The following is a 57,671-nucleotide window of genomic DNA, read 5'->3' on the forward strand; positions in this document are numbered from 1 at the left end:
CCGCGACGTGGCATGGCGACTGGCCAGCCGCATACCACAGGAGTATCTCTTCTGGGAGGCAAGTTCCCTGGAAATCATCTTGTGGCTGATCAACAGCTTCGGCCCCGACGTCAACCTGTTCGGCGGCGACGAACACCTCGGCTACATCGCCTCGTTTCGCGCCGGAGCATTCCTCACCAACACCGCCACCATGCGCGATTGATCAACCTGAGGCATTGGTGACGTGACAACTACCCCGTATCCGGCATGGTCCGCCGATGTTGAAGGCCCTATCGTCGGCGGCATCCACGGCTGGCCATTTGGGTCCGCACTCGACGACGGTGCCAGCCACGGCTACGTTGAGGAAGAGTTCTTCGTTAGTGGTGAGGCAATCCGTTATCGGCCGGCCAACGAGCTTTCCCCACAGGGAGATTGGGCCGTCCTGCGCCACAGCGCAAGCATCTATCGCACCCGGGTGGTTGTGCGCCGACCCAGTGAGCCAGCGAGGTTTAACGGGACCGTGGTAGTGGAGTGGGTGAACGTTTCTGCAGGCTATGACATCAATCTGGCAGTGCCGCCTAGCCTGTTCGACGGCCTGGCGTATGTGGCAGTATCTGCCCAACCCGCCGGGCTGTATGGATTTCCTTCTGTTCCCGGCAACGGCGTCATGGCCTGGGATCCGCAACGCTACGCAAGTCTTGACCTTCCCGACGATGCCATCGGTTATGACCTGTTCACCCAAATCGCAGGCATGCTGCGGAATCCAGATACACACCGCGGCCCCGCGCTGCTCGGTGGCCTAATTCCGCGCCACCTCATCGGCGTCGGTGCTTCACAATCAGGGACACGAGTGCTCGCCTACGCCAATGCAATACAGCCACTAACGCACGCCTTCGATGCGCTGATGCCGTTGGTCTGTGCAGGGATGGCCGCAGACTTCGATACTGCCCTTGCCCACCCGGATAGCGCTGCAGGCCACCGCGGCCACAGCCGCGCTGTGCTGACTCAAGTACGTGGCGACGCGCAGATCCCGGTCATGGCGATCAACACCGAAACTGAGGCGCTCCACTATCTGCCTGCCCGACAAAGCGATTCCGAACGCTTCCGGTACTGGGAGATACCCGGCGCGTCGCATGCACCGAGAGTTCAGCTCGAGGCGATTCTGGCGGTGGCCCAACGCGACGGCGTGCGAGAACCTGCCTGGATGCGTGCACAGGGCAGCAACGTGATGTGGCTGCCGACCTTTGACGCTGCCATCGGACATCTAAAGCGCTGGATCGACGAGGATCAGCCGCCCTCGGTGCACCCGCCGATCGAGGTCAACGTCGCCGACGGCGCAATAATCCGTGACGAATTTGGTAACGCCCTCGGCGGTGTGCGGCTGCCCGAATTAGAAGTGCCGATCGCCACCCACGTGGGTACCAATTCGCAATATGAACTCACCGGTACCACCACGCCGTTCTCGCCGGACACCCTCAGACGGCTATATCCAACCCATGCCGACTATGTGCGCCGGGTCGCTGCCGCCGCAACCACAGCCGCCGCAGCCGGCGTCATCTTGCCAAGGCGTGTGGAGGCCTATCATCGGCAGGCCCAATATGCCAAGGTTCCACCCTAGGATTGATGCTCAAGTCAGCATCTAACGGCCTATGACGTGCCCGAGTTGCGTGCCACCGCCTGGGTTCATTTACCCCGTGACGAGTCCCTTATTTGTTATAAACGGTCCCTGACGGTCGCGTCGGCGACCAGATCATGCGAATGCAGTGACGTTTTCGTCGATGCTCCGACCAACGACATGCCGATAGGAGATGTCCTTACATGCAGATCAACATGCCAGCAATGATGCTTAAAGCAATGCAATACCAGGACTATTGGAGAGCTCGCGTGTTCGGCGGACGCGCAGATCGACGGCAACTCCCAATGAGCGAGGGACCAACGCGATGACCGCACAGGGGCAAGCTGTGCTACGGAAGCTGCGCGGGCCGTGTCCCATGCCAGCAGTCGAATTCGACTTGGCGGCAGTCGGATACGGTGAAACCGAAATGATCCTCGAGGGCACTGCGGACTCGTTTCTCCAAGTAGGCCAACGGGGCGCCGACGGCAAATGGTCCGCGCGGGTGGGCAGCACCGCGCGATACGCGACACGTGTCATCATTCGCCATCCCCTCGAGGCCCAACGGTGCAGCGGTGCATTCATTGTCGAGTGGCTCAACGTGTCCTCAGGCAGCGACGTGAGTCCAGACTGGACCTATCTGCACCGCCACATCATGCGTCAAGGCCACGTCTGGGCGGGTGTGTCAGCGCAACGCGTAGGCGTTGAGGGCGGCGGCATTCTTCAAGGCGACCACCTGAAACAAGCAGCGCCCGAACGCTATAACGCACTCAGCCATCCCGGGGACGCGTGGGCGTTCGACATCTTCAGCGACGCCGGCCGCATGCTGCGCAGCACGACTGGCTACAGTTGGCCGACGCCTACCTACATGCTAGCCACTGGTCATTCCCAGTCCGCGGCGTTCTTGAGCACATATATCAACGCCATCGACCCGACCGCACGAGTCTACGACGGCTTTCTGATCCACGGATGGGGAGGATCGGGACCACGCCTCGATGGATTCTTGACCGGCGGGCGCGGCACCGATCCTGAGCGCGCCCGCCGTAACCTGGTAGCCAACCCTGCCGCCATCCGTAACGACGCCCGGGTACCGGTGGTGCTGCTGCAGTCGGAGACCGACACGCTGTTGATGCCGTCCGACCGCGTGCGCGAGGCCGATAGCAGCAACCTGCGCGTCTGGGAAATTGCCGGCACCGCACACGGCGACTCCTACTTGATGTCCGGCGGCCGCGATGACGGGCGGTTGTCGGCCGCGGCGCTGGCCGACATATTCGCCGCGACCAGCCAGCCCACGATAGGAGCCCTCACCCTTCCCGAACGCGAGGTTCCGATCAACGGCGCCCCGCAGCATCACTATGTCGCACACGCCGCCTTGGAGTGCCTCAGCCGATGGGCCGTAGGCGGCTCGCCGCCGCCGCATGCGCCACGCCTGGTTCATCCGTTACGCCAGGACAACATGGGCATCGCTGTCGGCGGTATTCGAACACCGTGGGTCGAGGTTCCGACAGCGACAATGTCGGGTGCTGAAGGCCATGCGTTGGGAACCACCCGCCCGTTTAGCGACGAGGTCCTGCATCGCCTCTATCCCGGCGGCGGCGAGGAATACCTCATCGCCTTCCGCACTTCGCTCGATAGCACCATCACCGAAGGCTTCCTACTAGAGGAGGACCGTACCGAAATCCTTGGCCTCGCAGTGGCAGCGCTGCCTGCGGCCCTACGCATGCCGGACAATGCTGTACCGCTGACGTGACAATTGTAGCCAGTGTCCATCGCCACGATCAGCCGTCCGGGAGCCAGTTCTTCGATGGTGGCGATCGCCGCGGCGGTCACCATAGGGTGTCGCAAGATGACGACGAGCCGCAGCAATCTATGTCAGGAACCCCTGAGGTCCACTTCAAGTCGGCATTGCGACCGGGGGGCGCGAGAATTATCGGCAGTTGTCGTGATCCTAAGACCTTGCCGCCCAATAGGATAGGCGATATGCGGTGCTACCCGGTAGTGTCGCATATCGAACCCGTTGTGTCCGAAATCGGTGGTGGTTCGGCGATTGCCTGATGCGGATAACTCGATAAGTCCCGTTGGGCGCCCCGCACCCACCACGTGACGTAGCGCGACATGGTCGGGCTGCCAGTTGGCAATTCGCTGGGTTGATTCATCTGCTCCAATATGCAGACTCAATACCGGTATCCCGTCATATTCAATTCCGCTACATTCCCCCAGAGGCTTGGCCACGCCATAGGGGAGAGGCGAACCCTCCGCGACACCACTTTCGGCGGATCGTGGGCGTCTGTGGTCGAGGCTCGGACAACAGCTTTGCCGCTGATGGGGGAGAACGCCTCTGCCGCAGTAATACCCGTAGAAAAAGCGATTGGCGACGTACCGTTGACGGGCATCAGCCCGAACTAGTCGGGCTGCACCCAGCGTGTGAGGACCTCGCCGTGGCTCGCGTGAGCTTGACCGGCCTATCGATCCGGCGGAATGGGTTTCCGGGGGCGCCGGGTCAACGAGACCACCTTCGCCTTGGCGTTGTTCACCAGGTAGGTGGGATGTGCTCCGTGAATGCTGGTTCGCATTGCACCCCGGGGGATCAATCGCGACCCAGAACGGCTGCTGGTTCTTGGACGGCTGGACCCATTCACTCTCGGGGTCGCCCGTCGAGATAGAACTCGGGCGGGCCGTTTACCGTTCGGCGGCCGACGGTGAACACCTGAATGTAGGTGAAGAAGGCACTCTCCTGCATTGTGTCGATCTCGCCGACGCGCCTCCACGGGCGCGCGCTTTAATGCAATGAATCAATGCCCCATCGATGCTGGTAGGAGCCTCGGCGTTGACCCTGCAAAAATTTCATCCGTGAACCGCGGCCCACGACCTATCGATCTCTTACCCTGCCGTTAATCCGAATATCGCTGACTAACAGCAGCATTCGGTGAACACGACCGACAATCACGCCGGCGGGCGATGGTGACCGGCTGATTCATCAGACGAAAACGGCGCCATTTACCGGTAAAGCTGCATATTCGATCTCGTCGTATTCGGGCGCGCCCGGTGGTTGTGATGGCTCGCGGTCGGGTCGGCCGTTGGGTGTGTCGGTGGCGTTATGCGGTGTTGTTGGTGGCGAGGAGTTCAGTGATCAGTGCGTGGATGTGGTCGGCGATGTCATCGCGAATGGCGCGGACGGTGTCGAGCGATTGGCCTGCTGGGTCGTCGAGTTTCCAGTCGCGATAGGCGACTCCGGGGAAGTAGGGGCAGGTGTCGCCGCAGCCCATGGTGATCACGACGTCGCTGGCCTGCACCGCGTCGGAGGTAAGGATTTTCGGGGCCGAGGTGGTAAGGTCGATGCCGATTTCGGTCATCGCTGCGATGGCGGCCGGGTTGATCTGATCGGCGGGTTCTGTTCCCGCGGAACGGACTGCGATCCGATCACCTGCAAGATGGGTCAGCAGCGCGGCGGCCATTTGGGAGCGGCCAGCGTTGTGCACGCAGACAAACAGAACGCTGGGAGTGTTGGTCATCTGTGGACGCTCCTGGGGCATCAACGATGGCTGGTGGTGTGGGGAACAGGTGTGGTCGCAGCGCCAGCGAGACATAGACCAAGGCGACGAGCACCGGTACTTCGATGAGGGGCCCGACGACGCCGGCCAGGGCTTGGCCTGAGGTAGCGCCATAGGTGGCAATGGCCACGGCGATGGCCAGTTCAAAGTTGTTGCCGGCGGCGGTGAACGCCAGGGTGGTGGTGCGCGCATAGCCCAAGCCGAGTGCAGCACCCAGAAGGTAGCCGCCGATCCACATGATGGCGAAATACGCCAGCAGTGGCACTGCGATGCGGGCGACATCCCAAGGCCGGGTGATGATTTGCCTGCCTTGCAGGGCGAACAGGATCACGATGGTGAACAGCAGCCCGTACAGTGCCCAGGGCCCGATGGCGGGCAGATACCGGGTCTCATACCAGGTGCGGCCCTTGGCCTTCTCACCCCAGCGACGCGACAGGTAACCAGCCGCCAGAGGGACGCCCAGGAAAATCAGCACGGATTTGGCGATCTGCCTCGGTGAGGCGGCGATGGTGGTTTGGGGCAGGTGCAGCCAGCCAGGCAGTACCGAGAGGTAAAACCAACCCAGCGCGGCGAAGGCGAGGACCTGGAAGACCGAGTTCAGCGCCACCAGCACGGCCGCGGCTTCGCGGTCTCCGCAGGCCAGGTCGCTCCAGATGATGACCATGGCGATACAGCGGGCCAGCCCCACAATAATCAGCCCGGTGCGGTATTCGGGCAGGTCGGTCAACAGCAGCCAGGCCAGCGTGAACATCACCGCGGGGCCCAGCACCCAGTTCAGCAGCAGTGAGCTGATCAGCAGCCGGCGATCGCTGGTGACGGTGTCCAGGCGGTCATAACGGACCTTGGCCAGCACGGGATACATCATGATCAGCAACCCCAGTGCGATGGGCAGCGAGATCCCATCGACCTGCACTTTCTGCAACACGGTATTGAAGCCGGGCACCCAGCGTCCCAGCAGCAGCCCGGTCGCCATGGCGACCGCGATCCAGACCGGCAGCAGCCGATCCAACGTGGAAAGCCGTGCCACCGAGGAGGTTTGAGCAGCGGCAGTCTCAGTCATAGGTTGCGTCCGTTCACGCAGTCTCGCTCGGTGATCAGCAACACGACGTCGCCGGCGCCGCGGTGTCGGCGACATGGGCTGTGCTGCTGCAGCACACAGCCGGCCCACGATCACCGGTCTGAGGCTGGGTGGGGCTGGTGCCGAAGCTGTCGGAGTCGGCCAACACCGTGTAAACCTCCCAGCGTTCACCGCCAGGCCCGGTCACCCACACCTTGTCCTGGGTCGCGAAACAACAGGTGGTGCCGATTTCCTCCTCGGTGAACATCTGGGCGTCGGTGAGCCGGGCGATCTCGGTGTGCACCAACTCGCTGGAGTCGACCTCGACCCCGAGATGGTTCAGCGACCCGCCCTGGCCCGGGTTTTCCAACAGCACCAGCTTCAGCGGCGGATCGGCGATCGCGAAGTTAGCGTAGCCGGGCTTGCGTTTGGCCGGCTCGGTGTGAAATAGCGTGGCATAGAACGTGATTGCCTGATCCAGGTCATCGACGTTGAGTGCCAGTTGAAAGCGTGACATGGCAGCGAACCTCCGAGTTGTGAGATATATATCGAACTGGCGGTATGTGACAAGCATGCTTACCTTTTCGATATATGTCAATCTTTGTGGCAGGATGGTGTTATGCCCAAAGCGTTGCCGGTAATCGATACGACGGCGCCGGTGTGTTGCGCCCCGGTGGCCTCAGGTCCCATCAGTGACGCCGATGTCAACGGTCATGTAGTTCTCCCCACTGACGGTCAGGAGATCTCCTCGCTGGTGGCCACGAGTACTCCCCACGGACGGACGTGGGATCTCCCCGGTTGATCAGTTGGGTAGCGGCGCCACCCCCTTGCCGGTGGTGGCTTGGGCGAGCCTGAACGATTGGCCTTCGGTGACGCAGACGTGGGCGTGGTGTAACAGCCGGTCGACGGTGGCGGTGGCCAGGGTCTTGGGCATGAGTTCGTCGAAGCCGGCCGGGTGCAGATTGGATGACACTGCCAGCGAACGGGTTTCGTAGCAGGCGTCGACAAGCCGATAGAACCCTTCGGCGGCGTCCTCGCCGACGGGCAGCATGCCAATGTCATCAAGAATGATCAGATCGACTCGGGTGATGCGGCGGACCGCTTTGGTGATGGAGTCATCGGCGCGGTGACGGCGTACCAGGGCGCCGAGGTCGTCGATGGAAAACCAGGCCACGGTGCGTCCGGTGTCGATGGCCAGCTGTCCCAGGGCCTCGCAGAAGTGGCTCTTGCCGGTGCCGCTGGGACCACAGACGCAAAGGTTCTCGCGCCGGTCGACCCATTCCATGCCGCGCAGGGCTTGCTGGGTGGGTGCGGGGATGGAGCAGCGGGTTTCATCCCAAACGGCGAAGGTCTTGCCGGCCGGGAAGTTCGCCCGCGCTCGCCGCAGCCGTAGGGTGGCTTCGTCGCGGCCGGTGATCTCCTCACAAAGCAGTACGCGCAGCACCTCGGCGGGGTCCCAGCGTTGAGCTCGGGCGGTGGGCACCACGTCGGCAATGGCTTTGCGCAGGTAGGGCATCCGCAGGCGGCGGGTTAACGCGATCACCTCCTCGAGGGTCTGGGTGGCGGGCCCGGCGACACCGGATCCGACCGTCACTGCCGGTTTTTTGGTTGCGGTCACTTTTCACCGCCGGGATTGGTCGCGCCGAACCCCGACCAGCCGGCGGTGCCGGGTTGCAGGCTGTGGGTTTCGGTGGCCCGGGTCGGCGGGCCGTTGGGCCCGTGCTGCTGGTGGGTCAAGATCGCGGCCAGATCCGCATCGGCGAATCGGCCGGCCAACGCCGCGGTGCCCAACGCTTGATCGACGGCAACCGAGCCGTGCAGTTTGGCGAACGCCACCGCTTCGGCCATCTTCGAGCGCACCCGAGCCGCGCCGGACGCAGCGGCCTCGGTCAGCCACGCGGCCGCGCCGTCACCGATAGCCAGAAACGCGGCCTCGGCCGGGTTGGCCGCGCGTGGGGTGCGGTCCCCGGGCAGCGCGCGGCCTCCGGGATGGTCACTGGGGTAATGCTCGTCGCGGATCTGGGGTCGCCCACGTTGCCCGCGCCCGTGGCGGGCGATCTCGACCGGGCCCGCTTCATCGATGACGGTGACTACCAATTCCTCACCGCACCAGCGCACCCAGACCCGCTCATCGATGTGGTGGTGCGGCACCGAATAGCGCACTCCCTCCACGCTGATCGTGGAGTCCCAGCCCACCCGGCGGGTCAGGCCGAACGCAATGGCCACCGGTTGGGCGGGCAGCACATGCAGCCGTGCACGTTCCTCGACCAACAGCTCAGCGGGGACCTGACCGGTCACCCGATGCGGCCGGGCATTGACCTGCTCACAGAAGTCACGACAGGCCTGGGCCAGCTCAGCGAAGGTGGCGTAGGCATCAAGCAGATTAGCCTCGGTGGGCACCAGATCGGCTTTGGCGATGCGCACGGTGGCCTCCGCACCGCCCTTGGACTGAGGGTCAGCCGGCACACAGGTGCGGATCGTCATCCCGTAATGCCGACCCGCGGCCACCACGTCGGGATGCCGAATCGGTACCCGGGCAACATGTTCGACAGTGACCGTCTTCTCGTTGTCAGTCAACGCATACGTCGGTGCCCCACCGATCACCCGCAGCGTGGCGTCCAAACAGCCCAGCAGGGTCGGCAGGGTGCGATCCCAGGTGGGCAGCACCACCCGAAACCGTGACCAGGCCAGCCAGGCGCAGAACAACAACGTGGGCCGACCGGCGACGGTGGGCCCTTGGCCCCAGTCGAACTGCAGCCATAACCCCGGCTCAGCCACCCACGGCCGAAACACCCTGCGATGACCCGACCGCCACGACTTCTTCGCCGCCGCCACCGCTCGCCGGGTGGTGCGCTCCGAGCCGCCGAAGCCCATCGCAACCAGCTTGTCGTGCGCGACGTCGGCGCGGATCAACCCCTGCGAATGGTCCACCCACTCCTCGATCTTGTCCAGGAACGGATCAATGGCCATCGCCCGCCGCGGCCGCTCCTCCGGGCTGAGCCCGGCATCGCGCAACGCCACGTAGTGAGCCACCGTCTTGTGATCACAGCCAGCCAACGCCGCCGCCGCTCGTAATCCGCCGGTCAAATCAAACGCCTCCAAAATCTCCATGATCTCCTCACTGCTCTTCACTTACTGGCCTTCCGCCCTGGACACATTCGGTCCAGAACAGCCAGCCCGACACCGCCGCCGACAACCGGCAGCGACACGACCGCAATGGGGAAATCCGTGGCCGTCAGTGGGGAGAATTCATGACCGCCAGCGGGGAGATCAGCTGGCCGTCAGTGGGGATTTTTCCGTGTCCGCCGACAGCCGATGCGTTGGCGATCGCGCTGCGGCTCAAAGCGCTGGCTGATCCGGTGCGGGTCAAGATCGTGTCGTATCTGTTCAGCTCGTCTGCCGGTGAAGAGATTTCCGGCGAGCTGGCCGCGGTGCTCGATCTCAGCGAATCGACGGTCAGCCATCATCTGACGCAGCTGCGTAAGGCGGGTCTGGTGATCTCGGATCGGCGCGGGATGAATGTGTTTCATCGGGTCCGCCCGGATGCGTTGCAGGCGTTGTGTGCGGCGCTCGACCCGAACTGCTGCACCTAGGCGTCCTCTAACGGGTCAGTCAACGGCCACTTCTGCTAGGGCGGGCTGGCGCGCCCTTTCGAGGCGACTCGTTGCAAGTGCAGCGGCGCCGCTAAGCAAGACGACTCAAGCGGTCCGTCACCGGCTCCATCAAAACGCAAACTTCGAGAACAGTTTCAAGGAAGGAAGCCAGTGTCTTACCGCGGTTCGCGGGACTCCACATTGATTCATCTGATGCGATATGCGGCAATTTATCGGTAAAGCCGCATATTCGATTCCGTCGTATTGTCCTCATCGACGTCAGTCCGCGGTTGGAGGTCATGTCCGCTTCAGCATGCCTGCAATCCACCCAGTCCAAGCCCGATCGCGCCCAGGCGTCCATGTACATCGAGGACAGCGTCGTGCCCCTCGGCTCCTCTTTCCGGACTCGGCATGGAGGTTACTAAGCCCGGCTCAACATGATTTGGTTCAACCACTCGCACCAAAAGGAGCGGTGCGGCAGCCAAGAATGTGGGCCAGTAGTTGAATGATGTTGCACCACAAGATCAATCAGGGTCCGACAGAACCAGGGATTCAGCTCTCCGCGCCACCGGTGTTTGAGTGCTAGTACCAGACCGGGTTTGATGCTTGGCCGCGAAGTCGTACTCGGGTGCGCTGGGGTGGGCGCAGCGCACTGAATTGTTGACGGACAGTGTCGTAGAACGTGTCGGATTTGCTGGTGTCAGTTATCGACATCAGCAGAGCGAAAGGAACTTTGGTGGGCGCGTTGTCCAGTGCGCCCGCGCGACGTGCGACGTAGGTGATTTCAAGTCGTGGTGCCGCGGTTTCATCGTTCTTGAGTGTGAACCGGTGGTGGCGGATGGTTTCCCACTTCCCGCTATCGCGGAGCTGGGCTTCACCCGACCTCGGTTTGGCGCCGAGTTGCTTAGTGATTGGTTCTTGGCTGGCTTCCCAGCCGGCAGCGAGCAGTTCTCCTGCCGACACACTGCCGATATCAGCGACGATCGGTTTAGCGTCGACGTCGGCAGGAGAACGGAAGCTGTGCATGCGGTGGTGAGGGCGAAGCAGCATTTCCAGTGAGGCACTGGTGTATTCGGTGGGCTGGGTGGGATCGACCGGCGACGCGTAGGCGAGTGAGAGTTGAACCTTGAGGTCGTCGGCGATGGTGTCCGGGACGGGTAAACGATAGGCGAGTAGGTCGCCGCGGATGATCTCGTCGACGAACAGAACGTGTACTTCGTTGGGATCGCAGTCCAGGAGCCCCTCATAGGTGAGTGGCTGGCGCCCGTATCCGATTTCGTCGCGGAGCTTGACGTGCCGGCGTGGGCGTTCTGCAAAGTGGGTGGCGAAGACTCGCAATACACTGCTGTTGACCCTGGGCAGCCTGGTGGTGAGATCGGCCAGAGCGTGGGTGGTGACCGGTGCGGCGAAACTTGTGCCGGAGGCTTCGAGAAAGTCGCCGGCGGCGGTGAGAAGGTTGAACATGCGGTTGTCGGCGCCGCCGAACTGCACTCCCAGAGGTTGGACGCGGTTGCCGCGACGGCCGGGTCCCATCGACGAGTAGGGGGCGCGCGCCCAGGGCCGGTGGGGGCTCGGAGCGTCACATGCACCAACGGCAAGCCCGTTGGCCATGTCGGCGGGGATTTGCACCCGGTGCAGGCCGGTCGCCTGATCCTGATCTCCGTCGTTGCCAGCCGCGACGACAAACAATACGTCGTTGTCCCAAGACAGCTGATCGAGTTCACTGGTCCAGCGATCAGGTTCCATGTCATCTTCGACGGCGCGTTCTGGCCCCAGGCTCAGGTTCACGATCCGGTGTCCGTTCTGCCGGACCGTCTCCACGATTCGGTCTAGAACCCAATAGCCTTCCAGGTCATGAGGATTCGGTGATGGAGTGACACGGTAGCTCTCGATGGGCAGCGGTGGCTGCGGCGCCTGCTGACCGGGTTCCAGCAGGCCGTAGAGCACCGCTGCGGTCACTCCGGTACCATGGGATAAGTCGTCTGCGACCGGTGGTTCAGGTGTGAGATCCGGTGTGCCAATGGGGAATAACGCTGATTGGCCGCCGTCGACGCCCCCATCGAAGACTGCCACCGTCGCGACGGTGGATGCGGGCTGCGCGGTCGACGGGGGAGTGACCCGCTGCACCGCGCGCAGCCCGAATCGGGGCCGGGGCCGGATCGCTGGCATCGGACGCAACACGCGCAGTGGGTTAAAGCGAGCCAATTCATCGACGTCGCCGGCGGCCGCGCTGATGGGCACGAAGGTGAGACCGCCAACCCGACGAATGAATGCTTCATGGACCTGGCCGCCCTGTCGCTGCACCAAAGACACCCACCGGCCCAAAGTCTCGTCGTCGAGCGCGACGGCCTCCCCCGATCGTGCGGTCGCCGGGTGAAGCACCGCCTCCCAGACGGATTGCTCAGTGGTAGGTTCGGGCCGAGTCGGCGGCCTGCGCAGCACCTGCTCGGGTCGGGGAACGGTAATTTCGTCGAGCTTGCGGATCTCGGAAAATGCCTGCTGTTCCGTACGATTCCCGCCTCGCGTCTGTACGAGCGACTGCAGCGCAGCTAGGCCGTCGTCGGAGACGGTGAATATAAGCCGGCGAGTCTGCGCCTCCTGCTGCTTACTCGCGGTCACGTAGAGTCCGGTGTCGGCGCGCGAACCCACCGGTGTAGCCCCGATCTGCGCGAGTAGGGCAGCGGGAAAATAACTGGCGGCCAAATAGTTCGGGAGGAGTTTGGCTTCCACATACAGTCGATCGGGGGCGCGTAGCTGGGAAGGTAAAGCGCGAGCGGATGCCGCCACCACATTGATCTGGGGGAGAAGCAACTCTCGTGCGTCGTCGGCGGTGCGCGGCTCGAATTTCGGCCCGCCAGCCGCACTGGGCGCCTCGACTCCTTCGAGTCTCAAGGCCTCCCCGTTGACGAGAAGAGGTCGCTGCGATGTGGCCTGGGGTGTGGTCATCCACGCGCCCGGGCACGTTTGATGGCCGTGGCAACCGTCGGGTGACTCACTCCTGCCACGGCCGCGATCTGACGATTGGACAGGTTAAGGCGGGTACTCAACGCCGCGAACAAGGTGTCACGTCCGGGACCTGAATCCCCGGTTCGACGAGCCAGCTCCTCAATGAGCATGTCCGTCGTTGATGCGGCGCGCAGAATCGCCCGGCGCCGACACAGCTCCCATAGTCGGGTCAGATCCGAACCACTGGTTCCCTCAGTCAATTCGGCAACGAGGTCGACCACGCGGCCATCGATGTCGTCGACGCCGACGGCAAGGCCGTGCAAGAGAAGTCGCCGTTCATGGATTCCGGGAAGGAGCAGTTCGATCGCGCGGTCGAATCGTCGCCCTACTGCGTGATCGAGCAGCTGAGGATGGTTGGTGGCGGCGACCAGCAAGCTGCTGTCTGGCCACCGATCCAGTTCGACGAGGATGACATTGACGATTCGTTTCAGCTCGCCGATGTCGGTGTCGTCATCGCGGCGTTTAGCGATCGCGTCGAACTCATCGAGAAACAGCACACACGGGCCGGACTTCGCATAGTCCAAGACGGCCTTGATGTTGCGTCCTGAGGTCCCCAGGTAACTGGAGACCACCGACGATAGATCCAGGGTTACCAACGGCCACCCGAGAGCTTGCGCAAGCCAGCGAGCTGCCATCGTTTTCCCCACACCGGGTTGACCGCTCAGCAGAACGGTGCGGGTCAAGCTCAGCGACGCTCGATGCAGCAAATCGCGGAATCGCCGTTCGGCGACCACCTCCTGCAATTGGTCCATCACCTTCTCGTCGAGCACTAAGCCATCGCCATTGGGCAGGTGGTCCACCTCGGCCAGCCGGTGCGCGCTGTCGGCCTCGGTGGGCACTGTTGCATCGGTGAAGCGCAGTTCGGTGCCTTGCCCCACTGCGGCCAGCGCCTCGTGGATCGCCGTGCGGAACGCTTCTTCGTCATCGACGCCAGGTGGGACGGTGCGCATGAGGCGCGAGGCCAGCTGGCGCACACCCGGGCCATGGCCACGAGCTCCCACCCGCACCAGATCTACTACAGCTCGTTCAAGACCATCTGCAGACTGGTAATACTTTCCCACCGATGCCGTCACACTTTCCAGTATAGTTAAGAGATGCTGAGTATTGAAGTGACGCGCCTGGTAAATTTCTATCTATGATGATGCCCATTTACCGCATAAGGGCACCACGCGCATGGGTCGAGTGCGCTGCGGGGCGCGCGGGCAGTTGGCCCTACAACAGGTCGAGCTCACACTAGCGATCGGAGGATGGCCGTGGTCAGCACCGGGGATGGTCCCGCGGAGTTGCCTGCGGTTGAGGTCGGGGCGCCTGGGTCCGCCATCGAGGAATGGCTCCAGTCGGAGCACCTGTCGCTTGCTGAGCAGGTCGACCGGCTCGCCGCGGACACGGCACTCTATGCCGGCCTGCGCCGCCAGGGGTTCGCCGGTCAGGACTACGACTACGTCGAGACGGTCTTGGCCCGCTACGGTCACGCCATCATCGCCGGATGGTTGACCCGTGGCGTCATCGAGGCGCGCTGCCGCGAGAAGAAGCTCCGGCACATCCCGAATCTCGAAGAGGTCGATCTCGGCGTCGGTGACGTCGATGAGATCGCCGACGAGACCGTGGCCGAAGCGCTGTTCTACTTCCGGGACCGTGTCCTGCTGCCCGGCAGGTGGGACCCCGTACGCGGGGCGTCCTTGCGGACATTCTTCGTCGGCCAGTGTTTGATTCGATTCGTGGCAGTGATGAATCGCTGGCTCACCGAACAAGGCCGCGACCTCCTCGGGGAGGACACCGATGTCCGCGCCGTGGAGCAGGCGGCCCTCACCGACGTCGAATCCGACGTGCTACGCACACTTGCCGCAGAACAGGCCCTCGAGCGTGTCACCCGGCAAGACGCGCGACTCGCGCTGACGATGCAATCCCGCGGATACACTCTGCGCGAGATCGCCGCTCGAATGGGCAGAACAGAGAAAGCGGTGGAGAGCATGATCGCCTACGCCAAGAAACAGATTCGGCACAAGATCGAAGGAACGGGGTCGGCATGAGCGACATCAAGTCCCAAGTAGCCAAGTCCTCGCTAGGCACCAAGAGCAGTGTCGCGGCCAGAAGAACGGTCAGCACAACGCGCGCCGCCGCGATCAAACGGCGGTCCGCCGAGATCCGCGCGGCGCGAAATCCTCCACCAGAAAAGTTGCGGGGAAGCTGAGCGGGTCTCCCTACAACGAGATGTCGTCAATGCAGACGGCGAGGGCGAGACCGCTGACACGGCCCCGCCCTCGCCCGAGAACCACGTCCCGGCACCACACCTCGGTGGCTGTCGAACAGCGTAACGGAGCCCCAGATGATCCACGAGGATCGTCCTCCCTGGTCTCGGGCACTGCCAGAAAGGAGTGGCCACGTTCATGGCCCGTTCAGTGAATCGAAGCGCCGGCACCGGCCGGTTCGTCAGCAAGGCGACAGTTGCGCGGTGGCCGGGTAAGACCACCACCGAGCGCGTCGGTCGGGGCACCGGTAACAACCGGACGGTCAACCGTTCGGCGTCGACCGGGAAGTTTGTCACGAATGCGACCGCCAAACGCAATCCGGGCGGCACCATCCAGCAGCAGGTCTAGAAGGTCCCGCGGGCGGCGTGGTCCGGTAGCACCCACTGGTGCTGCCGGATCACGCCCGCGGTCTCAAGAGCGGCAGCCATCACTCAAATATCGAGCGGCGGGAGATCGGATGGTCAGCGCAGACCGACAGCTGGCACAGGCGCGCCTCTATCCTGCCTTGTCCGTTAGACAGGAAACCCAGGCCGGGACAGTGGTGGCGCCAGACCACTGGGTGGTCGTGATCAACAATTCCGGTGATCCCACAGCAGCGTTCCCACCTGGCACGATTTCTCGTGCCGCGCCGCTCACACCGCTGAAAGACCTGGCCCGCCGGGTGCGCGGATTTATTGTCGTCGACGCACGCTCAACCTTCGGCGCCGTGTTGGATGTGGCCGATGAACTAGCCGCCGAAGAACCTGACCCTGAGCCGACGGTAATCGTGGTCGTCGACTCTGGTCGCGTGGCCGGCGTGTCCACCCCCGCTGAGCTGAAGAACCAATTGTTCCGCATACGCTATGCCAGTCGCGGCGTCGCCCTGCCGGGCCCCATCACACTGCCCAAGATCGTCCGATACTGCCAGTACCACGAGACTGACGAATTATGCGGGTGGACACAGCATTTCGCGAAGCGGCCACCGCAGATGCCGCCCTGCAGCAACCCCCGCCAACTCAGCGACCACTTGTTTGTCTGGTAACGATGCTCAGCACCATCTTCGGCAAAACCGCCGACCTCCTGGACAAACGGTTCCTCGTCGGTCTGCTGCTCCCAAGCCTCGGCTTCATCACAGCAGTGGGCGCCCTGGTCGTGACCGCTGGTAGTTGGGCAGCCGTACGCGAGCTCGCACGGACCGTGCCAAATCCGGAGCGGTGGCTCATCGTCGCGTCAGCAGCGGCAGCGGTGCTGCTGTTCGCCGTCCTCATCGGCACGCAGGTGGACAGGCTCGTAGGGTGGTGGGAGGGCTACTGGCGGCCCCACTGGCTGCGCAAACCCGGCATTTGGGTGGAACAGCGCCGTTATGGTCGGCTCGACGACGACGACACCTCCGACTCCACCCGGATTCTCCGCGAGTTCCCTTCCAGCACAAATGATTTCCTGCCCACACGCCTGGGAAATGCATTGCTGGCTGCTGAGAACTACAGCCGAGAACGATACGGACTCGACAGCGTCTTGTTCTGGCCACGCCAATACCTCCTGCTGCCCGATGCGGTCCGCACCATCGTCGACGACGGCCGCAGGGCGATCGACCAGTTCGTCGTGGTCGCGACGCTGTCAGCGGTAACCGCGGTCATCGCGGCCGCAATGGGCATGAACGGCCAGCTCGGTGGTGCGGTCTGGATTCCGAGCGCTCTCGGAGCTGCCCTGCTGTCGTTCCTGACATACCGCTCAGCGGTCAGCGCTGCGATCGCGTTCGGAGACCTCGTCCGCTCGGTCTACGACCTACATCGGCGAGATCTGCTCAATGCACTAGGCGTCGCCTCTCCGCAAACGCCCGATGAGGAACGCCGCTTGTGGACGGCACTCGGACAGTACCTTTTTCGGGGCGCAACCGACACCGGTGATGAAACACTCATCCGGTACCTACCGTCATCCAAAGCGGAATGAGATCGGCTTGGGCAGAACGACATTTACTGGCAACCCGCCATATTCGATTCGGCCGTATTCCTCCGGACAGGAAGCTTGATCCCTCAGCGAGTCGGTGGGGGAGAGCGCCCGTCCAGACGGCATGGCGGCAGCACAGGTTTCGGCGCCGGAACAACCCGGATGACGACTATGTGATCGGGTCGATGAACGTTTCGGCGATCAATTCGTACAAGGTATCGGCGGTGAGCGGTGCGTACTGCGGAGATCGGGTCAGACAGACGAAATCGTAAGGCTGTTCGGCCTGCCATTTGCTCCACAGGCAGACCTCGTAGGGGACTTCAGGCTCGATGTGGGCGAACTCGCAGTCATCTGCGTAACCACTGAGTGCCCAGTGCGACAGGGCTTCTGGCGTCATTGCCCTGAGTTGAATCGCATCGCCGCCCGGCTTCAAGGTATTAAGGATGAACGAGAATGCTTCAGCGCCGCCGTTCTCGTTGTCCAAATGCACGTAGGTCAGGTCGTTTAGCCAGCGGCAGGCGATCGCGTAGAGGAGCCAGGTTCCCTGGGTGAGTCCTTGCTCGCCCGGCGATGGGCTTGGGTAAGCGCGTGCCGCCCGCGCCTGGAATAGGAGGTTGGTCATCAAGTATTCATGGCCCTGGTAGCCGAGCCCGAGATCGGCATGCCCATCGACATGTGTCACATGAAACGGCGGCTTGAGAATGCCAGCAGCAATCGCATTGCGCCACGACCCGAATAGTTGATCGTGGGTTTCGGTGAGAAACCCAGGCCCTCGACCCACGAGACCGCAGCGCTCCCGTAGAAATCCCAGCGCCTCAGCGGCCGACCACACAGTGTGCTCGGCGGGGTCGGGGCGATCATCATCACTGTCGGGGTCATACACAGTCGGCTCAACAAAGAAATCAACGTCGATATCGAGCACACGCTGCACGGGATATACGCTACCGGTTGGCGACAAAACCAGGTAGGCAGGCTGCGCGCCATGATGGCCGCCGTTCCCCAGCCGGGGGAGCGGCTCAAGGCCACAATCGGCGATGGCCAGGCACAACCCCATCCTTCCCGCTCAAATGATTCATATAATGAATGAGAACCAGGGAGATGCGCAACCGCATGAACACGAAACCGTCTAGGAGACAACCAGATTAGAACACACAAAACCAATGGTCGGCGTCTGGTGAAAGTAAAACACTGTGCCACACAACAGAATAAAGAATGCAGCGTGGTTTACCGGTGAGGCTGCATATTCGTTTCCGTCGTATTTGGTCGAAATCGACGTGTTGACGCCAAGTTTCCGACATGGTGAGCTACCGACGCTCGGCCGTCAGCTAGGTGACGTACCGCGACCAGGGTTGAGCCGCCAGTTGGGCGTGCCGCTGGGTGCAGTTGTCGCTGAAGCCCAAAAGCTTGGCCACGATAGGAGGGGGCATCTCAGCGACAAGCGTGCGCAGCGCCGAGTTGCGTGCAGCGAGAACACTGATTCCCGCGCGGGTGAGGTCATGCTGCAAAGTGATTGCGTCCAGGTGCTTCCCGGGTCGTTGCGCTGGGAATAGCCACGGGTTGGCGATCCCACCGCCAGCCGTTCGGAGGTTGGGTCTGCGGTGTACTAGCTCGACAAGGATGCCTGCGGAGGGTTCCGGCACCGGCACGGGTTCGTTCCCGAGGGATATGCGCACGTCGTTGGTGGTGACCGCGACCGCGGTGGCTGGCAGTGCGGTGATTCTGACCAGTGGTTGTGCGTAGAGCAGGAGCAGAAGGCCGGCGACTCGGTAGTGAAGGGATCCCGGGTTGCCGCTGAGGAGCGCCTTGATCCAGGTCAACCGTTGCTCCTGGGTGAGCATAGGAACGTGCTTGGGCTGTTGGTTTACGAATCGCACAGTGGTGTTGATCTTGCTTTTCTTGGCCCAGGCGAAGAACGCGCGGGTTTTGTGGCGTGTGGTGGGTCCGCTGGCGAGCCATTCGTCGAGGTCCTGCTGAAGGCAGTCAGCTGCGGTGCGATGGTGGGTGTCGTGCAGCCAGGTGAGGAATTTGATCGTCTCGGTCACTTGCGGTCACTTGCTGCTTGGCCGATAGCATCGATCTTTCAGAGGCGTGCCCTGGTGTGGAGTTGCCGCGCAGCCGGCGCAGATGATGCCAGGTGGCGAACTGTTCAACGGGAGCTCGGATGGCCGGCTGAGCGATGGTGTCGAGTTTGGCGGTAAGCCAGCTTTCGAAACGTGCTAGATATTCATCGCGGTGGGGGAGTAGACCATGGTGCTCGAACAGGCTGCGCAGATGCGAAACCTCTTGAGTGCGTTGACTGACGGCGTCGAGGCCGTCGTGGCTAAGGGGAATTTCGCCGCTCGAAAGGCTCGACAGCAGTGACCGCACTTTGGGGGAGCGTTTCCAGGTGAGGATGCTCTCGGGGCGCTCGACCCCACAGAGGATTTCTACGATCGTGCTCATCGTGGCCGGATCTGCGGCCCCGTCCACGATCAGGGCCGTCAGGTCATCACGCAGGGCGCAGCGCGCACATCGACCGCCACGGTAGATCTGGCCTTCGGCGGCGCAGGTGCGACATCGGTAGTCCTCGGGGATGCTCGCGCATGTCAGACATACCGGCTTGGGATCGGTACGGTTGGCGCGTCCAGGCAGCACGCCATCGTGTCCGCAACGGGGGCAGACGCCGTGGGTGCGCATCGCGGTGTAAAAGCAGCTGTTGCACAGTTGCTCGCCGGGCCAGGAGGGGGTGCGGTTCTGGACCGACATGCGGCCGCAGCGTGAACACGCGATTTCTCCCTTGACGTGAGGTCGTCCGCGTCCGCGACCATGGCCGTGCGGTTATTGGTCATCGCGGATCACCCGGGCCCGGCGCGGGCGCACGGATTTGTTGAGATCCACGACGTTGGGAGCAGAGGCCGCGGCTCTGGCTGAGGCGGTTTTCTTGCGGCGAACATCGGTGGCGGTGACGGTGACCAGGTCCTCGACTCCGCAGCCGAAGATGTCGCACAAGGCGGCGATCATTTGCAGCGAAACCCGTTCTGGCCGTTGGTGAACGACTCGATACACTTGCGGTCGAGACAGCTGGATTCCGCGTTCGGCAAGGCGGGGAATCAGGTCGGTAGTGTTGTGCATGCCGTGCGCGGCCATGATTTCGGCGAGCCGCCAGGCATAGTCGACTTGTCGCTTCATGAGGACTCCTCGCCCCACGAAAGAGCGTCGGCGATGGTGGCGTCGAGCGCGCGGCGCAGGGCGCGAGTGCGGAAATCGTTAGAGACGCAGGTGTAAAGCGCGGTGGTGCTGGCGTGTTCGTGGCCCATTTGGTGCTGAACAAACATCGGGTCCCAGCCATCCTCAATGAGATGGGTGGCATAGGAGCGGCGCAACGAGTGCAAATCCAGTCCGGCCGACAGCTCGAGGTCGGTGCAGTAACGCCGAAACCGCCGCAGCAGCGTATCTTCGGAGACCAGCGCGCCGCGCTCGCTGGGAAACAGGTCAATACCGTCGTCCATATTGGGCTGCCCATAGGCCAACCAGTCGCCGATGACCTCGGGTGTCCAATCGAAGACTGTCAGCACACTGCGCCTTTTGTGCGGCGAACCCTTCTTGGCCTTGCCGTAGCGCACGTGGACCAGCCCGTAGCGGCCGAACTCTCGGGCGTGCGGATTGCGGGCGAAGTCCACCGTCTGCAGGTGGCGTAGCTCGTTGAACCGAAGGCCATAGGAGTAGGCCAGCTTGAACATCACCGAATCGCGGTACGCCGGCAGCCAGCCCTTACGGGCGGAGGCGGCGATCAGCGCCACCCGGTCGTCGGCATGATCGAAGAAATCCTGCAGCTCGCGCTTGGTGAACGCCCGCTTGGTCGGAGCCTGCTCGTTGTCCTGGACGTGCATGGCGGTGTTCCATTCGAAAAACACCTGGGCGGGGTGGGTGCCGAACCGCTGCTCGCACACCCGATCCCAGCCGTAATCGGGATCGCTGACATAAGAACAAAACAGCCGCAGCGCGTTCTGGTAACCGCGGATCGTCGACTGCCTACGCCTTTTCACCGAGCGCAGGTCACTGAAGAACTCCTCAACCATGGCCGGCGTCCACGTCCACGGAAACTCATTGGTGTACGCCAGGAACCGCTCAACCAGGCGGATCCGATCCTCGATCGTGTCGTGTGCCAGATTCCGACACAGCTGCTGGTTACGCCAGCCCTCCAGCATCTCCTGCACCGTCTGCACCTCGGGATGCAGCAGCGGAACCGCGCCCACGACGTAGACGCGGCCACTCTTGTCGACGCCCAACACGACCTCCCGGTGGTCTCATTCGATGAATCATTGAATCACCTACTGAATCAATACCACATCGGTGCAGGTCCGTACAGCACTCCGGAAGCGATTCGTTCTGCTGCTGCGGCAGAACCACCACGACAACCACCGCAGCCACGGTCGCAGCGATACCAAATCCCCAGTTCAAAGCCAGCGTTCATGTGAAAAGATTCGTCCAACCGGCCGGGCCGTCAGATACGCGATTGTTTCATCTGATGAAATATGCGGCAGTTCTTCATGGATAATGACGATTATCCATGGAATCGGACGGAAAATGCTGGCGCACAGCAGGAGTGGGCCCGTTAACAATCAGAGTCACATATCGACTGCTCGACTCACCCGAACCGTTGTAACCAGTCCGGGCTTCTTTGCGGCGGGGGACTCAGGGGCCACCGAAGCGACCGGCGCGGTCCAAACCGGCTTCTCAACCGCGTTGACGGCGAAACCAATTGTCCGTTCTCGCCGAATCTGAGGCATTGTCATTGAAACTGAGGCACATGGCCTAATTCCCGAGGGGGGGGGTTCCCACCTGACCTCGCTTCGATCGCGAATTTCGGCGTCACCGGTCCCACGGATCCAGGCATCGTAGGCCGAGCGGCTCGAAGTGCGGGTGCGATCGGTGTTCGCGATGGCCCACCAGTGGGTCGGCCGCTGTGTTGAGTTTGTCAAACGGCGCTGGCAGCGTGCGGCCTCAGGTCCTCGGTTGTGTGCTATCTATCCCAGTTGCGGTGAGAATGCTGCAGATTCGGTGAGAACGGGCTTGGCTGTAAAGGGGCGATGGTATCCGTTACATAGTTGATGATGTCCTCGGCTACCAGGACTGCAGATTGGACATGTGTTGGCGCCGAATGTTCAGCGAGGGCGACACGCGTGAACGTGAACCGGTGGCCTCAGCAAGGCTTGGGTACTTTCGGGTCTTTGCAGCCACTCGATCTATGACGCGATTCCAGCTGTGTGGTTCCGCCCCGAACGACAGTTGAGGCCGGACTACGCGTCGACGGTGAACGCATGGGCGTAACCCTGTGCACCTAGATGCTCGTAGACGTGGGTGGTGGTGACTCGGTTCCAGTGGTGTCCGAGCAACACGGCGAGACCAAGTGGGCCGATGAGGAACAGGTGCAACGTTCCTGAGGTGCCGTGCCGACGAGCGAGATCACGGATCTGGACTGCGAAGCTGTTCGCCGCTACCGGGGTGGTGACGGCGGTCGGACTCGCCCCTGTCGATGGGGTAGCGGTCACGATAGTCGCGACGGGCAATCCGATGTGGCGAATCCAGTCGGCTGCCTGGTCGGCGAAGTCGGCAGCGACGTTGACGATGAGCGCCGTATCCGAACCGAGCCCGACGGATTGCTCGGTCACCTTGAGGGAGAAGGCTTCGGTCTTTTCTTCGCTGCTCCAAAGCTGATCGCCTTGGCGTACGCCGACTTCGTAGCGCAAGACGCGGCGCAGCTCAGCACCGAGCAGGAATCCGGTCGCCTGCCGCATGTGCCCACTGACGAGGATGCGACGGGCGCCACCGAGTTGTGTTGGGACGGTAGCGATGTCGGCGGCCAGATCGTCCCATGTATGTGGAGGCATCGGTGCAACCCGGTGCCAGTCCTTCTCTCCCGAGACCCTATCCACCCAGTCGACGCTCACGGCGGCCTGGTCGGCGAGTTCGTCGTGCTTGATGGTCGCGACCGACACAGTCGTCCACGGTGAGCCCCGTTGCAGATCTAGTGTGGTGACGGCTTGCCTGATGTCGGAGAGGTTGAGGCGGCGATGCCCGGCGATGACTTGCTTGGCCACCCAGTCCGCACCCTGGTCGACGGCGTTCTCGTCCGATCGCAGACCGTTGGCGGTCATCAAGAGGCCGACTTCGTCACGTAGACGCTTGAGGTCGTAGGCGATGTCGAAGTGGAGGTCGTCAAGGAAGGCCATCAGGGTGGGCTCATCGGTGTCTGCGGCTATGGCCCACGCCTTTCGCGCCTTACCCCGCTCCGAGTTTGGGCCACCTTGGACGGCACGGGGGACCAGTCTGCCGTCGCGCCCGTCGCGATCTCGTAGCAGCACGTCGGCGGGATCGTGGGTGCGGTTGGTGGCCAGTCGCATCTCGACGGGATTGCCGTCGGCGGTCAGGTTCTTGTGCGCGGCCAGCATCTTCTTGAGGATCCCCTCGTCGTCCAGGTAGGCCAGCCCGACCGAGATGCGGTTGTCAACGGCGTACTTGACTTGTGTGTATGCGTGCGGGGATCGCATTCGGTGACGGACGACGTCGTCGCCGTTTCCGACACCGGGTTCTTCGACGCCGACGGCGATCGTCGGGTTGTCGGTGTTCTTTGTCAGGTCGTGGTGTAGGGCTTCCATGCAGGCTCGCCAGACGTGCAGCCATTGGTAGTCATCGCCGGCGATCCGGACACCGCTCGCGCTGGGCATGTCATTGCCAGTCATGGTTGTGCTCCTGGAGAATCAGTCGTAAATGTACGAATGTCGTCTGGTGGTAAATTGCCGCGGCCGGTGACCTCGTCGGCGTGCTGTGATGCGCGCGGTAGCGCGCCGGTCAGTTCGATGGTGCAGACGCGGGGGGTGAAGGCGACGATGCGTCGGGCGTCGAGGGTGTATCCGTGATCGGTTCTGCGGAGCACGATTTGGGTAGGGTTGGGCAGCCGCGGCCGCTTCATCGACACCAGCGCCAGCGATGCCAGGTCTTTCGGGCTGGGGCCGACGTCGTGAGGGTGGCTGTGCCAGTCGCCGAGGTAGCCAAGTCGGTGATCGACCGCTCGCGCCCCCAGGACGGCCACATGGGTGGCGCCGGCAGGAATCCGGTAGTGGGATCTGCCGCGCTCGATGGTAGGGATCTCGACGGCGGTGGTGATCCACGGATGCCCATCGAGATAGACACCGATCAAGATGCCGCCGGTTTCAATGGGGTGCGCCCGTGCCGCGGCGGCCGCCATCGTCGTGCGGGCGGCCTCGGTGATCCACAACTTGGTGCTGGTGTTCATGAATCCTCCGACGAGTCGCCACAAGGCTCCAGAGCGCCCGTGCGGTCGAATGGAGGGCTCATCGGGCGCAGGACAGTGATGCATTCGTCGGCGCGTTCACGCCTGGTGGTCAGCAGATCGACGGCGGCACAGGCTGTGTCGGCCGCGGCGGTAAGGACCGCGACTGGTGAGGCGTTGTTCACTGGGGCGGTGCAGCCGAGTTCGAGGAAACCCGCCGTGGCTGTCGCCCGATCGTCGGGTGGTAGCGCGTGGTAGCGCGGATCGGCCGGGCGTGCAGCGATCGGGGTGTCACCCTCGGCTTGCCGTTGCACACGGGCCAGCGCGCCGTGATGGAACAGGGCACCGACGATGAGCGCCACGCCGCTTCGACGGCACGCGTCAGCGAGCGCGGCGGTCATCGGCAAGACCCCCGTGCAGTCGATGACCAGGTCGACTCCCTCGATCGCGGCGAGCAACTCGGCGGGGTCATAGGGCAGGTCGTCATGTCGAGTCACGCTGGTCCATGGTGCGTGTTGACCGACGATAACCGCCACCGCGTTGGTCTTGCGGTAGCCCACGAAGTGGCGGGTGCCGACGTGGCGGGCAAGGTTGGTGCTCGTCAACAGGTCACTGTCATGTAGGTGGATCGTGCCAACGCCGCTGGAAGCCACGGCGACCGCGACGTGTCCGCCGACGGAACCGGCGCCGGCGATCAGGACGACCTTGCGGGCGAGGAGGTCGGCGTCGGATCCGGCGCGTCGTCGTAACGCCTGCACGTCGTTGGATGTCGCCGGCAGCGCGGCGGTGCGCAACGTGTCGCCGGTACCGGTCATGCCGAGCACGACAGCGTCATAGTCGGCATCATGGCGTGGCCAGGCCAGCACGATGAAGTCGTGCCCGCCGCTGGGTTCGGTGAACACCGTGTCGGATCTGTCGGACAATCCATATGTGAGGTTCTTGCGTTGGCGACGGGTCAGTGCGGCGAGGACGTCGTTGAGGGTGCGCGGCGGCTCGGGGAGGTGGTTGCGCAAGTAGAACGCGCCGGTAAGGACGGGCTTGCCGATGGTACGGCGGTCTGGAGGGTTGCCGTGTTCGATGAGCAGTGTCTTGCCCTGGATGGTCGCGAACACCTCGGCGGTGTAGCCGTTAGTGCCGCGGGTGATCAAGTCCCGCAGGGGTAGTTCGGCGCGGTAGGTGCTTTGCTCGTCGTAGAGAAGGTACGCGTCGAGTGCTCGGTCCTCGGCATGGAATCCGGCCTGGGCTGCGGCGGCCCACTGGTCTAGGCGATCCCAAAGGCCTTGCAGCTCACGGCCATCGATCTGGGCTGGATCGTCTTCGGCCCACAGACAGATGGTGCCTCGCGCGGCGTGCTCGGTGCCTAGACCCGCGACGAAGACGTGTGCGTAGCGCAGCGGCCACCCCGGATAGATGTGGATCTGCATCCGAGTGGCGTCGGTGAGAGGCTGCAGGCTCGCCCGAATCGGCCCCGTCCAATACGGGTTGGCATCTTCGCCGCTGGGAGAGAAGCCAGCATTGACCAGTTCCGAACAGAATCGATCGAACGCGGCGTCGTCGTAGGTATCCAACAGCCTGCTCAGCGGCGACGCACGGCGGTCACGGCGAAGCCGCGCGACCGATTGCTGCCCAGTGCACCGACGGCGGTGACAGATCCGACCGGAAATCCGGCCGCATCGCAGCCGTCGGGCAGCGGGAGAACCTGTCCGCGGTCGTTGGTGCCGAGGATGTCGCGCCACAGCTTGGCAGCCCGGCACCGCTCTGCATCGAGCGCCGCGTAGGCCTCGCGGGCCAGACGCTCGAAGGTCTGACCCGCCGAGGTCCACTCCCAGGGTTCGAGGACGGGCTTGAGCGGCGTGCCGAGCACGGGGTCGGGCAACCCGCCGACAGCACTGTCGATCAACCGCGCCCCGACGTGTTTGAAGGTCGAGGCCAGCAGCTGGGGGTAGGAGGTTCCTGTGACGAGCCGTTCGTTCCACACGTAGTAGGCGGCGATCTCGACGAACAGGCCACCCGGGCGCTGGCCGCCGAGGTGGACGTGCCGGACCTGCCGCAGCAACCGCACGACCGGCCGGTAGGCGTTCGCCCCGCCGACCGTCGGGCTCCACGACGCAGTGGCCAATGTGTTCGTGTCGTCAGCGAACTGCACCGGATCGGTCTTGATCCAACGCTTTTCGTCGCTGTCCCACTTGTCACGATCCCGATTCGGGATAGCCCAGTGGCTCTGGCAGCGCACCGCCGGCACCGCGTCGATAGCGAACGCGACATCGCTAAAGTGGGCCTCAGGGTCGGGGAAGTCGATCTTGAGCGACCGCGCCTGACGAGTCACGCGGCCCCCCTCATCTTCTCCCTTCACACCGTACCCATCGACCAGCACCCGCTCGACGGCGTCGTAGATCTTCTCCGGACTGTGCCGCACGGAGAGATTGTCGAACCGCAGAAAGACGTCGACATCCTTGCCCGGATATCGCGCAGTCTGGCGCGCGTAGGAACCGATGAGTCGCGTGTCGATGCCCCAGCCACGCAGCTCAGCGTCAGCCTCGAGCAGGTCACGCACCTCGGAGTGTGCGGCGATTGCGCGGTCACGTTTGTCCCCGTGAATGCTGACGTTGCGCACCGCCTGCGCGAACTCCTCGTTAAGCAGATCTGTCATATTCCGTTCCTCCGTGACACCTTCTTAGACAGTAGGTTGTGCCTCCGACAGGTCGACCTCGGCAGCGGCACCCATCGAGGGGTCTCCGCTGCGGTCGGACGGCTGCCGCGTGGGCCACCGTTGTTGGATACATGGTGTGCGCCTCCTGGGCGGAAATCGAGCTTGGTTGATCGACAAGGGTTTCGAAGGCAGGACGGCCCCGGCGCCGCCGAGACCGTCCCACCGATCCGAGCTACTTGTGCGGGAGCGCGAGCAGGTTGTTCTTCCAGTAACCGTCGGCCTGTGTCTGCACGTACTTCGGCCCCGACGCGGGGGCCCGTACGTAGACGTCGACCCGGCGGCCGCCTTCGTCGACAAAGGCCTTGCCGCCGTCCTCGATGAACTCGACCACCGCAGCACGCGTGCTGGAACCGGTCTCGTTGTTCACCTGGTTGGTCCACCACAGGTTCGTGATGTGCTGGTGAGTAGTACCGCCCGACAGGCGAATTGCGGTAATGCGAATGGCCACGGGGGCCTCCAATCAGTTCTGTGTCGATCCGTGCGGGATTGCGCAGATCGGGGATTGGGGCCGTACACTCATGGCTGTTGTACCGGGTCGTATATCGGCCCCCGGTTGGACGAGCATTGCCGTGCTCGTCCAACCTTTTTTCCGTGGTCTAGGTTTCGGTCCGCTCCTCTCTCCGGCCGTTCAGGTGGGACGCCGGCTCATCCGCCGGCCACGGCTCGCCGACCTTGCGACCGAGCCTGACCGTCGTCGGATCCACACTCTGGGGTCGCGGAACAGCCAGACTCAGACGAGTGCGGGCCGCCCACCTATCCACCGGCCGTTCGCCGTTCCCATCACCGTCCAGCGGGGCCGCGATGGCGAAACCGATGCTGGTGTACTCGTCCGCAGTGCTCTCATGGCCGTCGCGGTCGACCAACGTGATGTCTCGACGGCAACAGTCGCAGAGTGATCCGAGTACGTAGGAGACCGTCGCTGGTACCGCGCAGAAGGCGTCCGACGACGAAATATGCTGCATGGCAACGAATTCAAATTCTGCGAGGTCGAGTCGCATGTGCTTGCCCCTGAGCGACCTCATCAGGAACTTCCACACCGGTAACAGCTCGCGCAGCGACTCAATGGAGACCCCGATCCTGCGCATGTACAGCAGCCAGGTCATCAGTTCCACTACGACCTTGGGATAGACGCCCGCGCTCCGAGACCCGAGGCGCGCGCTCAGCGGTATCAGCCCGGAGGACATGTAATACGTCAGGTTGCGATCGGAAACTTTGAAACCGGCCTCCCGCACCTCGTTGAGGAGTTCGGTCTTCGTCACCAAGTCCGTCCCATCCTGTAACTCCAGGAATTCCATGAAGCCGTTAACCTCGTGCGACATCGATACACCTCCACCCAGGTCATCTACACCATTACTGTATCACACCAATGTGATCATGAAGGTTTGCACGGCGATAGTGGTGAGGACGCCAGCGGTGGTGTCGGAGGCCCTACGGGCTCCGCGGGGAATCCGGCCCCGGCTGGGGAACTGCTCTCAACACGCAGCTCGAATAAGGAACTGCCGGCCGTGCTGGGCTTCGGCCCCACCAACAGCATCGTGGCCTACACGCTGCACCGCGATTCGATTCGACATCACTGTCTCGGTCGAACGAGCCGCGAAATTCCCGGCCACCGTCAACCTGCGACCCGAGACCAGCCACGCCGCCGTGCTCCTGGCCGTCTGCGACCAGGCCCACGAATGGCACGCCCTCACTATCCTCGACGCCGTGAGCGTGGCACTGCGTGCCGCCGGGATCCCCGTCCTGCGCCGGATCATGACCCGCGATGTCACCACCGAAGGGCACTGGTATGACCCCGACAGCGGCGCCACCGGCCCCACCTATCCCTATACCGACTCGCTCGTCACCGCCCACCGAGTCCTCGGCGGTGAGCGCGTCAGCCCCGGCCGCGGCGACATCGAAGCCGAATTCGCTTACCTGCCCGCAGCACCACCGATGGCTTTGGGAGACCACGGCGAGCTCGTGATCCAGGTTGCCCAAGAGATCACCGACGCCCTCGAAGGGCACCCCATCAACCGCAGCCTGCCCACCCGCGCCGGCATCGCCATCACCGCCGACGTCGCCGTGCGCGACGCCATGATCGCCGCCGCCGCCCAACACACCGATACCGCGGCCTACCTGTGGACCCACATCGCCCGGCGGCTGCGGGGTCAGCCCCGCGCCGAGGCACTTACCATCGCTGCCGCCTGCTACTGCTTCCTGGGCGACACCGTTCGTGCCGGCATCGCCGCAGACGCGGCACTGGGTGAAGCCCAAGCCACGCAGACCCCGCCACCACGACTTGCTCTCATGCTGCTGACCGCGCTGCGCTCGGGCCTAACGCCTCACCAGATCAGCCGCGCCATCGTCGACGCCACCAACAGCGACTAACCCTCACCATTCCCCGGGCCCGGCCAGCACCTGCATCCGCGGGGTTGGCCGGGCCCCCTTTTTCCTTCCCGCATTTCTCACCAACCCACGCAGCGCGCGCCACCGCTCGCCAGGACTTCGCCACCGGCGCGCTCTAGGGTGCCCGCCGGCCGCCTGGGCCTCGTCGCTAGCAATTGGGCTCCCAGACCCCACGCGGGACACTCTCCGCCGCGACGACACCGCCCCGCCACACCTCGGCCGCTGCCAGTCCTCAAAAGCGTCACACCGTTGGCCTCGTGCGCCCGTTCCCTCAACACCACACGCGCTCCGACGACGCGCGCCACCAACCGGCGGCGCGTCCGATTGTGTTGCCGGTCAGCGGCTTACCACAGTGTCGGATCGGTGGAACCGAGCAGCGCTGCCTCGACAGCCTCTGCGTCCCATCCGTGGCGCACCGCTTCGCGTAGCGCCACCGCCCGGGCACGGCGTGCGTTGAGCCCATGATCGCCGCGGCGCACGACTACCCGGCCGCCGCCGCGGCCGGCGCGCGCCATCATCACCATGTTGTCGCGTTGTGAGCCAGCGATCACGTGCAGCAGACCGAGCTCTCCGGGCTGACTCGCCCGCACACATACCGGGTTGTCGCAGCCGTGCAGCGCACGCACCCACGGCTCCAACGCCTCACCGTTCAATGACGCGGCCAGCGCGTAACGATTGGCGCGCACCATGACCCGTGTGCCACCGCGGCGCAGCCAAAATCGGCCGTAACCGTCCGCCCCGATCGCCGAACACCAGATCGCGCAATCCTGCGTGCCCGGACCGCGAACGACGTTGTCCTCGAACCGCTCTAGCTCCTCGCAGTGCACGTGCGGGTCCACCACGAGGCGTAGCGGTTGCGAAACCCCCATGACTCCCACTTGCTTTCGGCTCCAGCGGCCCCAGACCGCCCGTCGCCGCCATCATCGCAGCGCGCACCGACACAAGCCCCCGACCGCGCTAGGTCCGCGCTGACACCGGCTCCGGTGTGAGCCCTCCGGCCTGCGTAGCGTGCGCGTCCATCTCGCTGGCCACGAGACTTTCTGCCGGCGCCGCCAGCGGTGCCGCCGTGCCCGCACTCGCGGGGATCTCGACCTGCGCCGTCACCGCCTCCGGCGATTCGGCTTCCCGGATCAACTCCCGCACTGCTTTCTCGCTGATCCCTGCCAACCGCGAGATCTCGCGCAGCGTCTCCCCGCGATCACGCAGCGACCGCAGCGCCGTCCCGCACGCCAGGCGCTGGCCCGCGCGCCGCTGCGCGGCCTGCTCGGTCAACGCCTGCTGCCGCTCGGCCAGCCACACATCGACCGCCTCAGCGCGATCCCTCGCGTCGAAGAACGCCGCGAGATCCTCCACATTGGCCTTCGTGCGCCGGATGACCTCTTCGGCCGCGGCGGCCGCGGCTTCGCGCGCCGCCCGCCGGGCCTGTTTGCTGACCGTCTTGTTTCCCATGTCTGCCACGCTAAAGCCCGCAAAACCCTTACGCCGCACCCGAACACAACAATCTCCGCCACCATCGTCCTCCGGATGCCCGGACCCGACCGCTCACCACACCAGCCCACCATCACTTAGGGCACCCTAACTCCAACCGGCCACCGAACATCAAACCTCTTGCACCCAGGGACTGGTGCGGACGTCACCGTTAGTGAGGCACCCGTCAGCGACGCGATTTTGGTGGTGCGCGGCCGTCGCATAACGCCGAGGCCCGTGTGAGAGTCGTAGTCGTGGTGATGTCGCGGTGATGGGCTTGCACAAGCTGACCGCCGGAGACGGGTACATGTACCTGATCCGGCAAGTCGCCGCCGCCGATGCCACCGACCGCGGGCGCCCCAGCCTGTCCGATTACTACAGCACCAAGGGTGAATCCCCCGGGGTATGGATGGGCCACGGCCTGGCCGCGTTGGGCCGGCCTGTCTCGCGCGATCCGGCCGATCCGATCGTGGCCGACCTGTGGAGGGTCGCGGACGGATCGCAGGTCAGCGAGGACCAAATGAAAGCCCTCTTCGGAGAAGGCCTGCACCCCAACGCCGACCGCATCACCCGGCATCTGATCGGGCTGGGATTAGGTCACGCACCGGCGATCGCCGCCACGCGGCTGGGTCGCCCCTTTGCCATCAACACCAGCGAAAACCAATTCGTCACCCGGTTGCGCCAGGCCTACCGCGACTACAACAGCACCGTCGGCGCAGGCGAACACGCCAGCATCGCCGCCGATATCCGGGCCGGTATTCGCACTGGGCTCGCGCGCGAAATGTTCACCGAAACCTATGGGCGCCCGGCGGCTGATGACCGTGAGTTGTCGGGTTTCATCGCGCGGGGTTCACGGGCGGCCACCAGCGCGGTGGCCGGCTATGACCTGACGTTCACCCCGGTCAAGTCCGTCTCGACGTTGTGGGCGATCGCCCCGACACCGATCGCCGCTGCGGTCGAGGAATGCCACCATCAAGCCGTCGCCGAAACGCTGGATTTTCTGGAGCAACATGCCGCGTTTTCGCGGATGGGAGCCCATGGTGTGGCCCAGGTCAACACCACCGGTTTGATCGCGGCGGCCTTCGATCACCGCGACAGCCGCGCCGGGGATCCCAACCTGCACACCCACCTGGTGATCAGCAACAAAGTGCACGCGATCGCCGCCGATGGCATCCCACGCTGGCTGGCCCTGGACGGCACGCCGCTGTATCACGCCACGGTGGCGGCCTCGGAGCTGTACAACACCCGCCTAGAAGCCCTGGCGATCGCCACACTGGGTGTGCGCTTCGCTAACACCGACACCAAACCCGGTCGGCGGCCGGTGCGCGAAATCGTCGGTATCCCGGCCGAGCTGATCGAGAAATACTCCTCGCGCAGCGCGGCCATCAACCACCGGGTGGGCGAGCTGGCCAAGGCGTTTCACACCGCCCACGGGCGTGAACCGACCATGGTCGAGATGCTGGCGCTGTCCCAGCAGGCCACCTTGGAAACACGGCAAGCCAAGCACGAACCGCGCTCGCTGGCCGAGCAGCGCCACGCCTGGCGCGTGCAGGCCGTCGAGGTCCTCGGGAGCCAGCGAGCCCTGACCGCCATGCTCGCCAGCGTCACCAATCAGAGCATCTCCCCACAGGTCGAGATTACCGATGAATGGATCAGCGAGCAGGCCGCGGCGGTGATCGCCACCGTCGCCGCCAACCGGGCCACCTGGACGGTGAACCACGTGCGCGCCCAGGCCCAACGCGCGCTGCGCTACGCCAACCACCCGGGCGGCCCCGACCTGGTCAACCGCATCGTCGCCAGCGCGCTCAGCGCACACAGCATCGCGTTGACCAGCCACACCGACACCGAAAAAAAAGAGCCAGCGCCGCTGCGGCGGCGCGACGGTTCCAGCGTCTACACCCGCCATGACACCACCGTCTACACCAGTGCCGCCATCCTGGCGGCCGAGCGGCGCATTCTGGCCGCTGCCACCCTGGGCGACGGGCGCACCGTGGATGACACCAGTATCGGTGTAGCCCTGGCCGAAACCCACGCGAAGTACGGGCTGGAACTCAACCACGGGCAAGCGGCCCTGGTGCGGGAGATGGCCACCTCGGGGGCCCGCGTGCAGCTTGCGCTGGCGCCGGCGGGCACCGGCAAAACCACCGCCACCGCCGCGTTGGCGGCCGCGTGGCGCAACAGTGGCGGCACCGTCGTCGGCCTGGCGCCCACCGCCGGCGCCGCCGAAGTCCTCGGCCGAGACCTCGCCGCGCCGACTGACACCATCGCCAAACTCATCCAACTCTGCGGCACCGGCCGCAGCGCCCCCGCCCCCTTCGACGACCCAGCTCGAGGGTGGTTCGACCGCATCGGTGCTGACACTCTGCTCATCGTCGACGAAGCCGGCATGGCGTCCACCTGCGATCTGGACACCCTCATCGCGCACGCGCTGGCGTGCGGGGCCAGCGTGCGCCTGATCGGTGATGACCAACAACTCGCGTCGGTCTCGGCCGGCGGTGTCCTGGCCGACCTGGCCCAGCGCTCTGAGACTGTCACGCTGAGCACCGTGGTGCGCTTCACCCACCCCGACACCGGCACGGCCGAAGCCGCCGCCAGCCTGGCCCTGCGCGCCGGCGACCCCGCCGGAATCGGCTTCTACATCGACCACCACCGCGTCCATGTCGGCGCCGACGCGACCGCCGCCGACCTCGCCTACACCGCCTGGGCCGCCGACCGCGCCGCCGGCCGCGACTCCATCCTGTTAGCCCCCACCAATGATCTGGTCGCCGCGCTCAACGAACGCGCCCGCCTCGACCGACTCACCCACACCCCCAACCCCGCCGCCCCGAACAGCCGCACGAACAGTCCGGCGTTAGCGGCGACCGTGACCCTGGCCGACGGGTTGATCGCCTCGGCGGGCGACTGGGTCGCCACCCGCAAAAACGCCCGCTGGCTGCGCACCACCACGCATGGCGCCTGGGTGAAAAACGGGCACCGCTGGATGATCCGCACCGTGCACGACGACGGGTCGATCACCGTCGTACCGCTGCGCGGTCCGGCCACCCCGGTACGGCTCCCCGCCCGCTACGTGTCCACCTCCACCACGCTCGGTTACGCCTCCACCATCAACGCCGCCCAAGGCATGACCGCCGGGCACCAAGAGACCGAAGGCACCTGCCACACCGTCATTTCCGACCGCCTGACCCGCCAACAGCTCTACGTCGCCGCCACCCGCGGCCGCACCGAAAACCACTTCTACGGCTCCACCGCCGAAGCCGACCCGCACCGCATCCTGACCCCCAAAGCCACCCACCCACCCACCGCCGTGGACGTCTTGACCGCCATCGTGGGCCGCGACGGCGCCCAGCACTCCGCGCACACCCTGGCCGCCGCCGACACCGACCCCTTCACCCGCCTGCACCGCGCCGCCGACATGTACTGCGACGCGCTGTCCGCGGCCGCCGAACACCACGCCGGCCCCGAGGTCATGTCGCGCATCGACACCGCCGCCACCCGCCTGGGCCACCACCTGACCGATGCCCAAGGCTGGCCCGTGTTGCGCCGTAACCTCGCCCTGCTCGCCGTCGAAGGACACGACCCCATCGACGCGCTGCACCAGGCCGCAGCCACACCACTAGGCGATGCGCGCGACCCCGCCGCCGTCCTGGACTGGCGCCTGCCCACCCCCAGCGGGGCCGGCCCGACACAGCGCGGACCGCTGCACTGGCTGCCCGCCATCCCCGACGTGATCACCACCGACCCGACCTGGGTGACCTACCTGAAGGCGCGCGCCGACCTCGTGCACGACCTCGCCCACCAGATCCGCGACACCGCCCGCGCCTGGGACGCCGCCACCTGCCCGGCCTGGGCGCGTCCCCTGCTCGACGGCAGCCCTCACCTGCTCGCCGAGATCGCGGTCTTCCGCGCGTCCCACGACGTCGATCCCGCCGACACCCGTATCACCGGACCGCAACAGCACGCCAACCGCTCCGCGGTGTTCCAGCACGCCATCCATTCGCGCCTCGATGCCGCCCTGACCCGCGCGGGAGCCAACACCGCCCGGTGGCGCGGGCTCGCGGCCACCGTCGACCCCCACCTCACCGACGATCCGTACTGGCCGCGGCTGGCCACCCACCTCGAGGGGGCCGCCCGCGCCGGCGCCGACATCCCGGCCTTAGTACGTGATGCGGCCGAGCTGGGTCCGCTGCCCGCGGAGATGCCCGCCGCCGCACTGTGGTGGCGCCTCGCCGGCACCCTGGCGCCCCCCTCACTCGAGGGCACCGACACCACACTGCGACCAGAATGGGCTACTGACCTGCACCAGCTGCTGGGCACCCGCATCGCCGAAGCCATCATCACCGACCCCGCCTGGCCCGCCCTGGTCGCCGCGGTCACCGCCGCCAACTGGCCCCCCTACGACCTGCTCGCTGCCGCCGCCGAACACCTGCACGACATCGCCGACACCCAGCCGATCCGGCCACACGAATACGCCCGCCTGCTCACCTACCGGATCGAACTGCTCACCCACCACGCCGCCACCATCGACCCCGACATCGGCGTCGCGGAGTTGCATGATCCCCCGCCCGACCCGCACGACTGCTCCTACGGCGTGCCCGACGACGACCTCGGTGGCCTCGACTTCCACGACCTGCCGACCGTGCGGCCCGCCGCACCCGCCTGCGTCGACGACATCGACATCGCGGCGTTGCGCGCCCAACGTGACGCCGCTCATCGCCACGCCCGCCAACTCGCCGCCGCCATCCTGCGCGGTGGCGGCGGGCCCGCCGAACTCGCCGCCGCGCCCGCACTGGCGCAGCTGCACCAACGCCACCTCGCCCAACGCCCCTACCACCACGCCCTCGCCAGCGCGCACAGCCGCTGGATTCACGCCGAAGACACCGCCGAGCTGCACCGCCGACTGCTCACCCAACTCGGCGCCGCAATCGCCGCGGCCACCGAACGCGGCGATCACGACGCCGCCGGCCGCTACCAGCACCACCACGCCCACGTCAGCGAACAGACCGAGCTTGTCGACGCCGCGGTGCGCACCGCCCGCGAGCGCCTCGACGCAGCTCGCAACGACCTTATCGACGCCGCCGGCGGCGTGACCGGCATCGTCACCGAAGCCCACCTGCACGCCCGCCGCGCCCAAGCCGTGCGGACCGACACCGACGCCCTCAACGCCGCCCGCCGCCACACCCGCACCCTGGATGACCAACTCGCCCGCGCTGAAGGCGCCGCGGCGCGATCGCTGGCCCAAAGTCCCGCCCACACGTACGATCTCGGCGCCGACCTCGACCAACTACAGGCCGAAATCGACTTCCTTCAGGTCGCCGCCGCGGCCAGCCCCGCCGCCCTCTACACTGCGCCGCCAGCCGCGCTCGACCGCCTCGACGACCAGCAGCGCCGCGCTGTCACCGCGATCACGACCAACATCCACAGTGTCCAACTGCTCCACCTGCACCCCGGTGCCGACACGACCGCCGCCGTGGGCGCCCTCGCCGACACCGCCCACCACCACAACAGGCCCATCGTCGCGCTGACCGACCGCGACAACCCCACCGACCGCGCCTACGCCGACACCACCACCAGCATCGACACCTACCGCAACGACCTCACCGCCACACGGCCCACACCATCGCGGGGCAGCCTGATCATCGTCGACCACGCGCACACCCTCACCGCCGAACAGCTGAACTGGCTCGCCCACCACGCCGCCGACACCAACACCAAACTCGTACTCATCGCCGCAGACGACAAGCAGCCCACCCACACCCTGTTCGCCGTACTCACCCACGACACCGGCCGCACCCAACACCTCGGCAACCCCGGCACCGGACACCAGCAACCCAGCACCGCCATCGAGCGCGCTGAACACCACCTCGCCACCACCAACACGCCCAGCCCCGAACGAAACCGCGCTGCCGAGCTGCTACGCCAACGCGCCCGCATCCTCGCCGAGCTACGCGAGATCGCCGCCGTCCCAAAACGATTGGCGGCGATCACCGAACGCAACCGCACCCGCGGTCGCGATCAAGACCGCAGCAGCGGCCTGGAGCTCTAATTGTGACCGGTGTGCCACGTCGTCGAATCGATGGCGGAACTCGTGTGACGCGTGCGGTGCGATATCGAGTGGTGCAGCGTGATAGCCGACCCGCGACAGCGGCCTGCGCAATGCGTTTGGCTCACGCCTGAGAGCTAGCCACCTGCCGCGCTGCCCTTAGTACCAGTATGAAATCCGTCGTGTCCGTTGCAGCGCCGAGCACCTCGATCGGGGCTTGGTCGTCGAGGCGGGTGTTCGTGCCGAACAGCCACGCCTTGGCCGTCGTCTCGCCGTAAGCGTCCACGAGCATCCGGACCACTTTGTAGCCCTCACGCAACCGACGCTCCGTCGGTCCGTGCGGTCGCGGACCGTCTATGCGGGTATACCGGCCGATCTGCTTCGCATCGGCCAGACCGGCGATCGCGGCGGCGACACGCTGGCCCACTGTGTCCTGCAAATATGCGGCAATGTCGCCTATCGACAGCGACGCCGCCTCACGATCAAGTTTGTGTGCCGCAGCGGCGGTCAGAACAGGCATTCAGCACTCCACGTGTCTCTGCAGGACCCGGACCATCCGGACAAAACCCTACCTCTGCAGGGGCTATAAACAACACTCTAAACAACACCTAACGATTGTGTAGGACCGGGACAGCAGCAGCCCGGCACCCACGGTGGCGGTGGCGCACCATCGCCAGCCCCCATTGCCAACGATCCCGGCAGGCCTTGACGCCTCGGTGCACGACTTCGTCGACGTACGGGACTACGCCGCCAGCTGGCCGCGTATCCGCGCTTCCGCCCGATGTCAGCCGAGTCGACTATCTTGAAGGAACTTCACTGAAGGTGGTGTTCTGAGTGACCGAGTCGCAGAAGGTCAAGCGCCGGGTCAAGGCCGTGCGCGCGACCCGCCGCAGCACCGAACTCGAAGGTTCCCGCAGCACCGACGCCACGCGCGCCGACCAGGTCGCCTATGCCCGCGGAACCCTCACCGCTGCTGAGCTGCGCGATCGCGTCCGGCGCCGGTACAACCTGAAAGAGACTTGACGCGGGTCATCGGAACTCAGCGCCGCGTCGGGTAGGTCGGCCCTATCGCCTTGATCCGCGACCAGTCGCGTGGTGGGAGGAGCTTGGGATGATCGTGTGTAGATCATCGAGTGTCATGGTTCCCTCCCAGGGATGCAGCGGTGCGGCCGGAATTTAGGCGGCGTGGCGACAGAGTAGGCGCCGGTACCGACAGATCTCACGAATTTGAGGAAGGGCTGCTGGCCATACCGGTGCCGTTCACCCGGGACCACAGCACCTGCTGCACCGTGAGCCCATCCGAGGGTTCCGGCTCGGCCGGCAACAGGACACCGCGAGGTCCGCGCGTCGCGATCAGCTCGCCGATCGGGGCCAGGTATTTCTCCCACAGCGTGTCCCGCAGCGCTTTGACGTGCTCGCAGAACTCGACGACCAACGGGGACCCCTCGACGGGCCCACCCGAAGGCGACACCGACACACGGATAGAGTCGAGGACATCAGGAGCCGCGTCGAGGTAGTCCGCGCAGACGGCGACGGCCTCGAGATCACGGGACCGGCGGTGCGCAACATGATCGTGCCGCCAACTCATCAGGGTCTCGTGGAACTGCGCGCCACGATCACCACGTGCGGCGTGCAGCAGATCCTCGTAATCGATGTTGCGCCGCTTCTCGCTGACCGCCATCCGCCCGTAACTGACGATGGCGGACTCCCACAGCGCACGCCGGTGGAATACGTCGGCCGCGACATCGGGCACTTTGGTCCTCGCGGCGAGCACCATGTCGACGTGGATCAGGTCCGACCACAGCGAAGCCCACTTGCCGAGCCGGTTCGCGTCAGACTCATCGAGCTTCATTCTCCGGACCCGGTAGGTCTCATCCGCCATGAGCTGATGATGCCTGACGCGGGTGACAGGACACGCCGTCACGCTGCATCGGCGGGGAGCACCACCGGGATCACGGCCAGTTCGATGCGGCGATCGCCGTCATCCGCGCTGAAGACGTAGTCGGCCCGACGTTCGTCATCGGTCGCATGGACGGTCAACAGGTGTCGTGGGTGCTCGCGCACAGCTTGGTGGAGCCGACCGATGATGTCGCTTGCCTTCGTGTTCTTGATGAACACGATCAATGCTGCCTTGGTGTCCCGCCAGACGAGGTAGCTCAGCAGCTGGTCGAGCGCCGCGGTGGCCCTTGAGGCGCCGCCCCAGACCTTGCACTCGGCGATGAATGCGTTGCGGCCGTCTTCGCGGATCAGGATGTCGGTCTTGCCCTCGCCGTTGAACAGCTCACCTCCCGCGGCGCCTCGCCAGTATCCGTTCAGTGTGCCGAGCAGCAGATCCCGTAGGGCCTCCTCGCCGAGTGCGCGGATCGGGGGTGTGCACGTGCGTTCCAACGAACGTGCCCAGTTCTCCACGACGTCGAGGATGTCCTGGTAGATCGCCTCGTCGAGCACGGGCTCGGGTGTGAACTCCGCCGAAGCTCGACGCTGCTGCAGCGGAACCTGTCTGCGCCGGGCCGGCACAGGAGGCCGTTGCACGCCCGTAGGCGTGATCGGGATGTTCAGCGCGGCGCTGATCCGCCGGTTCTCGGTGATCCGTGCACGCCGTGCTTCGGCGGCCTGCTTGAGCTCGCGCTCCACGGCTGTTCGGTGGACCGCCACGTCGTGGTTCGCCCATCCGATCCGCCTGTCGACGTCCTCGCGCACCTCCGCCATCTGTCGCTCCACGAACTCGGTAGAGAGCTCGGGTGACTCGATTGCGAGCTGGACACTGTCGTCCCTGATCGTCCCGCGGTCGGGTCCCAGCGTGAACTGTGACGCCTGCCGACGGAGTATCTCGGCGGTTCCCGTCAGCGGCCAGGAGATGGTGATGCGGCGGCCCGGAATACGATAGTCGCGACGTTCCCCGAACTCCATGGTGGTGCGTTCTATCGTCATTTCCTGCACCGGGGTTCCGCTGACAGCGGTCCAGTCGACCGAGACCGGTTCGGGCACATGCCGCGCGAGGAGACCGTGCACCAACACCTCGAGGTTCTCGCGCAACAGGGTGTCGGCGTCGAGACGGTCGAGTTCGTCGAACGCAGCCCGAGCGCTCCGCCCGAGCAGCTCGGCCAACTGCGGCCCGCGCATGGAACCGTTCATCCGTCGCTCCTTTGCGGCACCGCTTGCACACCGAGCCTATTCCTCGCAACCGACACACCACGTTGCTGACGCGGCGGGTCACCTCCCCTGGGGCTCAGTCCGGAGGCGACTCAGATCGCTCACGTGTCAGTCGGCGACGCCGTGATGAGATGAACGTGTGAGTCGCAACAAACGATCTCGGGATACCGCCCCAAAGGTGGAGCCCCTGTCGTCGGACGCCACGCACGAGGTGGTGTTCTTCAAGCGGCACCGCGACGACGACACAGGGCAGAGCTCACCGGGTTTGGACGTGCTCCTGGGATTTCCCACGAACGTGCGGGCACGCCTCCTCGCGACCCTCGCCGCTGTAGCCAAGGCGCCGCCGAAGCGGTTCGCTGGCGGTGGGCAGTGGGAGGCGATGCACGGAGACATGACCGGCTACTTCGAGGCGCGCGTCACCTCGAAGACCCCGAACGGGAAGTGGCACTACCGGCTGTTCTGCCTTCTGGACTACGACGCGGCGGGAAAGACCTCGCCGCTCCTCACGGTGATCGATGGCGCTGCGAAGCCGTACCGGACGACCCTGCCCGACTCCCGCTACGCCGAGGTGCGTGAACTGGGAGACGAGTATCTCGGGCGCAACCCAAGGCCGCTCGTCACCGAGGACGACATCCGCTCCGCGATGGGGGCGAGCTAGGCGCAGGCCCGCATGGGTCCGGTGATGCGGGTGCGCTCGTCCTCCGACATCGGCGTGAGTGTCACCTTCATGCCCAGCGCCGCTGCGACCTCAGCGATGGTGCTGAGCGTCGGGTTCACCGACTCAGATGACAGAAGACGCCGTACGGTGCTCGGGTCGGAGCCGATCGCGCGGGCCAGCGCCGCCTTGCTCAGCTTCTCCGTTCCCCGCGCTTCGTCGAGTGCGTTGATGATGGAATCGATCGCCTCGATCCGTGCCGACTCGGCGGCGTACGCACGGGCGAACTCGGGGTCGCGACCCTCGAGTTCAAGCAACGTGTTGAACACGTCGTTCATGGCGATCACCTCTTTCGGCTGCGTAGCGTGGATGCAGAGAGCGTAACATAAATGCCACGGTCAAGGGTAGTCGCCAGGCGCCGTTGACTCAGTGCACCGTGTGGCGGACGGCGCTGACGCTGGGGCACGCACGTCGCGCCTTTGTCACAACTGGCGTAATACGCCCTATGTCGCGACGAGACATCGCGAGACGGTTTTCGCAGGTGAGACGGCTCGCGTCCGGGGCGTGACAGGATACTGTGGAACTGCCTGAAACCAGGTTGCTCTGACTACGGATCACGTCCGCTTCCATCCGCCTCTTATCCGCCGCGGAGTTCGGATCGCGTGGTCTCGACTACTAAGACCGGTCCAGTTCGTCCAGCTTGACCAGGACAAACGATCCTTTCCCGGCCGCGCTTCAGCCTGAAAAGCGGAAGGTCGGCGGTTCGATCCCGCCCCTGGCCACCACCGAGTGCCCGACTTGGAAACGGTCGCGGACCTCTGAGTATCAGCAATTCTCAGCCGGTGAGGACGCTGAGGTAGGTATCAGCATCCAGCAGCGCCGCACCGCCCGCGAGGGCCGCGGTCTCCGACTCGTCGACCTGAATGTCGAGCAGCCAGCCGGCGTTGTAGGGGTCGGCGTTCACGAGCTGCGGGCTACCTTCCAGATCGCTGTTGACGGCGGCCACCTTTCCCGACAACGGCGCGTAGAGATCCGACACCGATTTGGTCGACTCGACTTCGCCGAAGGGCTCGCCGGCGACGAGTTCCGCGCCGATGTCCGGCAGTCGCACGAAGACGACGTCGCCAAGAGCCGACTGCGCAAAGTCGGTGATGCCCACCCGTACCGTGCATTCGTCGCTGCGACGAACCCACTCGTGTTCGGCTGTGTAGTACAAGTCGGGCGGGATGTCAGTCACAAGTAATCCTGTTCTGTTCCAGCGGTTCTGGGCTGCGTGCGTTGGCGGACACGGGTTCGGGGCTTGTGCGGTGTGACGAGTGGGTCTTTCGGACGCGGGCCGGTTCACCGCGACGTGCCGCGCCGAGCAGCTCCTCGAGCAGCGTCCACTCGAGGGGCCCTGCCCAGTCCCAGTTTTCTTGTGCGACAAAGCCGCAACGTTTCACTGCGCCATTCCGAGCAGGCCACGGCCGCACGCGTGGAGGATCGTTGTGCTGCGCGGTTATCGAGGCGCAAGTGCGCGCGGCTGCGCCTTGGTTCGGCGCCGACGCAACAAAGACCCGATTGTGCCGAGCCAAGCGCGAAAGCATCGGATCAGTCGGCGCTAGATGGCCCGTTTGAGCTCGTCGGCCATGTTGAGCTGTTCCCAGGGCAGTTCGATGTCGGTGCGCCCGAAGTGCCCGTAGGCGGCGGTCTGGGCGTAGATCGGGCGCAGCAGGTCCAGGTCACGGATGATCGCGCCGGGGCGCAGGTCGAAGACTTCGGGAACGATCTTTTCGATCTTGACCGGGTCGACGGTGGCGGTGCCGAACGTCTCGATGAACAGCCCGACCGGGGCGGCCTTGCCGATGGCGTAGGCCACCTGCACCTCGACCCGCTCGGCCAGCCCGGCGGCCACGATGTTCTTGGCCACCCAGCGCATCGCGTAGGCCGCCGAGCGGTCCACCTTGGAGGGATCCTTGCCCGAAAACGCCCCCCCGCCGTGGCGCGCCCAGCCGCCGTAGGTGTCCACGATGATCTTGCGCCCGGTCAACCCCGCATCACCCATCGGGCCACCCAGCACGAACTTGCCGGTCGGATTGACCAGCACCCGCGTCGCCGAGGAATCCAACGTCTGATGGTCCAACTCCTGCAGCACGGTCGTGAGCACGTGCGTGCGGATGTCGGGATCCAGCGTCTTGTCCAGGTCGATGCCCTCGGCGTGCTGGGTGGAAACCACCACGGTGTCCAGCCGCACCGGCACATCGTCCTCATAGGCGATGGTGACCTGGGTCTTGCCGTCCGGACGCAGGTAATCCAGCGTCCCGTTCTTGCGCACCTCGGTCAGCTTGCGCGACAACCGGTGCGCCAACGCGATCGGCAACGGCATCAACTCCGGGGTGTCGTTGATCGCATAACCAAACATCAGCCCCTGATCACCGGCGCCCTGAGAATCCAGCGGGTCCGCCGCACCCTCCACGCGGGCCTCATGGGCGCTGTCCACCCCCTGGGCAATGTCGGGCGACTGCGCACCGATACCGATGTTCACCCCACACGACGCCCCGTCAAAACCCTTCTCCGACGAGTCATAACCGATGTCGAGGATGCGCGCACGCACCGTGTTGGTGATCTCGGCGAACGCCTCCTTAGCCGTCGTCGTCACCTCACCCACCACATGCACCTGCCCGGTGGTCACCAACGTCTCCACCGCCACCCGCGAGCGCGGATCCTGCGCCAACAACGCATCAAGGACCGAGTCGCTGATCGCGTCACAGATCTTGTCGGGATGCCCCTCGGTCACCGACTCACTGGTAAACAGCCGACCCTTTTCACTCACTGTGTCATCCTTCTGTCAGCCTGCCTTTTCAACTTCCAGGGGTTACGAGGCGGTTCGGTCCCGCGCGTAACCCGCGCCATGTTTTCGGGGTAGCCACAACGTGACGACGCAGGCGGATGGCCGAGTGGCATCCGCAGTTGCCCGCGCACCATCGCGACAACGTCCACCTTTTGCGATCCTCGCGGCCGGCGAGGATCGCCTGGTGTGGCCCGCCGTTCTCAGTGGCGGTGGGCGCTCACGAGCCATGACGGCAGCTGCGCACGGCCGTCATGTCCGATGGTCACATTGCGGTATTCGAAGCCTTCCGGCAACGCAGTCGGGACGTTGATCCATGCGCGCGCGGGTCGGATGTCATCCACGAAAAGATGCTTGCCAACGATGTTTTCCAATTGCTGCTGAGTGAATGGACGCGGGCCAAAGTCGGCGCCGGGCGGGAACGCCTCGGTGGCGAACACGAGAGCAAAAAACTTGCCGCCGGGCCTCAGCGCGCGGGCGCTCGATTCCACGTACGCGTGCCTGAGCCCTTCGGGCAGGCAGTGGAACACGAGCCCGTCGATGACGGTGTTGAAGTACTTTTCATAGCCGGTTGATTTGCTCAGATCGGCCACCTCGAACGTCGCAGTCAGGCCTCGTTCCGCTGCCGCCTTCTTAGCCTTCTCAATGGCGCTGGCAGACCGGTCCAGCCCAACGACTTCGTATCCCTTTTCGGCCAACGCCAATGATGCAGTTCCCACCCCGCATCCAGAATCGAGCACAGGCCCCACGAAAAGCCCCTGCCGTTCCAGAGCGGCCAGTGCAGGCTGCAATTCGCCAATATTCCAGCCGGGATTTCCCGGCGCATATGACGCATTGCCGTCATAGAGTTCATCCCAGTCCACGGTGTTTACGTTAAAAGTAGGCACGCTTTTCAGCCTAAGTGGACGAGGCCGCTCGTCGCAATGCTGTGAGCACTATTTAATAAAGACGACACGCATTTATTCTCTGCGGATAGACCTTTCTGAAAAACAGCTAGGAATAAGCTTTTACCTTCCGTAAAGTTCGAACGGCACCACGTGTGAAAAGTCCGCGTTTGCCGACATTGCAGCGGCGCATAAGGGCGTCAGCCGGGAGCCAAACCACGGCCAGGGCCAAGCGCTGCTAAATTGACCGAGTTCGAATGATGTGGCCCGTTAAAAGACGGTCACATTCGCTTCCGTTATCGCAACCATTTCACCAATTGGGTTGCTTAACTCAGCCGCTGCCCGCCTTGCCTCGTTCACGACCGCCGACGTCGGCGTGCCAGTGGATCCGGGTTGGCTTTCAAGCGCTGGCTTGCGAGTCGTACTAGAAACCCTCGCGGGGTGACCAATAGGAGAGCATCTCGGCGAACGTCTGGAACGCCGGCCTCGACACCCCGTAGGTCGCTTCCAGGTGGATGCTCAGCGGGAAGCCGAGGTCGATGACGCCGTCGATCACGCGCTTGTACAAGTCGACCAGGAGTCGCCGCTTTTCCGCTGGTTCGCTGCCGGCCAGCTTGCGGACGAAGGCCTGCTCGTCGGCCACCGCCGGGTTTCCGGGATCCTGGATCAGCCACCCGATCAGGCCCACGGAGGTTTCGATCCCGGGGACGAAACCGAACGACAGCAGCACCTCTGGGCGATGATCGCTGTGCTCGGCGAAGTCGGCCAGGAAGTCCACGATCGCGTCGGAGTACAACAACTGCGTCATGCCGTACGTGGCGCCGCGGTCGCACTTGAACGTGAAACGGCCATGCTCGCCCTCGCGTGTCGGGATAAGGATTACGCCGCGATTGGGTACCAGGTCCCGATAAATCGATAGCGCGTCGGTGGGCGCGACGCCGGAACCCTCCCCGTCGGTCATCGTGCGCGGGACGCCGACGAACACCACACCCTCCATTCCGGCTCCGCACAGGTCGGCGAGGCGGCTACTCAGCGACGGCTTGTCCATGAAGGCGGTGACCTGCGTGCATAACCCATTGATTGCGGGTAGTTCCGGTTTGATTACCGACCAGAAATCGAGCACGTCCAGCTTCTGCTGCATCGGGACCGGCCGGTCGTCGTCCTCGGCGATCATGCCCGGAATCATCACGTGCCGAATCTGTCCGTCGAGTCCGGAATCGCTGCAGTACTGCGCCACTTTGCGTGCTTCTTCGAATGCCCGCTCGTGACCGCCGTCCAAATTCGGCGGCACCAGCTCGAGCGCGACCGTGTTGAGGGTCACACGCCTCCCCTTTGTCCTGACGATCTGGGCGGGAGCCGAGTCGTCGCACCTACGAAAGATCGACTGTCGCCGTGAGCCGCACGCTGGCGGGTGTGCGGCTGGGCGTCGCGTTCGGCAGGGCAGAAATCAGTAGCGGTAGTGGTCGGCCTTGTAGGGGCCGTCGACGTCGACGCCGATGTATTCGGCCTGTTCTTTGGTGAGTTTGGTCAGCTGGCCGCCGAGGGCTTCGACGTGGATGCGGGCCACTTTCTCGTCGAGGTGTTTGGGCAGCCGGTAGACCTCGTTGTCGTACTCGTCGTTTTTGGTCCACAGCTCGATCTGGGCGATCACCTGGTTGGAGAAGCTGTTGCTCATCACAAACGACGGGTGCCCGGTGGCGTTGCCCAGGTTCAACAGCCGCCCCTCCGACAGCAAGATGATCGACTTGCCGGTGTCGGGGAAGGTCCACACGTCGACCTGCGGGCGGATGTTGACCTTGGTGGCGCCGGACTTCTCGAGCTGGGCGACCTGGATCTCGTTGTCGAAGTGCCCGATGTTGCCCAGCACCGCGTAATCCTTCATCGCCTTCATGTGCGCCAGGGTGATGATGTCCTTATTGCCGGTCGCGGTGACCACGATGTCGGCGGTGCCGATCGCGTCCTCGACCGTGGTGACGTCATAGCCCTCCATCAGCGCCTGCAGCGCGTTGATCGGGTCGATCTCGGTGACCACCACCCGGGCGCCCTGGCCCTGGACCGAATCCGCGCAGCCCTTGCCGACGTCACCGTAGCCGCAGATCAGCACCTTCTTACCGCCGATCAGCACGTCGGTGCCGCGGTTGATCCCATCGATCAGCGAGTGCCGACAGCCGTATTTGTTGTCGAACTTGGACTTGGTCACCGAGTCGTTGACGTTGATCGCCGGAAACGCCAGATCCCCGGCCGCGGCGAACTGATACAGCCGCAGCACCCCGGTGGTGGTCTCCTCGGTCACCCCCTGCACCGACTCAGAGATCCTGGTCCACTTGTCCTTATCGGTCTCAAACCGGCGCCGCAGCAGCTCCAAAAACACCTTCCACTCGCTGGGGTCGTCCTCCTCGGCCGGGGGCACCACCCCGGCCTTCTCGTACTGCGCACCGCGCAGCACCAACATGGTGGCATCCCCGCCGTCATCCAAGATCATGTTCGCCGGCTCATCAGGCCAGCTCAGCATCTGCTCGGCGGCCCACCAATACTCCTGCAGCGTCTCCCCCTTCCAGGCGAACACCGGCACCCCCTTGGGCTCCTCGGGCGTGCCGTAGGGGCCGACCACCACCGCCGCGGCGGCGTGATCCTGGGTGGAAAAGATGTTGCACGACGCCCACCGCACCTGCGCACCCAACGAGACCAGCGTCTCGATGAGCACCGCGGTCTGCACCGTCATATGCAACGACCCAGAAATCCGCGCCCCCTTGAGCGGCTGCACCTCGGCGTACTCGCGGCGCAACGACATCAGCCCCGGCATCTCCTGCTCGGACAGCTCAATGTCCCGCCGACCGTAATCGGCCAACGACAAATCGGCCACCTTAAAATCAATGCCATTGCGGACCTCAGCGGTCAACGAACTTTCGATCGTCGTCATAACGTGACTCATCCTTCTGCGATTTTGGGGCCAAGCCGTCAGTGGGCTGAAGTTTCTGAAACCGGTGATGAGCTAGACCGATACGTTGCTTTAGCTAGCTCCCGTCTCGCTCGCTTGCTCACCGGCTTATTTGTTCCCGAGTTTGCCGTGCAACCATTGCGCTGGCGTGCGGCGCGCATAGTTCAGTAAACGACATCAGTACCTGCGGAATTCGATCTCCAACAATACGAAGGCGGACGACGCGCGGGCCGACAAAGCTTTGATCCGGAATCCCGAGTCGTGCCCCAACAATGTGGAACACAATCGCAACCAGATACGCGACTGCCGCGCTGAACCGAATGGTTGAGGGACGCGTCATTGGGTAGCCTCGACACCGAACATACACCTATGCAACTGTTAAACACCGCCACGAAAGCTGTCCAAAAGCTGTGACAGCGGTGGGCTTGTCCGCTTAGTGGACACACGTCGAGCTACAGCACAAGCGTGTGAATATATATAACGAAGGATGGAGATTTCGTGACGATCGCGGTGACAGGTTCTATTGCGACCGACAATCTGATGCGGTTCCCCGGCCGCTTTTCCGAGCAGCTGCTGGCCGACCATCTGCAGAAGGTGTCGCTTAGCTTCCTCGTCGACGACCTGGTCATCCACCGTGGCGGCGTGGCGGGCAACATCGCCTTTGCCATCGGTGTGCTGGGCGGTGATGTAGCGCTGGTCGGTGCGGCCGGCGATGACTTCGCCGATTACCGCGAATGGCTCGTGGCGCACAACGTCAACTGCGACCACGTGCTGATCTCACAGACCGCGCACACCGCGCGGTTCACCTGCACCACCGATGTCGATATGGCCCAGATCGCGTCGTTTTATCCGGGGGCGATGTCGGAGGCCCGCAACATCAAGCTCGCCGACGTGGTGTCCTCGGTGGGGAAGCCGGAGCTGGTCATCATCGGGGCCAACGACCCCGACGCGATGGTGGTGCACACCGAGGAGTGCCGCAAGCTCGGCTTGGCGTTTGCCGCCGATCCGTCCCAGCAGCTGCCCCGCCTGTCCGGGGAAGACATCGACAAGCTCGTCGACGGTGCGGCCTACCTGTTCACCAACGACTACGAGTGGGAGCTGTTGTTGTCCAAGACCGGCTGGTCGGAGGCCGACGTGCAGGGCAAGGTCGGGCTGCGGGTGACGACGCTGGGCGCCAAGGGCGTCGACATCGTGGAGCGCGACGGGACGACCACGCATGTCGGTGTGGTGCCCGAGACCAGCCAGACCGACCCCACCGGGGTCGGCGATGCGTTCCGGGCCGGTTTCCTGACCGGGCGCAGCGCGGGGCTGAGCCTGGAGCGTTCGGCGCAGCTGGGCTCGCTGGTGGCGGTGCTGGTGCTGGAGTCCACCGGAACCCAGGAGTGGGTGTGGGACCACGAGGTGGCGAAGTCCCGGCTGGCCGGCGCCTACGGCGAGGACGCGGCCACCGAGATCGCCGCAGTGCTCGCCTAACCCTGCCCGGCCGCCGGACGCAGAATCGCGCGCGTGCGCGGCGTCGAGGGAGGTGTAGCTGACGCCCGGCCGGCAAGGGCGTCGCCATCGTCATGGCGGATGCATCCCTGCGTGGCTGCCGAAAACTGTTGGGCGCCAGGCGGTCCGGCTGAGATAAGCACCGCGCGCATTTGATGCGTCGGGCGGCGTCACGCGTGATGGGCCCATCCCGGCGCCGCGCGTTGCGGTCAATCGACCCGACAGAGCACTACGTTCCCGCGGTAGTGGTCGGGTGTGCCCTACTCGTGCATTGGCATGCAACGGACTTTCTCGCGCACCCGCCCCTCGAGGGCGAAGTGGCGGCCTCGAGCGGGAGCTGGGGGGACCGCCGGAGCTCTGCGATGCTTGATGGACGTTAATCGCCGATCTGCGTCTCGTCCGGTTAAGACGCGGTACTGTGAAAGCAACAGACGGGATGGACGACATGGGCATACAGGATTGGTGCGATGCACCGCAGATTCATCCCTCGAAGATTCGGGTCGGCGATGTCATCGGCACCCTGCAGCCCACAAGTCTCCGCTACGAGGTCAAGCTGATCAGCACGCCACAGGCAAGTGACGGGCAGTGGACATTTTTCGGCCGCGACGACGCCGGCCTTCAGCACACGAACACGTTCGGCGAGGGCGAGTTAGTCCGCAGGTACGCCAAAGCGTCATGACGACGCAGTAGGACTCCCGACCCGGGTGCGCCTTCCGCTCCGTCGGATCGACGTCGTCCTGTCAGGCGTCGGAGGCGCATGAATCACACCTCCGCCAGCCTCGATAGTCGTTCCACCAGTTGTTCAAAAGTTGCGATCGCGACCGCGCCGGCGCGGCGGATCACCGCCGACTTGGTCATCTTCGCGAAAATCATTGACCCGTCTAGGTGTTGCAGCTCCCCGATTGCCTCGGCGCGCAGGCGAGCTACGCGGAAGAGTGTTTCTTCGGTCGGGAGGGCATGAAGGATCTCTTCGTAGCTCATCGCGGTGACGGCATCGCGTGAGCAGCCCAATATCTCGGCGAATGCCGCGTTGGCGAAGAGGACCGCCCCGTCGTCCGCTAGAGCTATGGCAGGCACGGGGATTCGTTCGAGCACGGATAAAGCGGGCCTTTGGCGTGGCTTGACCGTCGGGGAATCGCTTGCTCGCCGAGAACGACGGCTTTCCGACATTCGTTAGCCCATTTGCGCATACGCTGTTTGGCCAACGTATGCGGTTCAGAGGGCGCAACAACGCCCAGCAAGCACATCGACTGCGGCGTGCCAGTTCGCAGGTGAGACAACATGCCCCGCCGCTCACCATAGTTGCCAAAACGGGGATAAACCAGGCCCATCGTCGAACGCGTGCAGGCGTTACTCGACGGCTTGGGTCCGGGGCACGAGACCTCTGTGGCGGCGCGGCTGACGAAATACGTTGCCGCACAATGTAATTCAAGGGATTGTCGCGCGCTGCCCGCGATTACTCTCTCACCTGGCGATCGACGAGACCCGTGACGAGCCGGGAATCGATCTCCTCACCTCCGTCGCCCGAGTACACGCGATAGTGCTCGGTCACGGTTTTCTCGTGTTCTGGATTGTCGTCAGTGGTGCGCGTGGTGCCGTCCGCTGTGTGGGTGACCTTGAGCCAGTTGCCAGAGTGGGGATCGTGGAGCATGTCGCCCTCCCGGATCTCTGAAAGCGGCACCTTTTCTGTTGCATGTTCAGAACTCATTGCGCTCCCGGATCGTCGTGATGGGTCGGCCGTGTCGGCAGCCCGGGAATCGTCCCGGCCATCACCTTGAAGGATTCTCCCGTTGACGGCACGGGTCAATCACCGTTTTACCGGGCCGACGAGACGGCCCACTGCGTGGCGGACGCCCCGCCCTCGTCAAATCCCTCCAACTAGTGGAAGGTGGAGGGATGAGCTTGCGGCCGAGACCCCCGGGCAGTTTCGCAGTTGCCCGAAGCCCGTTCGGCTAAATGTGGCGATGCACGAGCGGCTCCTCGCGGCCGTCGACGGCCGCCGCGGGGTAGAGGCCGCCGACCGCCTGTGCCAGGCGTGCGTGGTTCTTCTCGACGTTGATGCGGCAGCGATTTCGCTCGTCTTCGAGGGCGCGAACAGCGGAACTCTGGGAGCAAGCGGCGCGCCCGCCCGTACTTATGACGAACTGCAGTTCACCCTCGGGGAAGGGCCGTGCCTGGAGGCGGTAAGCCGGCGGATTCCGATCCTCGTCGTCGACCTTGCCGACGCTCAGGAGGCCCGGTGGCCCGCGTACCGGCCCGCGATGCTGGCTCACCAGATCAGAGGCGTCTACGCCATACCCGTAGTCGTGGCAGGCGAATTCGTCGGCGCGCTCGATTTGTTCCGCGCGCAGCCGGGTCCACTCCTGGGCGACGAATTGGTCGGTGCGGTCGCCGCCGCGGAGCTTGCGGGCATCCCGCTGCTTGACCTCCTCGACGCCGACCTGCAGGCTGCGGCCGCCGACCCGAACAGTGACGCCTGGGCCGAACTCAACACGCTGAGTCGCGCGGAGGTCAGTCAGGCCACGGGAATGCTTGTCGCCCAGCTAGAGATCGAACCGGCCGAGGCCCTTGTCCGGCTGCGCGCCCACGCTTACGCCGCCGGCCGCACCGCCACCGACGTCGCCCGCGACATCCTCGAGCGCCGACTACAGCTCGAGGTCGACTGATGCGGGATCGCATGGACACCAACATCTCAGGAAGGAGGGCGCCGTGACCGACACCCCTCGTGAAACTCGCGTGCTGGACGCCGTCGTCTCGCTCGTCGATAGCCTCCTCGATGACTTCGACGTGGTCGATCTCCTGACCGCGCTCACCGAGCGCTGCGCCGAGCTGCTCGACATCGAGGCCGCCGGATTTCTGCTCGCCGACCCGCTGCACCAGCTCCGCCTGCTGGCCGCCACATCGGAGCATGCCCGCGACATCGAACTCTTCCAGCTACAAGCCGACGAAGGCCCGTGTGTGGATTGCTACACCACCGGCCGACCGGTCTCGGTCGCCGACATCGAACGGGCAACGGAGCGGTGGCCGCGGTTCGTTCCCGCCGCCGCCGGCGCCGGCTTCGCGTCGGTGCACGCCGTCCCGATGCGGGCGGCGGGCATCGTGCTGGGCGCCCTCGGGTTGTTCGGCACCCGCGCCGGCGAACTCACCGAGGCCGATCTGCTCGTGGGCCAGACCCTGACCCACATCGCATGCGTCGCGATCCTCCAGGAACACCCACCCACACCCGCCACCCTGATGCCGCAGCTGCGTTCCGCGCTGACCAGCCGGGTCGTCGTCGAGCAGGCCAAGGGCCTGCTGCGCCAAATGCTGGGTGTGTCCGTGGACCAGGCCTTCAACCTGTTACGGACGTACGCGCGGGCCAACGGGGAACACCTGACCGACGTCGCCCAGAGATTGATGACGGATCGACATTCCCGCCCAATCCTGGTGGCGCGGTTGGCCGAACTCGCGGCGGCACCACCCCATTAATCGGCTCAGCGGCGCCACGCGCGCGCCCGCCGCACGGCCTCGTCGACCAGCCGCTCGGCGACGGCGTACAGCTTGACGTTCTCGGTTTGGCTGATCCGGGTGAGCCGCTCGAAGGCCTCGTCGGCGCTGCCCCCCGACCGGCTGCGGATGATGCCGATCGCCTGATCGATCACCGATCGGCTGTCCAGCGCCCGCTGCAATCGCAGCGTTCGTTCGTGTGCGCTGGCCAGCAACTGCGCGTTGTACACCGAAACCGCGGCGGGCCTGGCGAACTGAGACCCCAACCGCACGGCGTGCTCGGCGAACGCGTCGCGGCTCTTGGCATAGGCATTGATCGAGCCGATCACCTGCTCGCCGACGACCAACGGCAGCGCCAGCGCCGAGTGCATGCGCATCCGCGCCACCCGGCCACCAAAGTGCGGCCACCGGTCATCACTGCCCAGCGATCCGCTCACCGTGGGCCGCCGCGACTGCATGCAGGTGATGCATGGCCCTTCCTTCAATTCGTCGTACTGAACCGTGTCGATCTCGTAGACAAGCGCCGCCGTTGCCGCCCAGGTCCGCACGCTGGATATGCCGTGCTGCGGGTCGATCAAGGCGACGCCCACGCCTTCGGCGCCCGGGATGGCCTGGGACGCGAACTCGGCGACGTCCCGGAGAAGGTCGATCACTCCGCCGGCGCCGGCGACAATCCCGGCCACTCCGCGGAGCCCGGCATACAGTTCGGCCTCGTCCGCTTCCCGTTGGGTGGGGGAGAGCTCGGGCGGCACCTTACGACCCGGTTGGGCGTCGAAGTCGGCCAACATCCCTCCTCGCGTACACCCTCGACCACAAACGTACTCTCTACCGCCTCCCGAAGAAGTCAGCCGACGAGCGCCAAGGTATGGGCCCGCCGCAGTTTTCCCGAGGGCGTCTTGGGGATCATTCCCGGCTCGAGCACCACCACGTTGCGGGGCCGGACATCGACTTCGGCGACCACCTCGTGGGCCACCTGCTGCTCGATGCGCCGCACCTCGGCCGGATCCCGCCAGTCGTTGGACTCCACTGCGATAGCGAACGTCTCACGCGCGTGCCCGGCATCCAGGCGCACCGCCACGGCACTACCGGGTCGGACGCCGCAGACGCGGGCGGCGGCCCGTTCGATGTCGGTCGGGTAGATGTTGCGCCCGGCCATGATGATCACGTCCTTGACCCGGCCGCACACGACGACCTGTCCGGACTCGGTGAGGTACCCGAGATCGCCGGTGTCATACCACCCTTGGTCGTCTTGTGCAGCGACGAAGCCGCCCATCGTCGCGTAGCCCAGGGTCACGGGTTCGCCGCGCACCTGGATGACACCGACGCCCCGGACGGGAAGGACGTTGCCGTCTTCGTCGACGATGCGGGCGTCCAGCCCCTTCAGCAGGCGGCCAAGTGTGGCCAGCCGCCGAGTTTTTCCCTTGCTCGCCGGCACGGCGCGGTGCAATACGGCGAGCAGGTCGGCGTCGACCTCGTCGACCACCAGGCCCGCGCCGCACTCGGAGAAAGACACCGCAACCGTCGTCTCGGCCATGCCGTAAGCCGGCAGGATTGCCTCCGGGCGTAACCCGAACGGCTTGCCGGCCTCGCAGAGTTCTTCGACGTCGGCGGGTTCGACCTGTTCGGCGCCCGACAGTGCCCATCGCAGGGAGGACAGGTCGAACTGGCCGGGCTGGGCCAATTTGCGAAGCCGCTTGGCCAGCAGGGTGTAGGCGAAGTTCGGCGCCGCCGTCATGGTACCCCGGTACTTGTCGATGAGCCTGGCCCACAGCAGGATGTCACGGAGGAAGTCCATCGGGGTGACTTTGACCAGCTCGGCGCCGAAATACATTGGCACGGTCAAGAATCCGGTCATGCCCATGTCGTGGAAAAGCGGTAGCCAGCTCACGATCACGTCGGTGTCGATGTCGACTTTTGCGCCGATGAACATCGCCTCGGCATTGGATACGACGTTGCGGTGTGTGATCTGCACGGCCTTGGGTGACCCGGTGGACCCGGACGTCAATTGCAGCAGCGCAACGTCGTCGTCGTCGGTCTCGACCGGATCGATCGGGTTGCTGTCGAGCAGCCGGTCGGCGGCCAGCACTCGCATGCCCAGCTGGGTCAGCAACGGGACCGCGGCCATGAACGGGTCAGAGACGACAACCGCTCTGGCGCCGATCATCTTGATGACGCCCGCAGTTTCTTCGGCCCAGCGCGGAAGGTCGGTGCGCGGGGTGGGCTGGTGGAGCATGGTGAGGCTGGCGCCGCGCATCCAGATGCCCTGCGCGGCCGGTGCAATCTCAGCCGGGGCGCCCGCCAGCACGGGAACGGCGTCACCGGGCCCCACGCCGGCCGTGGCCAGTCCGCCCGCGATCCGACGGGCCCGCTCGTGCACTTCGCTCCAGGAATGCCGGACCGCACCGTTAGGCTCCCCGGTGACCAACCCGTTCGAACCGGATTGGGCGGTGCCGTACATCGTTTCGGTGAATTTACTCAAGACCATTCCTTCGGCGGCGGCGGCGGCGGTGTGGCGGCGCCGGGGTCGGCCTCGCACCGTGCGGCGAGGTGGTGCGCTGCGGACCGACCGCGCGACTCAAGCCGGTGCGCCAAGGTGGGTTCGCCATGGCTGCAGTGAGACCGCTGGGCCACGATCGTTTGCCGATGTCGAGGCGGCGGGAGTGCGCTCCAGGCGGAGATCGAACCAATCAGGGACGCGGCGGCCCAGCGCGCCGGCGTTGCGCTCATCCCGAATGGTTCCCCGGTCCGCCCGAAGCCAGAGCATGTCAGGCGCGCGGGCGGAAGACGCCCGCGGGCCATCAGCCGGCGAGGCGCGCCGTTGTCGCCGACGGGTGCAGCGATCAAAGTTCTGAGCACCGGACTCCGTCAGGGGCAGTTGCAAGCAAACCCTGTGACCGTCGGATGAACCGGATGGACAGACGCGTGCCGGCGGGGACCTTACCGATCGCCACCGGACGCTTCCGGGGTGGCTGCGCAATCAACCGCGCTCAACGATACCGCAGGCGCGTTCAGGAAATTGCTGAACGCCGCGGTTCGCGGCCGCCGCCGCAGTGATGTTATCCCCCACCGTCGCACACGTGCTCGTCCGCGAACCTTCGCAAATCCCCTGTGCGCCAGGAGAAGTCGACGGAATCCAGCCGCCGCGTGGGTGTCCGGGTATTGAGCCCCGGATTCGATAACACCGCGACTGAGAACGCTGATACCCTACTTCGACGGGCCGACCCGTCAGCGGTGCTTGGTGGGCAGCAAGGTCTCGACCTGTGACCTGTGGTCGGCCTTGGCGCGCTTGACGGCCCGTTTCTCTTTCAGGGACTTGCCGGATTTCTTGGTCATGGTTTGCTTGGGAGATTTATCAGACATCGCGGCCCTTTGAAATGGGGGCCTGTGTCGGTCCCGGTTCGGCAAGTGTACGCCCCGCAGGCCGGCGCCGGTCGGCCGTCGCCGCGGAAGAAACCCGCGTTGTCGCAGAAGCCATGGCCGCGACGGCGGTGGTTGCCGCGAGTCACACGAACGGCCGATCCGTCTTAAGCACGTCCGAAAACCACTATCCAAGCCACGATTCCGCCGACGGCTCGCTCTCCGAGTCATCTTGGCGGGTTAGTCGCCGCAACGCCCGAGCATTCCTCGGTAGGGCTGACGTCGAGACCTCGTGGAGAAGGCGGCGCGCCTCGTCGCCCGAGCTCGACGGCGCAAGCACGAACAACACCGCGTCGCGCGAGTGCGTTCCGACTAGATAGATGGTGTCGCTGAAGACCAGCCGGTATGGGTTCAGCGAGACCATTTCACTGTGCCGGATAAGTCGTGTCGGGGCGGGCAACCACACGCTGGGGTCATAAACGACGCGGTGCACAGCGCCAATCCAGCAACCGAATACGGCCAGCAAGTCGGGTAGCTCTGCCCTCAGATCCAGGCTTTTCGGCCACCAAGCGCCATCTACGGCAGCGTGGGTGAGGTCGCGTTCGCATAGGGCTAATCGGGCAGCGCTCGGGTCATCCGAAGAAATGTGCGCCACCGCGACGCTCCCGTCGACTCATTTGCTATCGCAGACGGCTACCCAAGGGGGCGGTACTCGACAAACCCACGACACTGTGACCATAACCCCGACCGATCCCGAGACGGTCGATGAATCGCCATGAATCGGCGTCCCTTGCCGGTCGACAACCGGTTGGGTGCGGCCCGGGATTCGCGCCCACCATACCCACGTGTCCGCACCAGAAGGGGTGGTGGCGTAACGTCGCTGTAGAGCTGTTTCGTTGTCGGCGCTGGCCTCGAACGTCATCCCCCGTCGAGATCACGGGCAATGCAATTCCTCCGTCGGCCCGCTGTCCGGGTTGATCGCTTCGAACTGCGAAGGGTCGTTCCCATGAAACGCGCGGAACCGTCGATCGGTGGCATTGCGTCACAACAGAATCCGGCAACCGACCTCGGCGCAGATCCCGGGAAGCACGGGTACGACGGCGCGACGTCGGTGGGGGAGCGAACCGCAGGCGTGATCGATGCGGCGGGGCCGCAACGCCATGCGAGCCCGGTGCGGCTCACTCTGGCGTCCCGGCTCGGGAACAAGATCGATGGAGCGTGGTGGCCCCGTACAGGCGTGATCTCACGCGAGCTGACCGAATTGGTCGCCGTTCTGGATGCCCGTTTAGGCCAGATCATCGACATCGACGTCAACTGGTCGTCGTTGCAGCGCCAGCCGGACCTGAGTTGGGGCTGGTGGCAGGGGATACGCCCACACATCATGACGGTCGGCGGCCGCGAGGCGCGGGCGAAACTTCTGATCGTTCCGCACCGAACCGGCACGGCCCTTGCGGTGATGGTCTTGCGCCAGGCCGCCGGCCTTCCCGTATACGCGGCGCATCGCGATTCCCGCGCCTTCCAGACAGCCGAGTGCATTATCCGCATGGCCCGGGGCGAGCGAATGTTTGAAGTGCGCCCCTCGCGGCGAAAGGATGTCGCAGCAACACCTCAGGGCGGGGATGACTGAGGACATCCCGCCGCTGCCGTGGGGCCTACCGCGAAGCCGAGGAGCAACGGGATCCGTTGATTCCCGGTGCTTTTGAGGCCGCCGGCCTAGACGCGGGTTTCTGTTTCTTCTGCGTCGGTCGTGAGCAGACTGTCGACGGTCGCGGCGTTGCTTGGCCCGGCCGCTGTCATCATGATGGCGTGCGCCTGCTCGGGGTCGGCATGCGGGGAAACAACCAATAGGACGATCTTGCTGCGGTTGAGCCCGAGGACTTCGACGGTGTTCACCGGCTGTCGGTGATACCCGTCGAGTCGTACCGTTCGCCCGCCCGTCGCGAATTTTGCTGGTGCCGTTGCCCAGTCGTTCATGTTGTAGAGCACGCGGGCGATCCGCCCCAGCCGGACCGACAGCACCGACAGCAGGTCT

At 64.8% G+C, this 57,671-nt stretch carries 51 protein-coding genes and 3 pseudogenes (2 of these 54 cut by a window edge); 19 read left to right on the forward strand and 35 right to left on the reverse strand.

All coding sequences use genetic code 11. The features are described 5' to 3' along the window. The 3 genes from MTAB308_RS20730 to MTAB308_RS29045 all read left to right on the forward strand — a co-directional run. Positions 1-202, forward strand: partial view of a phosphosulfolactate synthase gene (locus MTAB308_RS20730; protein ID WP_083746612.1) — the 3' portion only. The gene continues 593 nt to the left of window position 1, outside the view; the window shows 202 of its 795 coding nt (coding positions 594-795); its start codon lies off the left edge, out of view; the stop codon is at positions 200-202. A 21-nt stretch (positions 203-223) separates the two neighbouring features. Continuing rightward, positions 224-1,597 carry an alpha/beta hydrolase domain-containing protein gene (locus tag MTAB308_RS29040; protein WP_157900992.1) on the forward strand — a complete coding sequence of 458 codons (1,374 nt, stop codon included), beginning with the start codon at positions 224-226 and terminating at the stop codon, positions 1,595-1,597. Between the two features lie 373 nt (positions 1,598-1,970). Continuing rightward, a complete protein-coding gene (locus MTAB308_RS29045; protein WP_157900993.1) occupies positions 1,971-3,341 on the forward strand; it encodes an alpha/beta hydrolase domain-containing protein in 1,371 nt (456 codons plus the stop codon). Between the two features lie 1,345 nt (positions 3,342-4,686). Here MTAB308_RS29045 and arsB read toward each other — a convergent pair. Together arsB and MTAB308_RS20750 are read right to left on the reverse strand one after the other, a co-directional pair. Next, a pseudogene (arsB, locus tag MTAB308_RS20745) lies at positions 4,687-6,202 on the reverse strand (ACR3 family arsenite efflux transporter). 34 nt (positions 6,203-6,236) lie between these two features. After that, positions 6,237-6,716, reverse strand: coding sequence for an ArsI/CadI family heavy metal resistance metalloenzyme (locus MTAB308_RS20750; protein ID WP_077101712.1), 480 nt, complete (start codon positions 6,714-6,716; stop codon positions 6,237-6,239). A 102-nt stretch (positions 6,717-6,818) separates the two neighbouring features. Here MTAB308_RS20750 and MTAB308_RS20755 point away from each other — a divergent pair. After that, positions 6,819-6,902: pseudogene (locus MTAB308_RS20755) on the forward strand (Rv2640c family ArsR-like transcriptional regulator); the annotation flags it as partial. 99 nt (positions 6,903-7,001) lie between these two features. Here MTAB308_RS20755 and MTAB308_RS20760 read toward each other — a convergent pair. Together MTAB308_RS20760 and istA are read right to left on the reverse strand one after the other, a co-directional pair. Continuing rightward, entirely contained in the window at positions 7,002-7,715 is a 714-nt protein-coding gene (locus MTAB308_RS20760) for an ATP-binding protein (RefSeq protein WP_083746431.1), read from the reverse strand. A 98-nt stretch (positions 7,716-7,813) separates the two neighbouring features. After that, a complete protein-coding gene (gene istA / locus MTAB308_RS20765) occupies positions 7,814-9,331 on the reverse strand; it encodes an IS21 family transposase (RefSeq protein WP_077097808.1) in 1,518 nt (505 codons plus the stop codon). A gap of 182 nt (positions 9,332-9,513) precedes the next feature. Between istA and MTAB308_RS20770 the strand changes: the two are divergent. After that, positions 9,514-9,792: pseudogene (locus MTAB308_RS20770) on the forward strand (metalloregulator ArsR/SmtB family transcription factor); the annotation flags it as partial. A 582-nt stretch (positions 9,793-10,374) separates the two neighbouring features. Here MTAB308_RS20770 and MTAB308_RS20775 read toward each other — a convergent pair. Then, complete coding sequence (locus tag MTAB308_RS20775) at positions 10,375-12,738, reverse strand: S8 family peptidase (RefSeq protein ID WP_083746617.1); 2,364 nt, start codon at positions 12,736-12,738, stop codon at positions 10,375-10,377. Then, the gene (locus tag MTAB308_RS20780; RefSeq protein ID WP_141224785.1) at positions 12,735-13,871 is read right to left on the reverse strand and encodes an AAA family ATPase; all 1,137 of its coding nucleotides are present in this window, start codon (positions 13,869-13,871) and stop codon (positions 12,735-12,737) included. The genes MTAB308_RS20775 and MTAB308_RS20780 overlap by 4 nt, the downstream gene beginning before the upstream one ends. Before the next feature lie 174 nt (positions 13,872-14,045). On the opposite strand from MTAB308_RS20780, the gene MTAB308_RS20785 reads away from it, so the two are divergent. The 5 genes from MTAB308_RS20785 (at position 14,046) to MTAB308_RS20800 (ending at position 16,976) form a co-directional block, all read left to right on the forward strand. Continuing rightward, on the forward strand, positions 14,046-14,828 hold the full coding sequence (locus MTAB308_RS20785) for a sigma-70 RNA polymerase sigma factor region 4 domain-containing protein (RefSeq protein WP_077101719.1): 783 nt from the start codon (positions 14,046-14,048) through the stop codon (positions 14,826-14,828). Further along, entirely contained in the window at positions 14,825-14,989 is a 165-nt protein-coding gene (locus tag MTAB308_RS29050) for a hypothetical protein (protein ID WP_157900994.1), read from the forward strand. Before MTAB308_RS20785 ends, MTAB308_RS29050 begins: the two co-directional genes overlap by 4 nt. Positions 14,990-15,185: 196 nt before the next feature. Next, positions 15,186-15,395, forward strand: coding sequence for an ABC transporter ATP-binding protein (locus MTAB308_RS20790; protein ID WP_077104588.1), 210 nt, complete (start codon positions 15,186-15,188; stop codon positions 15,393-15,395). Between the two features lie 109 nt (positions 15,396-15,504). Then, entirely contained in the window at positions 15,505-16,068 is a 564-nt protein-coding gene (locus tag MTAB308_RS29055; protein ID WP_157900995.1) for a hypothetical protein, read from the forward strand. A gap of 2 nt (positions 16,069-16,070) precedes the next feature. Continuing rightward, positions 16,071-16,976, forward strand: coding sequence for a hypothetical protein (locus MTAB308_RS20800; RefSeq protein ID WP_077101723.1), 906 nt, complete (start codon positions 16,071-16,073; stop codon positions 16,974-16,976). Between the two features lie 166 nt (positions 16,977-17,142). On the opposite strand, the gene MTAB308_RS20805 is transcribed toward MTAB308_RS20800, so the two are convergent. From MTAB308_RS20805 to MTAB308_RS20850, 11 genes are all read right to left on the reverse strand, one after another. Then, complete coding sequence (locus tag MTAB308_RS20805) at positions 17,143-17,904, reverse strand: UPF0489 family protein (protein ID WP_157900996.1); 762 nt, start codon at positions 17,902-17,904, stop codon at positions 17,143-17,145. 394 nt (positions 17,905-18,298) lie between these two features. After that, complete coding sequence (locus tag MTAB308_RS30485) at positions 18,299-19,015, reverse strand: hypothetical protein (RefSeq protein WP_342744164.1); 717 nt, start codon at positions 19,013-19,015, stop codon at positions 18,299-18,301. Beyond that, positions 18,954-19,718, reverse strand: a complete 765-nt coding sequence (locus MTAB308_RS30490) for a hypothetical protein (RefSeq protein WP_342744165.1) — start codon at positions 19,716-19,718, stop codon at positions 18,954-18,956. The genes MTAB308_RS30485 and MTAB308_RS30490 overlap by 62 nt, the downstream gene beginning before the upstream one ends. Positions 19,719-19,790: 72 nt before the next feature. After that, entirely contained in the window at positions 19,791-20,141 is a 351-nt protein-coding gene (locus MTAB308_RS20815) for a helix-turn-helix domain-containing protein (protein ID WP_077101727.1), read from the reverse strand. Continuing rightward, positions 20,138-21,241, reverse strand: coding sequence for a tyrosine-type recombinase/integrase (locus tag MTAB308_RS20820; RefSeq protein ID WP_083746717.1), 1,104 nt, complete (start codon positions 21,239-21,241; stop codon positions 20,138-20,140). Before MTAB308_RS20820 ends, MTAB308_RS20815 begins: the two co-directional genes overlap by 4 nt. A 1,011-nt stretch (positions 21,242-22,252) precedes the next feature. After that, positions 22,253-23,695, reverse strand: coding sequence for an SAVED domain-containing protein (locus MTAB308_RS20825; protein WP_077101729.1), 1,443 nt, complete (start codon positions 23,693-23,695; stop codon positions 22,253-22,255). Next, entirely contained in the window at positions 23,692-24,249 is a 558-nt protein-coding gene (locus tag MTAB308_RS20830) for a Mov34/MPN/PAD-1 family protein (RefSeq protein WP_077101731.1), read from the reverse strand. The genes MTAB308_RS20825 and MTAB308_RS20830 overlap by 4 nt, the downstream gene beginning before the upstream one ends. Further along, positions 24,246-25,814, reverse strand: a complete 1,569-nt coding sequence (locus MTAB308_RS20835) for a ThiF family adenylyltransferase (RefSeq protein ID WP_077101733.1) — start codon at positions 25,812-25,814, stop codon at positions 24,246-24,248. The genes MTAB308_RS20830 and MTAB308_RS20835 overlap by 4 nt, the downstream gene beginning before the upstream one ends. Before the next feature lie 8 nt (positions 25,815-25,822). Next, entirely contained in the window at positions 25,823-26,860 is a 1,038-nt protein-coding gene (locus tag MTAB308_RS20840) for a nucleotidyltransferase domain-containing protein (RefSeq protein ID WP_245831460.1), read from the reverse strand. 268 nt (positions 26,861-27,128) lie between these two features. Next, entirely contained in the window at positions 27,129-27,404 is a 276-nt protein-coding gene (locus MTAB308_RS20845) for a DUF3892 domain-containing protein (protein WP_077101738.1), read from the reverse strand. Between the two features lie 148 nt (positions 27,405-27,552). Continuing rightward, positions 27,553-28,275, reverse strand: a complete 723-nt coding sequence (locus tag MTAB308_RS20850) for a hypothetical protein (RefSeq protein ID WP_077101740.1) — start codon at positions 28,273-28,275, stop codon at positions 27,553-27,555. 55 nt (positions 28,276-28,330) lie between these two features. Between MTAB308_RS20850 and MTAB308_RS20855 the strand changes: the two genes are divergently transcribed. After that, the gene (locus MTAB308_RS20855; RefSeq protein ID WP_245831535.1) at positions 28,331-29,323 is read left to right on the forward strand and encodes a DUF4192 family protein; all 993 of its coding nucleotides are present in this window, start codon (positions 28,331-28,333) and stop codon (positions 29,321-29,323) included. 362 nt (positions 29,324-29,685) lie between these two features. Here MTAB308_RS20855 and MTAB308_RS20860 read toward each other — a convergent pair whose 3' ends face one another. Both MTAB308_RS20860 and MTAB308_RS20865 read right to left on the reverse strand, forming a co-directional pair. After that, positions 29,686-30,210, reverse strand: a complete 525-nt coding sequence (locus tag MTAB308_RS20860; protein WP_077101742.1) for a hypothetical protein — start codon at positions 30,208-30,210, stop codon at positions 29,686-29,688. 88 nt (positions 30,211-30,298) lie between these two features. Beyond that, positions 30,299-30,790 (reverse strand): hypothetical protein, encoded by a 492-nt coding sequence (locus tag MTAB308_RS20865; RefSeq protein WP_077101744.1) that lies wholly within the window; start codon positions 30,788-30,790, stop codon positions 30,299-30,301. A gap of 289 nt (positions 30,791-31,079) precedes the next feature. On the opposite strand from MTAB308_RS20865, the gene mobF reads away from it, so the two are divergent. Continuing rightward, on the forward strand, positions 31,080-36,851 hold the full coding sequence (gene mobF, locus MTAB308_RS30335; RefSeq protein WP_077101746.1) for a MobF family relaxase: 5,772 nt from the start codon (positions 31,080-31,082) through the stop codon (positions 36,849-36,851). Between the two features lie 121 nt (positions 36,852-36,972). Here the strand turns inward: mobF and MTAB308_RS20875 are convergent, their stop codons facing one another. Then, entirely contained in the window at positions 36,973-37,368 is a 396-nt protein-coding gene (locus tag MTAB308_RS20875) for an XRE family transcriptional regulator (RefSeq protein ID WP_077101748.1), read from the reverse strand. 314 nt (positions 37,369-37,682) lie between these two features. Here MTAB308_RS20875 and MTAB308_RS20880 point away from each other — a divergent pair, with 314 nt between their 5' ends. Further along, positions 37,683-37,871, forward strand: coding sequence for an antitoxin VbhA family protein (locus MTAB308_RS20880; RefSeq protein ID WP_077101750.1), 189 nt, complete (start codon positions 37,683-37,685; stop codon positions 37,869-37,871). Between the two features lie 196 nt (positions 37,872-38,067). On the opposite strand, the gene MTAB308_RS29445 is transcribed toward MTAB308_RS20880, so the two are convergent. Beyond that, positions 38,068-38,730, reverse strand: coding sequence for a hypothetical protein (locus MTAB308_RS29445; RefSeq protein WP_216823687.1), 663 nt, complete (start codon positions 38,728-38,730; stop codon positions 38,068-38,070). A gap of 38 nt (positions 38,731-38,768) precedes the next feature. Beyond that, positions 38,769-39,983, reverse strand: coding sequence for a hypothetical protein (locus tag MTAB308_RS20890; protein ID WP_077101754.1), 1,215 nt, complete (start codon positions 39,981-39,983; stop codon positions 38,769-38,771). A 196-nt stretch (positions 39,984-40,179) separates the two neighbouring features. On the opposite strand from MTAB308_RS20890, the gene MTAB308_RS20895 reads away from it, so the two are divergent. Next, complete coding sequence (locus MTAB308_RS20895; protein WP_077101757.1) at positions 40,180-40,659, forward strand: hypothetical protein; 480 nt, start codon at positions 40,180-40,182, stop codon at positions 40,657-40,659. Here MTAB308_RS20895 and MTAB308_RS20900 read toward each other — a convergent pair. The 6 genes from MTAB308_RS20900 to ahcY form a co-directional block, all read right to left on the reverse strand. Then, positions 40,656-40,994 carry a helix-turn-helix domain-containing protein gene (locus tag MTAB308_RS20900; RefSeq protein WP_077101759.1) on the reverse strand — a complete coding sequence of 113 codons (339 nt, stop codon included), beginning with the start codon at positions 40,992-40,994 and terminating at the stop codon, positions 40,656-40,658. The two genes, MTAB308_RS20895 and MTAB308_RS20900, sit on opposite strands and share 4 nt — an antisense overlap. A 497-nt stretch (positions 40,995-41,491) precedes the next feature. Continuing rightward, positions 41,492-41,893 (reverse strand): glycine cleavage system protein GcvH, encoded by a 402-nt coding sequence (gcvH, locus tag MTAB308_RS20905; protein ID WP_077101762.1) that lies wholly within the window; start codon positions 41,891-41,893, stop codon positions 41,492-41,494. 363 nt (positions 41,894-42,256) lie between these two features. Continuing rightward, the gene (metK, locus tag MTAB308_RS20910) at positions 42,257-43,468 is read right to left on the reverse strand and encodes a methionine adenosyltransferase (RefSeq protein ID WP_077101764.1); all 1,212 of its coding nucleotides are present in this window, start codon (positions 43,466-43,468) and stop codon (positions 42,257-42,259) included. 218 nt (positions 43,469-43,686) lie between these two features. Further along, the gene (locus tag MTAB308_RS20915) at positions 43,687-44,370 is read right to left on the reverse strand and encodes a class I SAM-dependent methyltransferase (RefSeq protein ID WP_077101766.1); all 684 of its coding nucleotides are present in this window, start codon (positions 44,368-44,370) and stop codon (positions 43,687-43,689) included. 421 nt (positions 44,371-44,791) lie between these two features. Continuing rightward, positions 44,792-45,688: a mycobacterial-type methylenetetrahydrofolate reductase gene (locus MTAB308_RS20920; RefSeq protein WP_077101768.1), complete on the reverse strand. Its 897-nt coding sequence runs from the start codon at positions 45,686-45,688 to the stop codon at positions 44,792-44,794. Between the two features lie 126 nt (positions 45,689-45,814). Next, positions 45,815-47,287, reverse strand: coding sequence for an adenosylhomocysteinase (gene ahcY / locus MTAB308_RS20925; RefSeq protein ID WP_077101770.1), 1,473 nt, complete (start codon positions 47,285-47,287; stop codon positions 45,815-45,817). Between the two features lie 516 nt (positions 47,288-47,803). Here ahcY and MTAB308_RS20930 point away from each other — a divergent pair. Then, positions 47,804-48,778, forward strand: coding sequence for a carbohydrate kinase family protein (locus MTAB308_RS20930; RefSeq protein WP_077101772.1), 975 nt, complete (start codon positions 47,804-47,806; stop codon positions 48,776-48,778). Positions 48,779-49,241: 463 nt separating this feature from the next. Next, entirely contained in the window at positions 49,242-49,475 is a 234-nt protein-coding gene (locus MTAB308_RS20935) for a hypothetical protein (protein WP_077104592.1), read from the forward strand. Positions 49,476-49,558: 83 nt separating this feature from the next. Here the strand turns inward: MTAB308_RS20935 and MTAB308_RS20940 are convergent, their stop codons facing one another. Continuing rightward, a complete protein-coding gene (locus MTAB308_RS20940; RefSeq protein WP_077101774.1) occupies positions 49,559-49,966 on the reverse strand; it encodes a PAS domain S-box protein in 408 nt (135 codons plus the stop codon). 286 nt (positions 49,967-50,252) lie between these two features. Further along, the gene (locus tag MTAB308_RS20945; RefSeq protein WP_157900997.1) at positions 50,253-50,504 is read right to left on the reverse strand and encodes a hypothetical protein; all 252 of its coding nucleotides are present in this window, start codon (positions 50,502-50,504) and stop codon (positions 50,253-50,255) included. A 256-nt stretch (positions 50,505-50,760) separates the two neighbouring features. Here MTAB308_RS20945 and MTAB308_RS20950 point away from each other — a divergent pair, with 256 nt between their 5' ends. Beyond that, positions 50,761-51,462 carry a GAF and ANTAR domain-containing protein gene (locus tag MTAB308_RS20950; RefSeq protein ID WP_425436291.1) on the forward strand — a complete coding sequence of 234 codons (702 nt, stop codon included), beginning with the start codon at positions 50,761-50,763 and terminating at the stop codon, positions 51,460-51,462. Between the two features lie 43 nt (positions 51,463-51,505). After that, positions 51,506-52,264 carry a GAF and ANTAR domain-containing protein gene (locus MTAB308_RS20955; protein ID WP_077101780.1) on the forward strand — a complete coding sequence of 253 codons (759 nt, stop codon included), beginning with the start codon at positions 51,506-51,508 and terminating at the stop codon, positions 52,262-52,264. A gap of 5 nt (positions 52,265-52,269) precedes the next feature. Here the strand turns inward: MTAB308_RS20955 and MTAB308_RS20960 are convergent, their stop codons facing one another. The 4 genes from MTAB308_RS20960 to MTAB308_RS30630 all read right to left on the reverse strand — a co-directional run bounded on the left by MTAB308_RS20960 (position 52,270) and on the right by MTAB308_RS30630 (position 56,294). Beyond that, entirely contained in the window at positions 52,270-53,067 is a 798-nt protein-coding gene (locus MTAB308_RS20960) for a GAF and ANTAR domain-containing protein (RefSeq protein ID WP_077104594.1), read from the reverse strand. Positions 53,068-53,126: 59 nt separating this feature from the next. After that, positions 53,127-54,761 (reverse strand): fatty acyl-AMP ligase, encoded by a 1,635-nt coding sequence (locus MTAB308_RS20965; protein ID WP_077104596.1) that lies wholly within the window; start codon positions 54,759-54,761, stop codon positions 53,127-53,129. 746 nt (positions 54,762-55,507) lie between these two features. Next, complete coding sequence (locus tag MTAB308_RS30340; protein ID WP_281253126.1) at positions 55,508-55,642, reverse strand: hypothetical protein; 135 nt, start codon at positions 55,640-55,642, stop codon at positions 55,508-55,510. Positions 55,643-55,826: 184 nt separating this feature from the next. Next, entirely contained in the window at positions 55,827-56,294 is a 468-nt protein-coding gene (locus tag MTAB308_RS30630; protein ID WP_425436292.1) for a DUF5994 family protein, read from the reverse strand. A gap of 351 nt (positions 56,295-56,645) precedes the next feature. Between MTAB308_RS30630 and MTAB308_RS20975 the strand changes: the two genes are divergently transcribed. Further along, positions 56,646-57,266 (forward strand): DUF5994 family protein, encoded by a 621-nt coding sequence (locus MTAB308_RS20975; RefSeq protein ID WP_425436293.1) that lies wholly within the window; start codon positions 56,646-56,648, stop codon positions 57,264-57,266. Between the two features lie 86 nt (positions 57,267-57,352). Here MTAB308_RS20975 and MTAB308_RS20980 read toward each other — a convergent pair whose 3' ends face one another. Continuing rightward, positions 57,353-57,671, reverse strand: the 3' portion of a protein-coding gene (locus MTAB308_RS20980; protein ID WP_077101784.1) for a DUF5994 family protein. The gene runs 152 nt beyond the window's last position; the window shows 319 of its 471 coding nt (coding positions 153-471); its start codon lies beyond the right edge, outside the window — the gene reads right to left on this strand; the stop codon is at positions 57,353-57,355.

It is taken from the genome of Mycobacterium terramassiliense, from assembly GCF_900157385.1.
Classification (GTDB): Bacteria; Actinomycetota; Actinomycetes; order Mycobacteriales; family Mycobacteriaceae; genus Mycobacterium; species Mycobacterium terramassiliense.

Coding starts and splice junctions, on each gene's coding strand:
- MTAB308_RS29050 (WP_157900994.1), top strand. CDS start 14,825: ATGAGCGACATCAAGTCCCAAGTAGCCAAGTCCTCGCTAGGCACCAAG.
- MTAB308_RS20945 (WP_157900997.1), bottom strand. CDS start 50,504: ATGAGTTCTGAACATGCAACAGAAAAGGTGCCGCTTTCAGAGATCCGG.
- MTAB308_RS20900 (WP_077101759.1), bottom strand. CDS start 40,994: ATGAACGACGTGTTCAACACGTTGCTTGAACTCGAGGGTCGCGACCCC.
- MTAB308_RS20750 (WP_077101712.1), bottom strand. CDS start 6,716: ATGTCACGCTTTCAACTGGCACTCAACGTCGATGACCTGGATCAGGCA.
- MTAB308_RS20875 (WP_077101748.1), bottom strand. CDS start 37,368: ATGCCTGTTCTGACCGCCGCTGCGGCACACAAACTTGATCGTGAGGCG.
- MTAB308_RS20790 (WP_077104588.1), top strand. CDS start 15,186: ATGGCCCGTTCAGTGAATCGAAGCGCCGGCACCGGCCGGTTCGTCAGC.
- MTAB308_RS20975 (WP_425436293.1), top strand. CDS start 56,646: ATGAAACGCGCGGAACCGTCGATCGGTGGCATTGCGTCACAACAGAAT.
- mobF (WP_077101746.1), top strand. CDS start 31,080: ATGGGCTTGCACAAGCTGACCGCCGGAGACGGGTACATGTACCTGATC.
- MTAB308_RS20760 (WP_083746431.1), bottom strand. CDS start 7,715: ATGCCCTACCTGCGCAAAGCCATTGCCGACGTGGTGCCCACCGCCCGA.
- MTAB308_RS20815 (WP_077101727.1), bottom strand. CDS start 20,141: ATGAAGCGACAAGTCGACTATGCCTGGCGGCTCGCCGAAATCATGGCC.
- MTAB308_RS20950 (WP_425436291.1), top strand. CDS start 50,761: ATGCACGAGCGGCTCCTCGCGGCCGTCGACGGCCGCCGCGGGGTAGAG.
- MTAB308_RS20830 (WP_077101731.1), bottom strand. CDS start 24,249: ATGAACACCAGCACCAAGTTGTGGATCACCGAGGCCGCCCGCACGACG.
- MTAB308_RS30340 (WP_281253126.1), bottom strand. CDS start 55,642: ATGTCTGATAAATCTCCCAAGCAAACCATGACCAAGAAATCCGGCAAG.
- MTAB308_RS20935 (WP_077104592.1), top strand. CDS start 49,242: ATGGGCATACAGGATTGGTGCGATGCACCGCAGATTCATCCCTCGAAG.
- MTAB308_RS29055 (WP_157900995.1), top strand. CDS start 15,505: ATGGTCAGCGCAGACCGACAGCTGGCACAGGCGCGCCTCTATCCTGCC.
- MTAB308_RS20825 (WP_077101729.1), bottom strand. CDS start 23,695: ATGACTGGCAATGACATGCCCAGCGCGAGCGGTGTCCGGATCGCCGGC.
- MTAB308_RS20860 (WP_077101742.1), bottom strand. CDS start 30,210: ATGGGGGTTTCGCAACCGCTACGCCTCGTGGTGGACCCGCACGTGCAC.
- MTAB308_RS20940 (WP_077101774.1), bottom strand. CDS start 49,966: ATGTCGGAAAGCCGTCGTTCTCGGCGAGCAAGCGATTCCCCGACGGTC.
- ahcY (WP_077101770.1), bottom strand. CDS start 47,287: ATGACGACGATCGAAAGTTCGTTGACCGCTGAGGTCCGCAATGGCATT.
- MTAB308_RS20850 (WP_077101740.1), bottom strand. CDS start 28,275: ATGTCGCACGAGGTTAACGGCTTCATGGAATTCCTGGAGTTACAGGAT.
- MTAB308_RS20865 (WP_077101744.1), bottom strand. CDS start 30,790: ATGGGAAACAAGACGGTCAGCAAACAGGCCCGGCGGGCGGCGCGCGAA.
- MTAB308_RS29445 (WP_216823687.1), bottom strand. CDS start 38,730: ATGGCGGATGAGACCTACCGGGTCCGGAGAATGAAGCTCGATGAGTCT.
- MTAB308_RS20775 (WP_083746617.1), bottom strand. CDS start 12,738: ATGACCACACCCCAGGCCACATCGCAGCGACCTCTTCTCGTCAACGGG.
- MTAB308_RS20890 (WP_077101754.1), bottom strand. CDS start 39,983: ATGAACGGTTCCATGCGCGGGCCGCAGTTGGCCGAGCTGCTCGGGCGG.
- MTAB308_RS20785 (WP_077101719.1), top strand. CDS start 14,046: ATGGCCGTGGTCAGCACCGGGGATGGTCCCGCGGAGTTGCCTGCGGTT.
- MTAB308_RS20800 (WP_077101723.1), top strand. CDS start 16,071: ATGCTCAGCACCATCTTCGGCAAAACCGCCGACCTCCTGGACAAACGG.
- MTAB308_RS29045 (WP_157900993.1), top strand. CDS start 1,971: ATGCCAGCAGTCGAATTCGACTTGGCGGCAGTCGGATACGGTGAAACC.
- MTAB308_RS30490 (WP_342744165.1), bottom strand. CDS start 19,718: ATGTCGGTCCAGAACCGCACCCCCTCCTGGCCCGGCGAGCAACTGTGC.
- MTAB308_RS20855 (WP_245831535.1), top strand. CDS start 28,331: ATGAAGGTTTGCACGGCGATAGTGGTGAGGACGCCAGCGGTGGTGTCG.